Source organism: Cupriavidus sp. GW821-FHT07C08, assembly GCF_059419025.1.
In genome coordinates, this window is sequence record NZ_JBWKQZ010000002.1 from 344503 (window position 1) to 399249 (window position 54747).

Sequence of the window (54747 nt, forward strand, 5' to 3'; positions counted from 1 at the left end):
GCCCTTCACCGCGTCAACGACGGCGTCCCGCTCGTCGGTCGGGGCCATTAGACCACCTCCAGCGCGGCTTGGCGGTTCACGGATTCCCACGCGCGGCGTCGGATCTCGGCGTGGCCGGCGTCGGCCTCGGCCACCCGGCGTGCCCGGTCACCGCTCAGTTCGTCGACGATGTAGATGAAATTGGTTGCGGTAGTCGGGCCGGGCCAGGACAGCCACTTCGCGCGGATCTGCGCCTTGCCGGCTTCCGGCAACGAAAAGAATCGGGTACGGGCCTTGCGCCACACGCGGGCCTCGAACGCACGCTGGCTCGCTTCGAACCTGTCCGCTTGCCGTTGCCGGCGATCAATCTCTTCGTCGGCTTGGTGCTGCTCCGCGGCGACGTGCTCGGGGAAGAGCGGGTATCGGTCGCGCTCGCGCTGCTGCTTGCGCGCGAAAGCGGCCTGCCGGCGGGCGTTGAACTCGATGGGGGTGTAGCGCCCGAAGCGGGTGAAGCGCATGGTAACGAGGTATCGAATGGTCTATGACCAAGATACCGGCGCCATCGCGAAGTCAAGGCCGCCGGCCGGCGAGATTCGCCAAACACATTCTCAAGGCGCCCGTGGCGGGAGTTGCGCCCGAAAGCTATAGAATTTGGGGTATCTTTTCGGGAAATCCCATGTCATCACCCCAGACCCCCGCCGTTCGCGAGGTTTCCCTCGGCGCGCGGCCCAAGAGCGAACGCGAGTTCATCCCGCCCGGCGACCCGCAATACGCGGAAATCGCGATGCTTGATGCCTTCACGTTCAAGCGCTATCTCGACCGGACGTTCTGGTACCCGAGGCGGGAAGTGCTGCGCTTCGAGGTTCGGGCGATGCCGTCGCCGACCGGCAGCATCTACGACGTCGTGGCGCTGGTCGCGTCGGGGGAGGGCGAGGCGTGGTTTTCTGAGGCCGCAGTGCCCGCACGATGGGACTATGTCGCCATCAGCGAAACCAGTCACGGCCTGTCGAAGATGCAGACCGCCAAGCTGAAGGCAGAGGGCAAGCTGCCCGCTGACTATGAGCCGTTCGGGGACGATGGGCCGGTGCTGGATCACTCCAACCTGGAGAACCCGGAAGAGGTTGACCTGCGCCGGTGGGATGTGGTGAACCGCGTGCGCGAGGCAAGCCGGCAGCGACGCGCGACAGGTTGAGCCGCAGCTGGGGGGACTTGTCCCCGAGCGACGATTCGCAGTAATATCCGCCCGATTCTTCGCGCTTTCAGCGCATCGACCCTGCCGGTGTACCGGCCATCTTTTTTTTCCACCCATTGGGGCTTTGCCCAATGGGGAAGGCTCCATTCTTTTTTGGAGCCTTGCATGGTTGTCTCCTCCCGTATCAGCGCTCTGGCTGTCTTTGCGACGGTCATCAACCTGTTCGCGGTCCTGTATTTTCTTATCTTCACCGCCGACGATCGCCTTGCGATGATGCAAGTGCACTTCGTTGCCGAAATCGAGTTTCTGGTCCTGATCAGTTGGCTTCTTGCGAAGCTGTCGATTGCGGAGCAGAAGCCTTCCATTGCAGGCTGACCCATCGCGGGCGCCTGCCAATCCATCCACTACCCACCGGGGAAACGTCCCCGGTGGGGCGTTTCTCCAACTCGCTTGAGGAAACGCTATGTTCATCCACTCTCTTTCCATCGAAGTCGGGCCGGTGCCTGCCGATGAATCCTGCGCGCAGGTCGGGCACCCCGACTATGAGGCGAAATCTCGCCTGGAATGCGCGGTCTACATCCGTCAGCTGAAGCGGGTCTTTGGCAATCCGGATCCGCTCACGCTCACGTTTGAGCGCCGCGGATTTGCGCACGACCTCGGCCGTTACCATGAAGTGGTTGCCATCATGACGGCTGCGGGCGCGGATCTATTCGACGAAGCCAAGGTCCCGACGGGCTGGGATGCGATAGCGCGCGCGGAGCTCACATGGCTGCGCCTACAAGCACGGTGGCGCGAGCAGGTCGTTGCCGGAGCTGTCGACATGACGGAAGTGCCGGCCGTGTTCTGCAGCACCACGATTCCGGATTTCCCTGATCACCCGGTTTCGGCCTGGTGGGCGATGGGCTTCTCGCCCTTGCCCGCTGGTCCGGCGATCTCCCTGCACTAATTTGGAGGCCGCATGTACAACGAAATCATTGAGCGCTTCGTCAGGGCCCAGGAGGCGGCATGTGCAGCCTATCGTTCGGCTGCGAGCTTCGAGCGCGAGTGCCTGGCAGGCATCCCCGGGAACAGCCACACTGTGGAGATTCGCTCCGAGTATGGAACGGCCAGGGAGCTTGAAAGCTTCTGCTCTTCGCTTGCCGGCAATGTGGTCAACCGCGCTCGCCGCGAGTTTGCTCCTGCGGGAACACGTCTGGACATCGACGATACCAAAGAGCATGAGCACGCGGGCCTGGACATCGGCAAGGCGCTCAAGGCTGGGAAGATCCCCGACATTGACGGGCTGTGGGCGTCGCTTCATGACCGCTATGGCGGGAGTGGCGGCAAGGAACTGGCCTACCAGCAAGCTGCGCAGCGGATCATCAAAGGCTTCTGGCTCAACCGGCGCAATGAGGTTCAGCGCACCGCGTCAGCGGTGATTCTGCGCATGCGAGTGACTTCGGAAGGCTGCTACGGGCGATCGTGCAGGAAGGTGGGCTACTACAGCTGCCAGACTGCCGCGGATTGCCTGCAGGGCCTCACCGCTTTTGCTGCCAAAGCGGGTCACTCGTCGCTGGCCAGTGGCCTCTCGCGTATCAATGTCCACAACATTGAGTACAACTACCGCGAGAAGCAAAGCCATCCTGGGCTTGACATCGTCTTCTTCAAAGACGGGTGGGAGTTCAAGTTTTCCCACCAGGTGGCCGAGGCGTTGATGCTGTTCATCGGCGAATTTGGCGCTGCGTTCATGGAAGAGACGGCCTGACACGCGATGTAAGCTACCGATGGTGAGACGCGGATTCCCGTCACCGGCCATGCCAAATCTGAGAAGCCATTCGAGCCGGCGATGCACCCGATCTCGATGACTTCCGGGAAACGTCTGCGCCGCATCTATGGGGCCAACGGACACGCCATGGCCGTTCAGTAAACGGCCCAGACACTCCCACGGGCCCTTGGGCTAGCCAGCAGTATGGCAGCCCGGCGCACAGCCACGGCGATGCGGATGCGTTTGGTGGCGATATCGGAACAGGTCGACGGCGCCGAACATCCGATGCGGCAACTGCATTTCGGCTCGCTGGAGCGGTGATAGCCGCCTTCTTCGCGCTGGCAGTGTTTGCGCGCTGCATGAGCCACGCGCCGCTGGCAAGTTGCCTGGCAAGGTGCCACGCAAGCGATCCATTCCAGCCGCAGCAGCGTCAGACCCTCCCTGGCCTCAACAACATCCAGTTAAACGAGTACTGGGAGTTGCGCTTCGCACTTCCGATCGCGGGCACGTTGCTGGCCTTCGTCCAGCAGCAGGCTGGCACCTACCGAGTTTGAATGGCGGATTTCGCATTCGATCCACTACATGCCTCGTCTTTGATGGGGCGTTTTTCTTATGGGACCTATCATGACCAATTGGTACGAGCCCTTACGGGCTATTGTGAGCCTCGGCTCGCAAGCCGAAAAAGTCGCGCACATGGGCGAGTTGCACGCGGCGCGTAAGCGCCATCTTTCGCAGTTCTTCACCCCGGATGTGATCGCCCGCCTGATGTGGGGTGTGGTGGCCGACTGGTTGCCGGATCGGAAGGTGTCCATCCTGGACAATTCTGTCGGGTCCGGCCGTCTGCTGCAGTTTGCAGATCCGGTCAGGTACAGCCTCTTTGGTGTGGACGTGCACAAACCAACGATCGAGATAATTCAACAAGCAATCGAGGCAGCCGGCTTCGACGGCAGCTTTCGGCACGCTGGGATGGAGGATATTCATCCGCGCAGATTCGATATCGCGCTAATAAATCCCCCGTTCTCGATTCATCTGGAGTCGCCACACCTGCAGCCCTACGACTGCACGACATGGGGCCGGTTTGGCCCGCGTACCAGCGCGCTGAGCCATGAGTACGCACTTGCCCAGGCACTCGACGCCTCACAAGTCGTGGTCGCCTTGCTTCCGACCACGTTTGTCGACAAGTTTGCTGATGGGTCGATTCCGCATGGCGAGCCATATAGCGATGCCTCGCGTCGCGTGGTGGGTGCATTCGACCTACCCGCGAACGCGTTTCGTGAGGAAGGCGCCGAAGTGCGCACCTCCATCGCCGTGTTTGCTCGCTACCGCGTGCGGGGAGGCATTCTGCGCCAGCCGGTGCGGGATCTGTCGACACCGTTGCCGAAGCTCCAGCTGGAGTGGGACGAGCGGCGATATGGAGAGCCGAAGCTGGCACACCAGCTGCTGGACGATCACGGTCCCGCTATCACGCGGCCTGTAACCTCGCAGAAACGGGTACGCATCTCGCATGACGGCCGCCGGATCATCCTCGGCTTCGAGTGCGGATTCACCGAGGCGATGGTGCTCAACCATGTGTTGGAACGCCGAATCGTATCGCAGGAAGGTCAGCGGCTACCGAGCGGCTTTTGCTATGCGGGCACGGGTCGGCTGGATCTGGAAACCTACCTCGTGCAGGCAGATCCGATCGCTGCGCTTCGCGAGCTCGTGAGGCTGGTGAAGCGCGCAGGCGGCGAGCCGGAGTTCGCGCCGGGCTTTCTGGAGCATTTGCACCAGCGGCTGCGCCGCAGTGCGCGGCAGGCGCTGCCTCTGCGCCATGCCGTTTGGACAACGGGCGTCGGCGCCGTGAACATGCTCGTTGCGGTCGCGACCAAGACGCATGTGGTCGACACCACCGTCTGGGGAAGCCCGATTATCAAAGCTGGCCAGGCAGTGCAGTTTGCCCGGCAGGCAGATGGTCGATATGAGTACGAGGTGCGCGGGAAGCGCTACGTCGTCTCGTTGGACGAAATCACCACCCGATACAGTGTCGAGAAATCGGCGCAGGCCTGGGAAATCGTCCATGAAGGGCTGCAACGCCGTTATCCGCAACAGGCCAACCAGCTGCGCAAGCGGCTGCTGGCGTTGGGAATCGACAAGTGGTTGGACTGGCAATTCCAGCAGGAAGACCTGGTCGAGCTGCTGATGAAGCCCAACGGCGCAGTAGCGGCATGGGAGCAGGGCTGTGGCAAGTCGCGGCTCGCTGCGGCACTGATCCTGCTGTCCGGGGTTCGGCATGGCCTGATCGTGGTGGAAGCCAGACTGGTCCCGGAGATGCGCGCGGAACTGGGGCAAATTCTGCCGGCGTCGGATGTTCACGTGATCGAGTCGCCGGAAGACCTGAGTACGCTGGGACGAATCAACCTGATCGCCTACGAACGGCTTCGCATGCCGGTATGCCGGAAGGCGTCGCGGCGTGTCACCTATGCCCATCGGCTGCGCCGGCGTATCAGTCTGCTGGTGGCAGACGAGGGCGAGCGGTTGTCGAACCCGACCAGTGACCAGAGCCGCGCGCTATGGCAGCTGTCGGCCAGACGCCGCTATATCCTGACAGGCAGCCCGATCGCCAACTATCCGCGTGACATCTTCGGACTGATCGCGTTCACGGGTGGCGACGGCACTGCGGCCCAGCCGTACGGCTACCGGCGCGGCTACCTCGAGGCGAACTGGCTGGCCACGGCGCAGCATGCCGAACGAGGTATCGACCGCTTCCGCAGTGATTTTGTGGTGCTGGAGTGGGTGACCTGGGAATTTGCGGAGAGCCTGCAGGACGGGGCGAAGCGCGAAGTGCCGAAGATTGGCAATCTCCCGCGGTATCGCCAGATGCTGGCGCCGCACGTGAAGCGTCGCTTGGTCTGCGAGCCCGACGTGTCGCGGTACATCCAGATCGAGCCACCAGCTGTGGAGGTGGTCGAGACGGACTGGGATCCTGCTCACCTGTCGCTCTACCTGCGTACGGCGGACGAGTTTGCCGAATGGTACCGGGACGTCCGCAAGGATGGCCGGCCGAACAATCTGATTGCCATTCTTGCCAGGATCCGTGCGGTGCATTTCGCCGCCAACTACCCGCAGCACGGGGTAGACGGTGTCGGCGGGCTGGCGCAGCTCACCAGCAAGCAACGCGCCGTGGTTAAACGGCTGGTGGCAATTGCCGCCGAAGGGAAGCAGGCCATCCTGTTTGCCGAGAACCCGGGGGTTATCGACCTCATCGCCAGTCAGCTGAAGGCGAAGGGGGTGGAGACCGTGCCGTTCCATGGTGGCATTCCGATTGCGAAGCGCGTGGCCGACAAGGACAAGCGGTTCGTCGGCGGCAACGCCACAGGGCTTCTTTGTACCAAGGCGTCCGGCCGGGCTGGCTACAACCTGCCCAATGCTGACTACGTCCTCTTCTATGATCGTTCGTGGACGTGGCGCATCGAGTATCAGGCGATGCGGCGCGCGCTGCGGTGGAACCGGAAAGGGCAGTTAAAGGTGGTGTATTTCCATCTGCCGGGAAGCGTCGATTGCTATCAGGACCAGATGGTGGCGCACAAACGGGACGCCATGGAGGCTGGTCTGGACTGGGCGACGCCGGAACTCGAAGACGAGGCGTTCCTGCACATGGACACGCTGTTAGACCATTTTGTTGAAGATCTCGCCAAGCTGCACGGCCGCAAGGTCCGGGATCAACGCGAGCTGCTTAAGGAGGCGGCATGAAGACTGACGACTGCAGGATCGCCATTGGCGATGGCTTGGCGACGATCAAGTGCCGCGGCACCCGCGGTACCACCGTGGCAAGGATCCTGGGTACCGTCGAGGCAGACGGGATGGAGGTGATCTGCCTGGATCGGCTGGTGCATGGCATTTTTGAATCGGAGCTGGACGGCTGGCAAGTTGCCGGCGCGGTCACCACGCTGCTGTCGCGGCCCATCGGCCCGCGGCATGGCGTGCACCACTAATCGAATCGCCTGGTCGCGCGCGGCCGGGCTTTCGCTCGTACCTGACTCGACCGAGTCAATATCAGGCGAAAGACGAAAGAAATTGGCGAGCGTTTGGGCGACAGCGAAAGCTGTTCGCCCCATGCTGGTTTCGGCAGCCCCCGCTACGGAAACCCTCTCGCACTTGCTCCCAGCCCTCCCTTCCAGAGGGCATTTTTTTTTGAACAACCGCAGGAGCCAATCCGTTGCTACGATCATCAGGTCGGGTGGGCTAGCGTGGGCCTATTGATCCGGAGGGCTGACTTCGGATACTCTCTTACCACTTTCCGCGTCCCAGACGCATCGATCCGGCACCGCAAGGTGCCAGCTTCTGCAGTACGGTGGCCGCCGGGCCAGTCCATCCATTCCATCCCGCCGGGAACCACGTTCCCGGTGCGGCAACGGGTTCCCCATTCCTCTTCGGAGAACCCCAATGCTATACCCAACTGCTGTCGCCCTTCGCAAGATCCGTACGGCTCGCAGTCCGCGCACGTACTTTGTCCGGTTGAAATGGCTGAAATCACCGAGTCCATCCGGGCTTCCGGTGTCTACCAACCCATCCTACTTCGCCCTATCAACGGACGATGCGTTCGATTTCAAGCTCGTCGCTGGAGAGCAGCGCTACCGTGACGTCGCTCTCCGCTGAATTACGATTGGGAATCACAATGAAAAAATTGCCGGTTAACGACTACTTGACGCTTTCCGCCTTCCACCTATCGGAAGAGACTTTTTGCTGCTTTGGACAAGAGCCCGTTTTGGCTAACAACTTTGCGAGCTATTTTGTGGAGGTCATCAACGTCTACGCACCTTCTGCTAGACACTATGCAATACCAGAGGACCTGGAGAAGGTAATGCAATACGCGATGTCACTTGGCATCACGTTGCTGCATTTCGATGTCACGGCCGACGAGATAGAGGTTTTGCCGCGGTATGAGTGGTCGTAGCCGTTTCACGCCATGGTAAGAATTGAGGTGCCAATGCATGTTCGTGCTGTAAGGCGCAGAAGCCATGTAGGCGCGGCAAGCGGCCGCCAGCTGTCACCAAAACTTTTACGTTTTCCTCAAGGCCGCCTTCCATACGAACCTGGTCTGTGCCTGGTTGTTATTCGCCGCCACGTGGCAGCAACCATTTTGCGGGATCTTGCTACGCAAGCCAATATTGGCTATCCTCACATCACTTTCCGCGTCCCAGACGCATCGACCCCGCACCGCAAGGTGCCAGCTTCTGCAGTACGGTGGCCGCCCGCTTAGCCGGGCCAGTCCATCCATTCCATCCCACCGGGAACCCGTTCCCGGTGCGGCAACGGGTTCCCCATTGCTCTCCGGAGAATCCACAATGCAATTTCCATCTGCTGTTGCCCTTCGCAAGATCCGTACTGGCCGTAATCCGCGCATGTACTTCGATCCGGTCGAAATGGCTGAACTCACCGAGTCCATCCGGACTTCCGGTGTCTACCAGCCCATCCTGCTTCGCCCCATCGAAGACGACGAGTTCGAGTTCGAGCTCATCGCAGGCGAGCGTCGCTACCGCGGTGCCGTGGAGGCCCACGGCATCGACTGGGTGATTCCCGCCCTCGTCAAAGTAATGACCGACGACGAGGCCGACCGAGCGGCGCTCATCGAGAACGCCCAGCGCGCGAACATGTCGCCGTCTGAAGAGGCCGTTGCCGCCTCGAAGATCGTCGGCCATTGCAAAGGGGATCGCGAGGAAGCCGCCAGGCTCCTGGGCTGGTCCCGCGCGACGCTGGATAAGCGCCTTGCTCTCATGAATTGCAGCCCGGATGTTCAGGCGGCACTGAATGAGCGCAAGATTCAACTCGGTCACGCCGAGTTGCTCGCCACACTCGCCAAGGACAAGCAGGACAAGCTCCTGCCGGTCATCCTCAGCGAGAAGAAGGCGGTGTCGGAGTTGAAGAAAACGATCGAGGCGGCTGCGTGCAGCCTGGAAGTGGCGATCTTCGACAAGACCGACTGCGCCACGTGCCCGCACAACTCCTCGTTGCAAACGGAGATGTTTGGCGAGGCGATCGCTACCGGCAACTGCACCAACAAAGCCTGCTACGCCGAGAAGACCGACCGTAAGCTCGAGGGCATCGTCTACGGGCTCAAGGAAGAGTATCCGATCGTGCGCATCATCCGGTCCGGCGACAACCATACCCGCATTCAGCTGAAGGTGGATGGACCAACCGGGGTCGGTGAGGAACAGGCCAAAGCTTGCCATGCCTGCCAGAACTTCGGTGCCGCGGTCAGCGGTCTGCCGGATTCCATGGGCAAGGTCTATAGCGGCCAGTGCTTCGACACGGCATGCAATCAGAAGAAGGTAGCGGCCCGAATCAAGGCGGAGCGTGATGCGGCCAAGGCGCCTGCTGTCAAGCAGACCGCCGGCAAGACGGCTGCGGCAACGAAGGGCGACAAGTCGTCCGCGGCTGCCGAGAAGCCGGCCACGGTGATCAGCGAGTCGGAGAGGGTGAAGCAGTACCGCACCGAGCTCTGGCGCAAGGCGCTGCGCAAGGAAGTTGCGCAGAACGCTGAACAGGCCAATGCCTACCTGCTGGCCGTCGCCCTGAACGGTCTGTCGCGCAACATTGGCGGCGACGTGATGGGCAAGTTCTTCGAGAAGCTCACCGAGCAGAAGTCGTCCTCGACCCTGCAAGGTTGTCTCACGGCCGTCCATGCCATGGACGCGGGCCGTCGCCAGCAGCTGACGATCGGCATGACGGTGGCGGCAATCGACGGCATGGAGGTGAACAACCTCCGGGAACTGTGCCGGTACCACAAGCTCGACCTGCGCGATCACTGGAACCTGCAGAAATCGCAGGACTTCCTGGAGATGCTGACCAAGTCCGAGATGAAGGTCCTGGCTGACGAACTTGGCATCCGCAAGGTGCTGGGAGATGGCTTTGCCAAGCTGTTCGGCAAATCAAAGGCTGAAGTTGTTGCTGGACTTCTGTCCGTCGACGGCTTCGACTACACCGGCAAGGTCCCCAAGGTCCTCGGCTACTAAGCTTCTTTCCAATCGGAGGCGCCAGGGCGTCCTCCGCCTCATTCATTTCCCAAGGATTCACTATGTTCACTGAATTGGCTGCGCTCGTTCGCGCGAGCGAAAAGGTCGTCGTCACGCTCACTACGCAAGGCGACACTATGTCTGTCGTTGTCGTGCCCGTTGTCAAGGACGCTGCGGATGCTGCGCTGAGCACCCCCTTGGCGCTGTCGGCGACACCGGCGGAGCTTGATGAAGGTTTCGCCGCCGCGATTGCAGGAGTCAGCGCTGCGCGTCAGTCGCTGGCTGAGCAGGTCGAGGCCACCAGGTCCATCCTGGAGGCGGCCAAGACCTCGCAGTCGACCAAAGCCACGAAGGCCCTGACCACGGCGGCGGCGCCGACGGCATCCGAAACGTCCGAGGAGGACGATGACAACGACAAGCCGGAAGGCAGTGTTGGCGCGCAGGCAACGGCGAACGACGGCGCGGCCAAGACGGCCGGCACCGACCTCGCATCGCTGCTGTAAAGGAGACTGGCATGGCACTCGAGGTTAAGAAGCTCACGCGCGAGTTCTCCTATAACGGCATGACGCTGATGGACCCCGGTCCGCAGTTCACGCCCCAGCAGGTGCGCGACGTCTATTCCGCCCAGTACCCCGAGCTGACCACTGCCGCAGTGGATGGCCCGGAGCACAAGGGGGAAGTCGCGCGCTACACGTTCGTCCGCGCTGCCGGCGCAAAGGGCGCTCATGCGCAAATCTGACCTCATGAAGGCACTGTCTACGGGTCAGTTTGCCTCCATCAACAAGGAGCCGCCCGAAAGGGCGGTTTTTATACATTCTGAGGAGACCCAACAATGTTGTTCGATCCTCGCTCGTTTGTTCCTGACATCCATCCGGGACAGCAACCCGCATGGACGCCACACCGACAGCATTCCACTGCCGGACGTCGACCTGCCCATGATTTTCTGACACTGCCGAAGCTTCCAGGCTCTGTTCCAGCCACTGCGCGCCTCACCTATGGCGATGAGTTAGAGGTTACAGATCTGGTGCTGGCGCAATTTGCGGCCGGCATCCTTCGGGCCAGTGATGTGTTGAACCCGACCAGTGCGGGGGATGCTTTCGCGCAGGCCATGTTCGCATGGCTGGGAAAACGAATCCCAGCGTGTCAGCGATTGCAGTTCGGCGCGAAATTATTCGATCGCGGCGCCGCCATGGACCAGGTCATGCAGTTCGGCTGGGAAGACGGGCTGGAAGCGCCGCTCTACCTGGCCATCGAACTGCCCGGCGAGGAGGTGTATGCGATCGGGGAAGCGCGGGCGCACGCCATGCGTGCGGCACACCCGTCGTTGCTCTTCACGGCAATGAACCTGATCAATGCCGCGTGCGGCAAGTCGCTGTTCGTTCGTACGCCTGACATGCTGCTGGACCAGTTCGCCCGCTGGCACTGGGATTACGACGCGACCCTGGCCGACGACGAGAACGCCCGGGAGTTCCTCAAGGAGAACTTCGGTGGCGAGGATGCCGACATCGAGCGCTATCTGCCGTCGGTGGTGCGCGCCGAGCTTGCACCGGACGACACCCTGCCAAGGTATGCGCAAGTCGACGCAGCTTCCGCGCATCTGCGTGAGCTGGGTCCGCGCAACTTGCGCGCTCTGGCGCGCATGCATAGTGGGTGGCTGGGCGAGTTTTGTACGGCGCTCGCCGACCTTCGGCTGCTGCTGGCGAGGGCGGGGGAGCAGTCGGCCATCGCCGGCGCCCAATGGGCAGAGCCGGCCTATTCGGCCGCGACCATCGCCTATCGTCCCAGTGACTATGTGTCGGAGATCCTGGACGACCACTATGAATGCCTGAACAACGCTGGCGACGCCACGATGTTCCAGTGTTTCATTCCTCTTGCAGACGATGCCGCCGCGATTCGCCAGCAGTTCCGCGATCTGGCAGACATGCTGCAAATCATCGGCGCGCTTGACCGCGTGCTCACACTCATTTCTTCATAGGAGGGCCCCATGGCCGAGATCCTGACCGCTTCGCGGTCGCATGATGTGGCCCTGCAAGGGGCCATTTTGCTTTATGGCCGCGCTGTCGGAGACTTTTCGTATGCCACCGCGCATCGAATCGAGCCGGACGGAAACAGCGGCCGCCCCGTGATCGGGGCCGGCACGCCGCTCAATCGGCTGGCGCTGATTCAAGCGGTGCGCCAGGTCGCCGAGGCCTCGTTGCCAAAGGGCGAATTCCTGACGCCCAATGTGCTGTCGATCAGCCCCGCCGCGGTGACGTGGTGGTGTCCGGCAGACCGTCGGCGCGTCTTTTTCAACTGCATGGAGCTTGGCGAGTGCAGCGCCGTGGTGCCGCATCCGGCCCTCGTCTTCCAGGCGTCGCACACGGGGTTCCGTGTCTTCGCACTGCCCGGGCAGGAGCGGCCGGTGCCGGCAACGGTGCTTTACGAGCCGCCTTACTTCAACACGTGGGACAACGGGAAGATCTGCATTGGGAGCGCACATGTGCCAAGGCAGATCGACGTCACCTCCATTGCAGGCTGGGAATCCGGGTTCTTCAACTCGGCATTTACCCATCCCAACCACGGCGGCCAGCGCGTGAAGTACAAGCGCGGCGCCTACGCCTTCTGGAAGGACATGCTTGATGGGAAGTTCCCGGACTACCCGAGGCAGGTTTTCATCCCCATGAAACATACGCTGGCCGATCTGATCGCCGGCAAATTGGACAATTGATCATGCATCCTGCCGATGTGACCCTGCAACAATCCTTCCCGTCCATCATGGTTCCGCGCCTTTCCAGGCTCGAACCCATGACCCGGGCGGGGGAACGGCTGCTCATCGCAGCCAACGGCGTGTTCCTCGAGATCACGCGCCCTTGGCTAAGGGTCGTTCGCCGGCTTGGCGGTTTTCAGCATCGCACGGCTATCCCGTATGGCAACGCGAGCGAAGAGACGGATCTACTGTGCGGCCGCATTCCCGCACGATTGATCGGCGAGTTTGCCGAATTGGCGCGCGCCGCGTATCCCAAGGAAACGGGTGCGTGGGTGGTGTGGAATACCAAGGACCCTGCCTTCAGGCTGGTTCCGGTGCAGATCCTCGAGCACAGTGCGGGTCACCTGAAGTATGACCGGCCAGTGTTGGCAGACGGTGACGTGCTGGTGGTGGACTGCCATTCCCATGGCCGATCACCTGCATTCTTCTCGCCCACGGACGATGAAGACGACCGGCACGACGTGAAGTTTGCGTTTGTGTTGGGCAACTGCGCCGCGGCTGTGCCTTCTTTGGCCCTCCGGCTTTGTGCCAAGGGAATCTTCGAGGTCATCGAGACGGTGCCGGCAGAGTGGTATGCGGCGGCGTCCTTGGAGGTATTGGCATGATCGAGCATCGTATTCCGGAGATCATGACCCGGCGCGCCTGGAATGTCGTCGTCGTCGGTGCTGGCGGTACCGGCAGCGCCTTGCTACCCAATCTGGCGCGGCTGCATCACGCCATGCTCGAACTGGGCCACCCCGGTGGCATCGAGTGCACGGTCTACGATGATGATACGGTCAGCGAGACCAATGTCGGCCGTCAGGGCTTCTATCCCGTGGACGTCGGTCAGCCCAAGGCGACTTTGCTGGTCAACCGGCTCAACAATCTGATGGGAACGCGCTGGGAAGCGCGCGTCTGTCGCGTTGGTAGCCGGGATCGCTTTACCTGCGACATGGTGGTCGGCTGCGTCGACACACGGAAGGCTCGCAAGGCCATCCTGGGCGCGATGAGCCGGGGGATCGGTGGCTACTATCTTGACTGCGGCAACGAGTCGGACAGTGGCCAGGTCATCCTCGGCCAGGTTCGCGGCAAGGCCGCTGAGCGCCTGCCTCACGTGGGCGATCTCTTTCCGGAGCTGTTGGACCCGAAGGGGGACAAGAAGGACACGGCTCCGTCGTGCTCCATGGCCGAAGCACTTAGCAAGCAGTCGCTGGTCATCAATCAGGCGATGGCGGTGCAAGCGTACAACCTGCTGTGGACGCTGTTTCGCACGGGTACCTTGCAGTACTGCGGCGCGTTTGTGAATCTGGCGGTGGGTCGCACGAATCCGCTGCCAGTGGATCCCCAGGCTTGGGAACGATTCGGGTATCACCTCCCCGAGCCGAAGCGGCGTGCGAAACCCGCCCCGCGCCAAGCCGTTTGAGCCCGCCATCCCCGCTTTCCTTGGGAATGGCTTCTTTCATCGGCGAGTTCCGGTTGCATTAACCTGGGGCCCGTTTGAACGTAACACTCGCGCCGCTGGCGCGAACCACCTTCATCAACCCGTTGGGGCACTAGCCCTGCGGGCGTGCTCCATCTCTTACCTTGGAGCACTTCATGAGCAATTCTTCAAACACGCTGCGCGCTTATCGTCGCATCTTCGTGACCGGGAGCTGGCTGCCAGACAACACCGCGGTCGGCGCCTGCTGGAATGGCACGATGTGGAACGGCTTTCCGGTCCCTATGTTCACACGCGAAGACGGCGACGGACTGTGTGCGGTCATGCCGAACCTTGTCTACGTGGAGCGCCGGCAGGCGTTCCTCTTCGACGAAAATCAGCAAGTTGAATGGTTTCGTCCCTCGATCGCCGTGGTGGACGGCAAGGAACAGCACCTCTACGCAATCGGCGATAGCTGGTGTTGGCAGTTCGCGGACTACGCGGACGATCCGAACGTGCAGAACTGGCTTGCGGGTAGCTACCTGCAACTTCACCTGCGACCAAGTGTGCGGGCGTGGATCCAGGAACTCGCATGGGCGAATGGCCAGTCGGTGGAGCACCACGCCGAATTTCTTCTGGCGTGTTTCTGTGAAGAGCGCAGAGACGGGCGGTCCAAGTTCGATCTATCAGGTTTCGAGGCGACAGCGTCGCGCGCGCAGCATGCAACACCCGTTTCGGATGGCGATGCTGTGCGCGTGCGCAGTGGACCGTGGCTCAACGTCGTAGACGCTTTGTTGTCGCTTGTCGCAGCAGAAGACGGCGGCGAGCCATCGAGGCTTTCGCGCGAGATGTTTGCAGAAACCGTTCTGCATGGTCTCGCTCGCGAGCTCGGCGGTGTGGCGTAGCCGGACCTCTCCACATTCGGCGCCGACCCTGCTACCATTGCGGCACCTACCGCGTCTCAGACGCATCGACCCCTTCCGGTTGTATAGCCGGACATCTCTTCTCTCCCCTACGGGCCTTCCTGCCCGTGGGCATGTTGGCCGATTTTTCTTGAGGCCATCATGTTCAAGCGATTCTTCCTGCTTTTCCTTTGCTGCGCCATTTTCACCGGCTGCGCTGCACAGCCGACTTCGCCGAACACCTATCGGGGTTCCGAAGCGCTGCGCCGTGGTAGTGCCGAAACCGTCACCGTCCTCCGGGTCCGTCCCGTCACGATTGTCGACAGCGACGGATTGATGTCCGCAAACACCGGCGTGCCTGGCGTTCTTGGTGCCGTTGTCGGCGCGGTCCTTGGCGCTCGCGTCATTGGCAACGGCAACGGTCGTTATCTGGCTGGCGCCTTGTCGGGCAGCGTCTCCGCGGTGATCGTGCAGACGGCAGCCAACCATCTGAGCCGCCGCAATGGCGTTGAGGTCATTGTCCGCACGGACAACGGCCGGCAGATCGTTGTCACCCAGGATGCCGATCAGCAGTTCGTCACCGGCGAGCAGCTGTACCTTGTCTCGGGTGCCGGCGGTCTTCGCCTGACTCGCTAACGGGCTCCAGTCGTAGCCTTATCTGTTTCACCCTTGCCTCGCGGGCCTCCCGCACGGGGGGCTTTGTCGCGAACTGGAGTTCACCATGTTCGACGTTGCACAAGCCTCTCCTATCACCATCATCCCCACCGAAACGAAAGGGAAATACATCTTTGAAGTCGCGGATGCCATCCGTCGTCAACTGTGCAGTGCTGGGCTCGAGCCGGAATGGCTCAATGCTGCCAACTTCATGGATGACGACAACGAAGCCTTGTACGGTCCGAAGTCGTCCCGTCAGTGGCCCCAGTTCGGTGCGCGTGAACGGCTTGCCGTCTCCGTGCATCGCGGCTGGTCGGAAGGGTGGGCGGTCTTCGTTGACCGCGTCGGTTATACCGGCGATGCGTCCAACCTGGTCACCACTGCCCAGAAACTGTTGGTCGGCAAGACGCTGTCCGAGCGCCAAGCTTGGGCCACCGTCAGGGCGATCACCAAGATGTTCGATATTGCCTGATATCCGGGCCTATCCATTCGCAAGCCCGAGAGGGCTTGCCCAACCCCTCGGGGTTCGGCAAGTCGCTTTCACCCGCGTTATCGACGCATCGACCCACTGTCCGGCAACTCCGGACCAACCCATTGCGGGACACTCGTCCCGACAAGGGAGGGGATGTCCCCATCTGATTCGAGGATATCCATGAAGCTTCCCAAGTCTTTTCTTCGTCCCCACGCTCCCGGCAATCCGGCAGCATGCCAGGCGCTGCGTCGCGACGCATGCCGCATGCTGCGCCGCTTTGCCGGTGACATGTCCTTGCGCCCACGCGATTACACGATCCGCGAGCATCGGCAACGCCGGCGCGCGGTGGCCGTGTTCGCGCTTCAGACGGAATCGTTGCTGCTCGAGATCCAGCATCCGCCAGGCGCCGAAGGCATTCGTATGTCCTACCGGACGTGCCGCGGTCGCAATGACCTCAGCGGTGGCCGCAACAACGCCATCCACTTGCCTTCGCTCTCCACCGATGATGGCTATACCAATCTGCTGACCACGCTTCGCGTGGTTGCCGGTCGGCGCAGCTGAGGGATCATCATGACGACTCCTATTAAGGTCACATTCACATCGACGGCAGGCGAGGAGATAAACGGTCAGGCGCAGTTCGAGCCGATGTCTGAGCTCGTGACGCTACCCTCACAATTGCTTGAGCATGTACAGCGAGCCAGGGCTGCATGTGATGGGCATGCCCTCGTCGCACATGAGGACGGGTATCGCTATCCGCTGCAGCCGGTTGAAGATGGTGTCTACCAGCTTGACCGCTCGCGTCGGCATCGGCAAAGGCTACTGGAGCAAGCTTGGAAGGCTGTTACGGCGCCAACCAAGGATCAGCGGCAGCAGTCTGGCCGCTTTGCACACACGCTGTCAGCCGCTGCGCTCATCGGCGCCAGCGTTTACGTAGGGTATAGCAATGTATGGATGCTGGTCGCCCTAACCGACGTTCTTAGCCTCGTCGGCGTTGGCGCTGTACTATTTCTCGTAGGCGCAGTTCTTTCCAAAGGAGATTGAGTTATGACTCTCGGCCTTTTTGTATTGATTCTCGGCGGTGCCATCTCGGTCTTCCTGCTCTGGGCAGACCGAAACGGTCGTCGTGTACACAAGGACTAAGCGCCGTTTCGTCCACGCCCAGCCATCTGCGCGTCGCAAGGCCGAAAACGCCGATCCAATCGGCTCACCGCATGAACGCACTCCATACAAGGGGTGCGATTTCATTTCCAGACCCACACGGGCGTCGTCCCGATGGGGCGGCTCCCTCCCAAAGGAGTATCCCCCAATGGACGACATCGTCTATGGCGCTGGCTCGGCCAGCTATCCTGCCGGCGTGCTGTTGCGCGTCGGCCTTTATGACTCGAACCTGCGCCCGGCACTGCGACTGGTCTGCGCTGACGATGGCATGCCCTATGCCTCGCTCAGCGTGAACTTGCCGGAGGCGCCATTGCTCGCCGGCGAATTCTGCGTGGCGGCCGACTGGAACCTCCCCGCGGACTTGAAAGCGGCGTTGCTTGCCACCGGCAGGTTCGCGGACACAGGCCGCGGTATCGAAGGCTGTGGCCAGGGCGGCGCCATCTGGCGCATTACGTGTCCCGCGCTGCTGTCGCAGCTGGGGGCTGCCCGCATCGTCGGCAGCCGGTCCCGTCCGACCCCGAGCATGGCCGCCTTCGCTTAGCGCTACATCCCATTCCAACCCTTTCGGGGCACGTCCCCGAAGGGGCGTGCTCCGTCTTGGAGCACATCATGTACGTCATTACCCTCGGCCAGCGAGCCGAAACTCGCACGACGCTCGCCGGCGTGCTGCATCTGCTTAACGACGACCGAAGCGAGACGGCCCAGCCGCGCTTCGAAGAGATCGCAGTGCGCCACGTGGAGGGCAGTAACATCCCCGTTGTGCGCCTGTCGCATGGCAAGCTCGGCGTTCGTCCTGCCGGAAGCGCCCGTTCGATTATCGCGCGGGTCATCGATGAGGTGGATCGCTTCATCGTGCGTGTGTGCGGAAAGATCCTGCGTCCGCAGGAAATGAGCCGCGCGTCCTGGGGTGCCGTGCTGGCGGCGGGCCGCTTGGCCTACTTTCCGGAGGAAGCCATCGACCTGTCACCAGGCGCGGCCGGACCGCTGTTCCAGACAGCGGATCTCTTCGAGGAGTCGGGGCCCTTCGACATTGCGCAATACGTGCAGTCCGAATTTGTCCGGCGTTTTGGCTATGGCACCAACGGGCCGTTGTACGACCCAGCTCAGATCCCGAACGCCCGTCATGAAGTGCACGTCGCGTACGCGCTCTTGCGAGGCGAAAAGATTCGTGATTGTGTGCTGAACACGTACCGCGACAATCCGCGCTTCGGGCAGTCCGACCTGGACTGGCTGCAGCCGCTGATCGCTGTGCCTGCACTGCGTGGCGCGCTGCCGGCCCATCACCTGCGGGCGCTCTGCCGTCTCCTGCGACTCGAGAAGATCGCTATCTCGCCGCAAAACGCGCCGAAGCTCCTGGCGATCGCTCGACGCGTCCCTGCCGACGGCACCGATGTGCACGTGGACGACGCCTTGTACGAGGCTGGCGTACTAGCACCGCGGCCCACCCCTGTGGCGCGCCCGGAAGAGGGGCAGGCCGCAGCGCCCGTCTCTGCGCTCGCCTCGCGAATTCATCACCTCATCTCGCAGCGGCAGTTCCATGCGAAGATGGATAAGGCGAAAGCGCAGCGCGAAGTGTTGGAGATCAGCCAGCGGCATTTCGATGATATTGCTACGCGGGCAGTGCATGCTCGCGTGTCGACCAGCTTCGACTGGCCCAACAAGGTTGCACTGGCGGTCCTCCAGCGGGACGTGGCCACGCTTCTGCACATCTTCGACAATCCGAAGGACTGGAACGTCGACTCCAAGCGTGCCTTGCGCGAAGAGCTCGAAGTGGACCTACTGCAATGCACCGCGTCGGTTCGTCGCCAGCGCATCTTTGAGATGTGCGGCTTCTCACCGACGGAGCAACAACGCTGGGAGCAGCAGGCGGCAGCCGCGAAAGCCAACCGGCTCGCGGTGCAGGACTTCGAGGATGCGCGCAGGCGTGCTGAGGCGTCCAGCTGGCGGCTTGAGACCGGGAAGGTGCTCAATGGCCGCGAGTACGTGGACTTTTGCATCGCCGAGGGCTTCTCGGAGATCGTCGACGTGCCGCGCGGCAGGGCGCGCGAGTATCGCATCCGCGATCCGCGCCGCAGCATGTCGCGACGCCTGCGCGCCAAGGACGGCACGCTGGCATATGCCAAGGCAGTGATCGCGCAGACCAACGCGCCAGTCGCCCTTGCAGCTTGACTATTACCCCTGGCCTACGGGCCGGGGGATTTTCCTGGAAACACATAGCATAAGTGTGAGCTTTCGCCGGCGCCGAGCATCGCGTCGCAGGTTAGTCTTTCTCAACCGCAAGCTGTGTTCGCACTGAACCGAATCAGTCCAAACACAGTTTTACCCGCGTCTCTGACGCATCGACCCACCGCCGGCATGCCGGCCCATCTCTTGAACCTTCCCACAGGGACCGCTCCCTGTGCGGACGGGCCTGTGGGATCTCCGTAAGGAATCCCATGGAACTGAATCCCCCCCAACTGCAAAAGCTGCTCGCCGCCTGCATTCCGGCCACGTTGCCGGTCCTCGTCACGGGCGCTCCCGGCATCGGCAAGAGCGATATTGTCGCCGGGGCCGCTATGGATGCTGGACACGACCTGCTTATCTCCCACCCCGTAGTCGAAGATCCGACCGATTCGAAGGGCTTGCCCTTCCCGTCATCGGACGGCGCCCACGCACGCTTCCTGCCCTTCGGGGATCTGGAGCGCGCGCTGGGTGCCAGGCGTCCGCTGGTCTGGTTTATCGACGACCTGGGCCAGGCCACGCCTGCCGTTCAGGCCGCCAAGATGCAACTGCTGCTGGCCCGCCGGATCGGCGAGCATGCTTTGCCGCCGTATGTCACCTTCGTTGCAGCGACCAATCGCCGCGTCGACAATGCCGGCGTTTCAAACATCCTGGATCCGCTGAAGTCACGCTTCGCGACCATCGTGGAACTGACGACTTCGGTCGAGGACTGGACGCGCTGGGCGGTGGCAACGAACCAACCGCCGGAGCTGATCGCGTTCTTACGCTTCAAGCCCGATTTGCTGCTGTCTGAGAACAGGACTCGCGAAATCGAGAACCTTCCCAGCCCCCGAAGCTGGGGAATGGTCGGCAAGCTGTCGAAGGTGGTCCCTGCCGAGCTCGAGCACGTGGCCTTCGCCGGCGCGGTCGGGGAGGGTGCTGCAACGGAGTTTGTCTCGTTCAAGCGCCTCTTCCGCGAGATGCCGTCTCCGGATGGCGTGCTCGCGGCGCCCGCTACCGCACCGATCCCGACCGATATCGCGGTGCAGTACGGCATTGCCACGGCGCTCGCGCGCCTGGCCAACGCCAACAACTTCGATCGCGTGATGGTCTATGCGAATCGGCTCCACGAAGCGGGGCTCGGCGAGTTTGCCGTGCTCCTTGTGCGGGACGCCGTGGAGCGCGATGCGTCGATCGCCAGTACCCCTGCATTCATCGTGGCGCAGGGCGGCCCGATCGGGGCTCACATCCGCGGCCAGTAAAGCCGCATTTCTGCAACAGCACCACATCTGCCGGCCGGCTCGGGTCTTCCCGAGTCGGCCTTTTCTTTTCGCTGCCGCTTTGCGGCACATCCCAGTGAGGATTCATCATGAACATTACCAATCTGACGTCTCGCGTCATGCTCTCGACCCTCAACATCTCGCTCTGGCGCGCGCGTCGTTTCGACACCCGTGCCACGCAGGAGGTGGAGGCTAAGCACGAGGCCAAGGACATTGGTCGCTTCAACAAGCGGCTACTGACCGACGGTGCAACGTCCTACAAGGAGGTCTGCGCCATCGGCAATCGTGCACGCTCGCTGTTCGATAGCCACTCACTGGACTACGATCAGCTGGGCGTGCGTCTGCTGCCGACAACTGTCTATATGGAGGTCGCGGAGAAGCTGCGTGCCCTGCGGGACGAGTTTGACGGCGCCAAGGCACAGTTTCTGGCCGACTATCCTCGTCTGAAGGACGAAGCGCGCGTCGCGCTCAACGGTCTCTTCGACGAGGCGGATTATCCGACCGAGGCAGAGCTGCGCAAGAAGTTCGGTATCCGCTTCTCCGTGCTGCCTTTCCCCGATGCTAGCCAGTTCGGCATCGATCTGCCTCCCGACGTGCTGCAAGGCATCCGCGATGAGATGGATGCGCGGGTCATGGGAGCTGTGAAAACGGCCAACAATGACCTGGTCGGCCGTCTGTATGAGGCCGTGCAACACTTCGCCAACCGCCTGTACGGGGAGGGCAACGTGCGGCTTGACGTGGCCGACAAGGTGCGCGAGCTGAGCACGCTACTGCCGAAGCTGAACTTCTCCGAAGACCCCGTGCTCGCGGACCTCCTCGCCACGACCCAGGACCAGCTTGCCTGCTACACCGGAGCGCAGCTGAAGGATGACCCGCTGCTGCGGCTGAATGTGGCTGAGCGCGCGATGGAAATCGAAGCGCAGATGGCCGCATTCATGGGTGGCCCGCCGCCGGCGATGACGCGCGAGCAGAGCGACATGCCCATGCTGCAATTGCTTGCTGCGTGAGGTTGCCATGCATGCGCGAATCGTGAAGCAACGCGCGGCGCTGGTGCTATCGCAACCGTTCTTCGGTGCGCTGGCCCTGCGTCTGGCCCTCGTTGAGGATCCTGCCTGCCAGAGCCTGTGGGTCGATGGCGTGCGCCTGGGCTACAACCCAGCGTATGTCGCGTCCCTGGATGACCTCGAGCTGCGGGGCGTCCTCGCGCACGAAGTGCTCCACGTGGCCAATGGCCATTGTTGGCGCATGGGGGCGCGGGATCAGGAGCGGTGGAACCGCGCGTGTGACTACGCGGTGAACCCGCTGGTGCTCAACGCCCAGTTCAAGCTGCCTCAGGGCGTCTTGCTGGATGGGCGATACCTGGGCAAGTCGGCGGAGGAAATCTACGCGATGCTGCGACAGGAAGAATCGTCGCAGCAGCCGGATGCCGAGGCTGGCAGCGGCTCGGGAACTGAACCGTCACCGCAAGCCAGTGGCCAGCAGCCAGCACCACCGTCGACAGGATGTGGCGAGGTGCGGCAATACACGGGCGCCGACCGGCCGGCGGTAGAGGGCGAATGGCGCGTAGCTGTGAATCAGGCTGCGAAAGCGGCCAAGATGCGCGGCGCGTTGCCTGGCGACCTTGAGCACCTGGTGGAAGCCGCGCTACGTCCGTCCGTCGATTGGCGAGCGGTGCTGCACCGCTTCGCCGCCCAGGCGGCCAGGTCAGACTACAGCTGGAAGGTGCCCAACCGTCGCTATGCGCATCTGGGTCTCTACCTGCCGTCGTTGTACTCGGAAGCGGTCGGAGACGCGGTGTTCGTCAGAGACTCCAGCGGCTCGGTGTTTGACGAGACGCAGCGGCAGTTTGCGGCGGAGATTATTGCGGTGCACCAACACCTGCAGCCGGCCCGGCTCATCGTTATCGATTGCGATACGCGGGTCACGCAGGTCCAGATCTTCGAGCGTGACGAGGTGGTTGATCTCCGGCCGTTGAAGGGCGGCGGGGGGACCAGCTTTAAGCCGCCATTCGTATGGCTGGAGCAGGAGGGCATCGAGCCCGCTTTCCTTGTCTACCTCACCGACCTGTACGGTCCATTCCCTGCCGCGGCGCCTGCCTATCCAGCCCTCTGGGCTTCAGTCACGCCGTTGGATCGCATCGCCGCACCACCTTTCGGTGAATGCGTAGAGGTCATCGTTTGACCCAAGCCCTGGCTACGGCCGGGGCACTATCTGCGGAACGAAGTCACTACTGAGCTGTCAACTCATGTAACCCCTCAAGCGAGCCACAGACGTGCCGATGGTGGATACCGAAGTGGTCGTAGCAGGCTCCAGCCCCGGCGCTTTTCTTTTTTGGATTCCTATGTCAGCAAGCATTGCCCAATCCGAAGCATGTGGTCGGACTATTCGCGTAGCCGAAACAACGGCAGGTGCCAGTCGCAGTGAGCGGCTGGACCGTTGCCAAAGGCGGCGCGCGTGTTGCCGGCATGGGACGCCAGAAGAGCGAGCTTTGGAGCCCCAGCTTCTTGTGATGGACGTCGACCGCCTGCCGAAGCATGGCATGGCGCTGCGTGTCGACGAGTGGTTTTCAGTTGTCCGCAACGGAAATTTCTTGCCGTTTGACGACTGGCTCCCGATTGTTGCAATGCCGGTGCAATCTGCGGTGGCGGGCATGCGATTGCCGCAAGGCAATGTCGCGTTCGAATTGCGCCACGGCAAGCAATACGCGATCGAAGACTCGGCGCATGGCGCCAGGACGTTTCAATGCATCATTGACGGCCGCGTGCCGCTTGTGGCCTTCATTGACGAGCCAGGCTACCGGGGACCGTGGATCACGGTCCGAAATCTCTTTACTATCGAAGAGATGGTGAGCATGCGAGAACTGCGCGAATGAGAAAGGAAAGGGCCCAACGCGTCTGCGTGTCGGGCCCTTGTTCTTTACCGGTTTTGGCAGAAAGACGCCGTTTATGTGCGAGCTTTCCGGAAAATTGCTTTGAGCATGCTCATACTTTTACCGCCGGCTCGGCCTCCGCCGTCGGCGCGGCGGCTGTGATTGTCGCCTCCGGACCGTCGCCATAGGTGAGAGCGGGAATCCGCGAGATAGTCCCCTCCAGGGCTGCAGAGCTACCAAGCCGGATGGTACCGGCATAGGCAATCCGGCCTTTCACGCGGCCATTGATATGCAAGGAAATCCGGGCCGCCACATCTCCCTCGACGGTGCCATCGATCAGCACGTGATCGCCTTCAACGGTGCCGCGAATCAGCCCTTCCGCACCGATATGGACCAAGCCTCGGGATGAACGCAAATCGCCATCGACCAGGCCAAAGCAGCTAACGCCGTGATCGCAGGCCACGTGCCCGTGGATACTGAGTCCTGCCTGAATCAAACTGAAGGTTCTTTGCTGGGTCATGTCGGGAATCAGAACAGTTTGATCTCGTTTCCGCGGCTGGATGCCGGGGTTACCTGCGCGGTCTGTGGGGGGGAGGCCGGTTGCAGCCTGGTGGGCGCCGGCGCAGCCATGTTCTGCTTCGGGACTTGCGCCTTGGGCGCTTGGGGCTTCGCCCGGTTCTCGGCAGCGGCTGCTGAGCTCGCCGCAGGCGCGGGCGCGGACACGGCCGGCGCAGCTGACGGCGAGGGGACAGGCGTGGGCTCAGCAGCGGCTGGCTGCGCGACGCTTGGCTGCGACGCGGGCCATTCGTGGCCGCCATCTTCGGCTGGTCCAATGGCCGCTGGCAAAGCGGCAGCCGTCGACGACTCGGGGCGCTTGTGCGTGTCGCCCGACGCGAGCCATCGACCTCCGCCGAAGGCGAGAACGGCAATCAGCACAATGCCAAGGCCCCGCCAATGGATCGGCTTGATACGCGCCCAGGCAGGCACTGCCTCGTTCCCGGACGGCGTGTGAGTTGGGGGCAGCGCCGACGAGGCGCTAAGGCTGGCGGCACCGGACGGGGCCAGTTCGATCGTGACGGGCGGCTCCGCATAGTGCGCGTGCAGGCGTTCGATTTCGTTGATGTCCATACTGTCTTTCAGGTTTCAGGCTTGATCGATCAGCTTTCCGTCGGGGGAGAAGCAGTCGTTGTCGGGGATGCAAAGCCGGTGGATCGCACGGATTTGTCTGGCAGCGCCAAAAATCGCCTCGTCCTTCTCAGCGTCGGTAATAGACTGGGCCATGTATGCCCCGAGCGCACGGTGGAAGAGTCTGTCGTGCTGGTTAAGCAGTCGGATCAGCCGTCCGGCTAGCGAGTGTGTCACCACGAGCTGCCGTTGGTCGAATCTAAGGCTGAGATGGCGCCTTGGCTGCCGCTCAATCCATTGCAGCCTCGCGTCCATCCATTCCTGCGCCGCTCGGAAGGCCTCGTCCAGGGCGAGGATCTTGCCTTTGCTGGCCACCGAGAACTTCGACGTGATGAAGTTGTAGTCGCTGCGCAGGAAGTTCCGTACGAAGTCGGTGCAGTAGGACACTTCTGTGCCGCTGTCCGTTTGAGGAACGATCTTTGCGACGCGTCCCTCGCTGAGCATCCGCCGGATGGGCTTGGGTCCGGCGTCGGATGCGGTGGTGTCAGAAGGCGCGTCCCGCGACGATATCAGCGGTATAGGATGCGGCTCGCCATCGGGCAGATGATGGGAAGGTTCGGCCATGTTCCATGTGGTGGGATCTCTCTCAGCAGGCATTCTGAGACACAACGCTGCACAGATGCCTGGAGAAAGCGACACATAATTGGCGAGCTTTCTGACTTTTTTCCGGGTGCTGATGTGCCACAATTCACTCACACCTCGCGTCACTGACGCATCGACCCTGACTCCTGGCGAGTCCATCTTCTGCTCCAAGTCGTGCCATTTGCGCACGCGCCGACCGGCTGGCTACCGGTGTGGATATTCCTTGTGATAAGTGTTTTCGCCGAACACTTCCCTCATCAGCTCGTAATACGCGTCTTTCGCTGTGCCTCTTCATAAGTGCACGCTGGACACCGTTCGAGCCTGGGACCATGTGGCGTCTCTCTCCAGGCCCCTCCTAGGCAGAACGGCTGACGTCGAGCCGATCCGTGAACCTGCGGCCGAACCTGTGGGTTCGCGAAATGGGTTGTTGTGCAGCGTGACCATGCTGCACGAGGACGACTTTACGTCCTCAGCATGAGCGGCGGGCGATTAGCACGCTGCTCCCTGAGTGCCACGCCCCCGGAAGGGGCGTGGCATGCAGGTCTCTCGAACAAAGCTCGCTCTCCGGCGCATCCGGGACGCGGGCTTTCTTTGTTTGTGAGAAGCCTGTTTCGGGGAGATGTCATGCACCACGATTCCGAGATTTCCGCCGCCATCGCGGCAATGCTGGTTCGTCGGCGTCCGATGTACAAGGACATGCCGGCAGCCTGGCGCAACCTTTGTGAGGCGGCACACGTCGCAAGTCTTCCGGAAGCCGCTCGTGCGGCCTTCCTTTCCACCGTAACGACCCAGCGCGGGGCAGACACAGCCTTGCGCCTACGGGAGCATGGTGCGTCCATCCGGGCGAACGTCGTTCGATTTCTCTCAGAAAGGAGAATGAACGCATGCATGCACCCATTACCTACAGCGGCTTCGACGGACCGAGAAGCCTTCTAGAAGAGCGGCCCATGCGGCCGCCTATCATCGGCAAGATCCGGCCGGGAATCAAAGTCCTGACTCGCAAGGCCCGGGAGAATCCCGAAGCCGTGCGAATCCATGACGCGATGCTTGCCCAAGGGCATTCATTTGAGTCGATCGGCATCCAGATCGAGCGCAAGACCCAATTGCGCAACGCCCTCGTGCCGAAGAACGTGCCATGGTTTACCTGTCGAGGATCGGACTTCGCGAATCCTGCCGTAGCCGACGACATCCTACAGCGCTACGGCGAAGACCGCGGCGATGGCAATGGCCTGAAGCTATGGCGCTTCCCCGTGGTGTTCGCCTTCGATGACTGGCTGCGCAACATGCCAAATGAGCTGGTGACGTACACGGCCAGCGGCAGGCAGTTCTTTTCGGAGTACGGACCGGACGGCTTGCGCTACTGCAAGACCTACGCGCTGGTGCAACGCGATGCGCGAGCCAATCGTGCGAAGCGCGTGTGGGGTGGTCGACCTGTCATCCTCCGTCAGGACGATGCTATCCCGGACGGCCGGTGCGATCCACACAGCTGCCCGCAGTACCAACAAGGCTTCTGCAATCTGTCTGCCTCGTTCTTGTTCGCAGTTCCGAGCACTCGGGGCCTGGGCTTGATCGAATTGCCGACAACGTCAATTTATGTCCTGCAGAAGGCGCACGCGGCCATGCAGACTGTCGCGCTGGCACGTGGGCGTCTGGTCGGGGTCCAGTTCTTTCTGAGCAAGCAGGAGGTCGAGATCAGCCGGATCGAGCCTGAATCCGGCAAGCCGGTTCGGCAGATGCAGTGGCTCATCACCCTCGATGCGGATCTCGATCTGGCCGGGCTGCTTGACGGCTCCGATCGGCCGGAGCTCGCGCATGTCGAAGCCGCGCAACACGCGATCGCAGCGCTCGAGGGCACACCGGAAGTGTCGCAGCAGCGTGAGTCTTCAGGCGATTCTCCGCCAGAGGATGAGCGTGCGTTGCCCGACGCGCAGGCCCAGCACGCGGCCGATGAAGACCTGGCCGCGGAGTTCAACGAGCTCGCCGGGCGCCTCGGCTTCGGCAACGAGCAGGATCGCATGGATCTGCGTGTATTTCTGCAGAACAGCTTTGGCGCCGGATGGACGAAGCGGCCCGAAGCGGTTCGGCAGGTGGTGAACGACATGCGCATTGCGTTGGCGAATAACCCGGTCGCATACCGCGAGCAGGTGAAGGCTATCGCCGCCGAGATCTCTCCCTGAGCCTGGCCTGCGTGCCGGCTCGACTTATGGACGCCCGATGGTGTCCATGCTTCCTTTCGCTTCGCTGGCCAATCCGGCGGCACATTCCCTATCCATAGGAGGTTCCATGCTCAACGAAGGCGAAAGCCTGCGTCTGGGTCATTTCTCAGACCTGCACTACTCGCCCAGCCATCTGGCCGAGGCGGACCATTGCTTTGGCTTTGCGGTCGACGATGCGATTGCGTCGGGCTGCCACGTCGGGGTCGTGTCGGGAGATTCCACCGATCATCGTCTTGACGCGCACACGCCAGCGTTGTCCGCGCTCGCACGGCAGATTCACCGGCTGTCGGCCCACATGCCCGTCCTGCTCCTGCAGGGCACTTACAGTCATGAGCCACCGGGCACGCTGGACCTGTTCCGACTCATCGGTGCGCACCATCCCGTATACGTAGCCGATCGCATCCATCAGGTCGCGCTGTGCGCGGGGCAGTTTGTACCGTCGGACGGCCCGGTTTTCTCGCCCGCGGAAATCGACGTGCTGATGGCCCAGCACGGCATGCCCGAAGTGGTCTTCACCTGCGTGCCGACCGTCAACAAGGCGGTACTGGCTGCTGCCGCCGGCGTGGCCAACGCAGCGACGGCGGTGGGCGACCAGCTTGCCCACTACCTGGCCGCGGCTGGCGCTATCAATCGCCAATGGCGGTCATGGGGCGTGCGCACGGTCGGCGTGTCGCACGGCACGGTGAACGGCTGCCAGACCGAGCACGGCGTACCCATGGCCGGCTTCGACCATGAGTTCACCATTGGCGCGCTGTTCGAGGCCGAGTGTGACGCCTTCATGCTTGGCCATATCCACCGCGCTCAGCAATGGGAGCGGGAGGGCAGGGTAGTGGCATATCCCGGCTCCATCGGGCGATTCCACTACGGCGAGATCGGGGAGAAGGGATACCTGCAGTGGCAGGTGACCCCCGGACATGCCACGGCCTCGTTGGTGGCCACGCCTGCACGCGCGACGGTGTGTGTGGACTTCGATGGCCCGCCGGACATGGCAAGGCTCGCCGACATTGCCATGGAAGCCGCTGAGAAGTTCGTGCGCATTCGTTGGACGGTCAACGAGGAGCATCGTCAACTGGTCGACCGTGACGCGGTTCTAGCGCTGTTCGGAGAAAGCGCCGAGGTCAAGATCGAGACGCGCGTCTTGCCGGCCGTGCGTAGCCGCGCTGAAGGCATCAGCCGGGCGGCCAGTCTGCCGGAAAAGCTCTCCCGCTGGGGTGAGCTGACCGGCGTTGACACTGCCCCGTTGGTAGACCGTTTGACCATGCTGGAAACGCTCGATGCACAGTCGATCGCGGACGGCGTGCTCGCCCAACTGCGCGAGGCTGGTGCGCATGAGCATCCCCGAGCGGAAGTGACACCAAGCGGTGTTGAACGCTCCGACCCGAGCCCGGACCCCGTGGCGGTTCTCGCGTCGGCGCCGCTGGCCGACCAGTCAAGTATGGACTGGCTCACCGATGACCTGTTCGCGGGGCAACCCGCCTAACCCTCTGAACATGCGAGCCCTGTTCCGACAGCCGTGAGTGGCTGTCGAAACCCGGTTTCACCCGCGTCGTTGACGCATCGACCAGCAGTATCCATTTCTTTTCTATCTACCCAGACGTGGTGCTTCCCGTCCGGGGCGCGCTCCGTCCTACCCTGGAGTGCAACATGATTCTCTATCACGCCGGTCCGAAGTGGCTCCATGTTGAGGAAAGTGCCATGACCCGCACGGATCTGGCCAAGCGGTTGTGCGAGAACCACCAGTTCACGCAATGCATGATGTATGAGCCGTTCGGCCGCGGCCGCGGCGCAGTGATTGCCAAGCGCGATCACATACTGGTCATGGCGATTGCCACCGACGGTGGCAACACCTGGTACTCCGTGGCACCGTCCAAGGAGCTGCAAGACGTTATCTGGTCTTTTTCGAACGGCTTTGCCGGACAGTGGAGCGCATTGGAGCTCAGGGCCATGACAGGCCTGGACGACTGGAAGGCGCTTCTGCAAATGGCCGGAGTTCAGTTTGCGGCGGCGGTGCGTTCGGTCGAACGCGCAATCGCGGGCCAGCCGGAGCAGGATGTGCCGGCCGCGGCCGAGATGCCGGTGTTTGATGGCGGCGCCATGGAGCTCCCGTCTGACTATCTCCACTCCTTTGGCGCGGAGGTCCTCGAATGCGCCCATTGAAACTGACCCTCGCCGGCTTCCACGGTATCCGCGATGGCATGCACCGGGACAGCGTTACGGTGGATCTGACCGATCTGCCGGCTGGCCTGATTGCAATTGTCGGCCCCAACGGCGCCGGCAAGACCACGATCATGGACAACCTGCATCCGTATCCGCTCATGCCGAGCCACGCAACGAAGATGTCGGCCGACGCTTTCTCGTACTGGGACCACCTCTGTGCCCCGCGCGCGGAGAAGGACCTGGAATGGGAGCACGGCGGCAAGGTTTACCGGTCGGCATTCGCGTTTCGCAACCCGGGCAAGAGCCGCAAGGCGGAGTACTACCTGTTCGAGAAGAGCGCGACGGGCGACTGGAGCCCGGTGCAACTGTCTGACGGCACCGTTTCCGATGGCAAGGCCGACACGTACGGCCGCTGCCTTGACTCGGTTCTGGGATCGGCCGAAGCCTTCTTCACCAGTGTGTTTTCCGCGCAGAACCGGCGGCCGCTGGCAAGCTACCAGCCCGCCGAGATCAAGAAGCTGCTCGCCGAGCTGCTCGGGATCGATCACCTGCGCGAGCTGTCCGCGAAAGCGGGCGACGTGGCCAAGGCGCTGAGCCGTGCTCTGGATGGGCTGCAGCGGGATGTACTTGTGCTGTCTGGCAAGCGCGACACCGTGGCAGCGATGACCAGGGAGATTCAGGAGATCGACCAGGCCCTTGCTGCTGAGCGGACGCATCGTACGGAGCGGCTCAACCGTGGCAGCAAGCTGGAGCAGGAACGCGCCACGCTGGCTGCCAAGCAGGCGGCATCGGCCGGCACTGAAGCCCGGTTGCGCGAGTTGCATCAGCGCAAGCGGGAGTTGATGGCACGTGGCCAGCAGCTTGCCATGGACGATCGCACGGCGATTGCGAAGGCGACTGCGCGGCAGCGGGACCTTGAGCATACCCTGGCGACGAGCCAGGCAACCCTTGCGCAATCCGAGGCGATCACCGCCGCGGGCGCGCAACAAGATGGCGTGCAGATGGCCCTTGGCCGTCGGCAAGCGGAACTTGCCGAACGGCAGCGGGAGCTGGCCGAAGTCGAAGCGCTTGCGACGCGGCATGCGGGGCTGGTAAGTGAGCTGCGCGGGATGGAGCAGCGCGGCTCGGTGGCGGCACAGCTGGCGCGGACCCTCAAGGCCCAGACCGATGTCATGGATACCGTGCCTTGCAGCGGCCACCCAATGCACAGCCAGTGTCCGTTGCTTGCGCAAGCCCGCGAGGCCAAAGGCCAGTACGAAGCCCAGGCTATCGTGGTGACCAATCTGCGTACCAGCTACAGGGATAAGCAGGAAGCCCTGAGGCCAATGGACGCGGCATTGCAGCGCCTGCCGGCGGCTCGTGAAGCGGTGGCATCCCTGCAGCGAGACATCGCGCGAGACAATCAGCAGCTTCAACGCCTGACTGCCCTGGCGGCTCAGAGACCGTTGCTTGACACCGCCGCCGCTGCGCTTGGGAAGGCACGGGGCGACCTGGCAGCCCTGGCGCAGGAGGAGACTGAACGGAAGGACCGGCTCGTCCGGGATCTCCAGGATGTTGAATCCCAGCTGGCTGTGATGCAACGAGAGGTTGACACGCTGGCCGTAACCGATGTGACGGGCCTGATTGCGGACCTCGACCGCGACATTGCGGGCGTCCGGGAAGGGGTCAGCGCGGCCGACGGCAAGATCGAAACATTGATCCGCCGTCAAAGTGCGCTGGCCACTGAACGTGACCGGATCGAGCGGGAGCTTGGTGGTTTGCCGGGGCTTGAGTCGCAGGTGCAACGCCTGTCCGACGAAATCGCGCAGTGGAAGCTGCTCGGCAAGGGGCTCGGCAACGACGGCGTGATCGCGTTGTCGATCGATGATGCGGGGCCAGCCATTACCGGCATCGTCAATGACTTGCTGCTCGCCTGCTATGGGCCGCGATTCACAATCGCGATCCGGACGCAAACGACGCTGGCTAGCGGGGAAGCCCGGGAGGGGTTCTCGATTGCGGTACTGGATGCCGATAACGATAGCTCGAAGGAGTTTTCCGTGATCAGCGGCGGCCAGAAGGTGTGGATCAACGAATGCCTGACGCGCGGTATCGCCCTGTATCGGGCGCAACACGCGCGGCAGTCCTTTCAGACGCTGTTCACTGATGAAGCGGACGGTCCGCTGGATCCGGAGCGCAAGCGCGCCTTCATGAAGATGAAGCGTGAAGTGTTGCGGGTTGGCGGATATGAACGGGAATTCTTCATCTCCCAGACGCCGGAGCTGGTTGATGAGGCCGATGGCATGATCGACGTCACGGCGCTTGCTGCCGGGGCGTAATCGCCTTCTCTATTTCAATCCATGGCCGGTTCCGAAAGGGACCGGCTTTTCCATTTCTTCTGACAGAAAACTGGAGCAACCATGGGTGAGGGGCCCAGCTTTCATAGCTCGGACGGCTCCAAGGCGGCATGGGAGAGCCGTGTGCTATTCTTGGTGCACAAGTGCACCTAAGCGCGAAGTTATGAACGAAGTCAAAGAGGATAACGGCGCGGAGCTGCGTGCGCTGATCGTGCAAGCCGGCATCACCCAGGTGGAAGCGCTGGCGTTGGTCAACAAGGGGCAAGCCTTTCCGATTTCCCTGTCCACTTGGAAATCATATCTGGCAGCACCGGACAGTACGCGGCGGCGTAATTGCCCGGATGCGGTCATCAATCACGCCAGGAAGACGATCGGGAAGCCAAGCGAGCGCGCTTGACGTGGTGCACGTGTGCACCTGGCATTAAGCCACATTTGATGGAGCCGTCATGGGTACGGCCTATGAGAAGGATGTGGTGGCCTGGGCAGGCGAGCAGGCCGCACTGCTGCGTGGGGGCAAGCTGTCGGCCATCGACGTTCGGCACATTGCAGACGAGATCGAGGACGTGGGCAAGAGCGAACAACGCGAATTGGCAAGCCGCATGTCCGTGCTGCTGGCGCACCTGCTGAAGTGGCAGTTTCAGCCTTCCCGCCGCAGCAAGAGTTGGCAGTTCAACATTCGCACACAGCGCAAGGAAGTTGCCTACGTGCTGAATGAAGCCCCAAGCTTGCGGGGTAAGTTCAGCGATGCTGCGTGGCTCGACATCGTATGGTCAAAGGCCCGCAGCATCGCGAGCAATGAGACCGGCCTGGATCTCGATGTCTTCCCGGAAGCGTTGCCTTGGGCTGTTGATGACGTGCTCTCGCAAGATTTCCACCCTGAATAACGGAAAAGCAAAGCATGGCACAGACCCTCGATGCTTTCATCGCCGAGCTGCGCAGCGATGTGGAGCGATTCGAGCAGGCTTACCGCGCGCGCGTGGTTGAGAAGCCGGATCAGTATCCGCTGAGCCTGCCGGATGGCCAGGAAGGGTTGTGGTTCGAGTTCTTCTTGGACTTCGTGACCAACGATAACGTTTGAGACGGAAAAGAAATTGAACAACGTCATCCTGACACCGGCGATAGTGGCAGCTCTTGTGAGCGACTGTCTTGGAACAGTGAAGGTTCTTGGAATCGTTGGTCGGTGCCGAACGGGAAAGACCTTGTCGTTGAAGCAGTGGACGGAAGAAACACGTGCACAAGATGGCTTGCGAGTTGCGTATGCCGACAGCCAGACGCTACTGATGAGTGAGAAGGTTGAGGTCGATTTCGAAGGCAAGGTGCGGGGTGCTACGGTAGGTCACTACCCGATGTTCGATTTTAACGGTGCTGATATTGTGGTCGTGGATGAGCCGCTGCAGAACCGGGAACTTGTGGAGAGGCTGTTTGCACACGTCGATCCCAGCGGGGGCGCTTTCATGCACCGGCTGATGGTACTGCCACTCCAGACTGAGGATTCCATTGAGCGCTTTGGCATCCCACGTTCGGCGGTTCGGCTGTACTCGGTCGCCGGTCTGCCGCTCTAACATAGGAAAAGAGCGATGCTCCTGCACTACGAGACCGAAGCCGATGCGCACGCGGCGGCGATGCGATTGCGCGCCATGGGGCCACATGCGCGGCGGCTACTCGAAGAGTGCGTGGAAACGCAGGAACTGAAGCGCAAGAAGGTATCAGCTGCGGCGCAGATGCTGTCCGACTCCGGTTTCATTTTCATCCGGGACAGCGGCGATATGTGGCAAGCAGAAGTCACGCTCAGTCCATCGCTGGCAGGGGAGGAAGCACTAGAGGCTCTAGAGTGGAACGAAGAGCGCTTGCGATGACGATGCTGCGATCGAAGCCGATGTACCGCGAAACGGATAAGAGCAATGGGTGCGAGCGATGGATTGGATGTGGGGGATGAGTTAGAAGCGAAAGCGACATCTAGGACTGGAGTCGAAGACGGTAAGCCCGTATTGCTCCACAAGGGGGGCAAACACTACAAAGTCGTTTTCTGTGGGCCACCACGGTTGTAGTCGTCGATGAGACGGGGACCAAGCAATGAGATTGATCGCGTGGATGCCTTCCTTACGACCTTCCATTGGCATCTGTTGGAGGTTGGGTCGCGCATGCACAGCAGTTGAGGCTCATGATGTTCGAGGAGCCAGAGCTGCCGCCGCCTGAGCGTGTGCCGCGTCAAGACGCAATTGGAAGCGGCGCAGGCCGCATTTGATCGGGCGGTACGGGAACACGGTGCCGATTCCTGCGTCGAGCTTCAATTCATGGCGGAGGTCCTCGCGCCGGTGCCGGATCTGCTACTGCGCTCCCGGTATCGCGCGGCTGTCCTGAAGCAGCGCGGTTGACAGGAAAAGGGGCAAGCGCGACGAGCGGCTCACGGCAAACACCAGTTCAGGTTGACGGCGAGACTATCGTAAGCGCTCGTTTGAGCACACCAACACCAGTTAGCGCTGGGTATTGAGACGGCTACTGACTCTCCAAAGATTTTGTAGAAGCCACAACTTTCCGACTTTGGATCGTCATTCGTGTAGGCGTGCCGTCAATCGCGCGTGCTGCTTGCCCCGTTGAAGAGTGAGGCGATCCCACGGGGCGGCAATGCTGAATAACGCTGGCGTTGGATCCCCCGATCTTGACTGCCGACTCATCTCCTTTGGCCTCGTCTTCAAAATTCGACGTCGCACGCAGCTTGTCCAGCACTTCCCGATAGTTGTCATGCAGTTCCGGCCAGTCCTCGCCAGGCTCTAGTGCTGCTGGATCAAGCCGACCGGAGACCACTGCCAGGCGCACCGCGGGATGGCGGTGTCCGACTTTCGCCAGCCATCCAGCGCACGCGAACTCCTCTCCTTGCCGGGATTGATGACACGCAAAGATACTGGCTCCAAAGTCCGGCCCCATGCCCCGGTGGTCAGGGCATGTATCAGCCAGCTTTTCGGCCAGCTCGAGATCGAAGTTTGGAATGTCTCCCGCACCCGCAGCGCGACGCCAGGGACACGATGCACAAGGTTTGCCTGGTGTTTTCATAGTTCAACTCTTGCCCTTACTCTCCAGCTGGGACGTACTCCGGAAATCCAACTTCTTGCGTCCAGAAATGCAGGCGCGGCCAGGCAGCGACACCGTTACGCTCGCGAATCGCGCAAAAGCCGGCGTGAGCGAGTCCGTGTACTCCAATGTAGGCGCGCATCTGCAGCGCCAGCCGGATTGCCTCACCATCACCACCGTACTCGTCGTCTCGAACAATCTCTTCGCCGGGCAGCCCCAATTCGGTACCCGCTGCCCAAGCCCATGCAGTGGCTTCTGGATCCGAGCATTGAATGACTGCACGATAGAGGGGATCGTCCGGATACACACCTGCCTCATCGACGACCTTCAGCATTTCGCGATGACCTGCATAGAGGTTTCCGTTCATAAGTGATCGGAAGCGCCGTGGTGTAATGGCCAGATGCCCCGCTTCGTGCAGAATTGTCGAAATCCGGCACGCAGGATCTACATGTAGCGCACCCTGCGCGATGCAGCATCCTTCGGAGAAGCCGGTTGCGCCGTCTTCGTATCGGGCAGGAACCCCGATTCCATTGAGGAAATGCATCACCCTGTCACGCGTTTCCGGGGCGTCAATTTGATAGTCCGGTGACAAGCTTGTCCGCATAAGTGATTCTCTTCCCCCCGCCGAATTTGCTTACCTGGACCGTATTGTAGCCGGTAGAATCCCCTGTCAAGCGAACCGCTTTTAGCCGTTCGAGTGGCCGCATTTCCGACAGTTCAAACACCGTGTAGCGGGTCAATATAGGTCCGCTGCCAGGCAACGCACGACGTTGCGAGCGACTGTGGTCGACCGACGACGCTTACGCGAACGCGCCGGGATATGCGACCGATTGGCGTTGGCACACGTTAAATCAGGCGCTATCGTGCAATGGCCGTCACGAACGGTGTCGCGCCGGATGATCCTTCCCTTGCCGCGTGCCGGGACTGACTGCATAGAAAAGGCCATGGAACACATCGCGGGATCGCTACCGTGATGGGCGACCCGACGTTTGAGCTTTGGCTTCCCCGTGACGACCGCACAGGCATGAGCGAGATGCAAGCTAAGCTAACGGAGCGCGAAGTCATCGACCATCTCTTTCGGATGGCGACGACGAGACTTCGATGGCACCTCCGAAATTTTGCCCTACCCGTGTGGAAGGAATGGCGAAATCTGACTGAGTGCTTTGCGTTGTCTGATCACGTCTACACGCAGTATGGATGCCTGAAGGGGATGGGGCGCGATGAAATCGCCCGGCGCACTTCATACAAGGATCGCCTCGGGCTAACCCTTGAGTACGACATCGATGCGTTGCGCTTGCGGAGGTGCTTTTCGAGGACCTGCCGGCAACCGGGGCTGGCATGGCGGCAAGTTGCTACGCCGCAGCCCTCGCCCTTCTAAGTAGGGATCCAATGCAAAAAAGCCCCGAAATCGCGAGTCGGGGCTTTTTTGTTCGCGGGAATCGTCGCGATTACGCTGCGGCGTCCTTCAGCTTCTTCAGCGGACGCACCTTGACCTTGACGCTGGCCGGCTTGGCCGCAAACCATTGTTCCTGGCCGGTGAACGGGTTCTTGCCGAACCGCTTCTTTGTGGCCGGCACCTGGATGGCCGCCACTTTGAACAGACCCGGCAGGGTGAATTCGCCGGCGCCCTTCTTATGGATCGCGCTCACCATGGTGTTTTCGAGGTGGGACAGCACAGTCTGAACGGTCTTCTTGTCCAGCTCGGTCTGGGTGACCAGGTGGGCGAGTAGGCTCGACTTGTTGAACGTGTCCTTCAGAGGCTTGGCGACCGGGGCGGCTGCGGCAGCCTTCTTGGCCGGAGCGGCCTTCTTTGCCGGAGCAGCTTTCTTTGCTGCGGTCTTCGTTGCAGTCTTTGCTACGGGTTTCGCTTTCGTGGCCATAGTCGTGTCTGGTTAGAAAAAAATGCGCGCCTGTAAGCGATTTAGGGTGGCGCACCGGCGAAGAATAGCAAAAGCAGGCGCGTATGCAAGAGGGAGGGCCCGATATCGTGTGCGCGCCAAGGGTTGCTCGATCAGCCGATCCTGAGCGCGCGGGAAGCGCGCCGGATGCGTGCAGCTGCCGCTCTCGCGGAGTCGCCCACTGCATGCCAGTCGTGGTGCCACCATGCGATAACGCTGGCAGCGGCCACGGTGTCCTCGGCACGGACGACGGCAATGACTTCCTCCGCGACGGCGGCCCACCAGGCCGCACCCTCACCGTCGCTCGCCCTTGGGTCGATCGCACGGCGGTAAATGACCTTCACAGTGTCCAGTGGAATATCCATGATCTTCCTTATTTGGCCTTTGCTGGCGCGTCAGGCGAGCTATCTTGGTGCATTGGCTCGTCCGCTGCCGGCAGTGTCGCAGCAATTCGGTCACAAGTGCGATGGCTGGCCAGCCCCAACATGCGGCTGACCTCATCACGTGAGCTGCCTGCCAGGAGATGGCGCCGGCAGAAGGTATTGCGCAACGTGCGGGGGCTTGGCTCTGCACCGGAGAACCCCATTGCGGCAAGTGCTGTGGCCACGATCCGACCGAAGCTCATGTCGGTGATCGGTCGACCATCGGGGGTGAGCGTGAATAGTAGGTCGCCCTCGACGGGGAGGATCGAGCGGCGCGCGCACCAAGTCCGCAATACAGGTATCGCGAAGTCGGCGAGGTGAACCGTGTGCGCGTCCCGTGCGCCGTGCGCCGACACAAAAAGATAGGGCGGGCTCGCATCCGGAATCAGATCCCTCAAACGCGCTGCTCGCGCTTCCCCCGCTGTAATACCCGTTGCGAGGAATGTCGCGACGATCGCGCGGCTGCGCAAGCCGGCCAGATCCTCGGCAGGCGATAGCAGATAGGCCTGTAGCCGCGCATCCTCAGCCTCATCAAGGAACAGGGGTGTGGGTTCTTCGTCTGGCCAGCGCTCAGCAAAGAGAAGTGCGGCCGCTGGGTTGTCCTGCCGCACGCCGGCGAAGACCAGATGCCGGCACAGGCGGTCCAGCAGCTTCACATACCGCATGCGGGTAGCCTGGGAGTACGACCGGCCGTCGGTCGTCTGCCAGAACGCGTCGACATCGGCGGTGCCAAATGAGGCGATGGTCGAGCCCCTGGTCATCACGTGTCGGCGGAAATGCTCGAACATTGCCTGATGTTGGACGATCGAGCGTGCTGAGAAGGGGCGGCGATCTGCGCCGGCCGCCTCACGCGCCTGCCAGTCGCGATAAGCCTGGGTCGGGTTGCTGAGCCAGAGGGAGTCCATTTGCGCCATACCCGCTGTTATATACTGAAATTATCTCATCTCCCACTCGTGCCGCCGCTTCGCGGCGTGTATTGCTTCCAAGAGAGGGTTCGGAACCGCGGCCTGCCATAGCAGTTGCGGCGCGCGGCAAGTTTTGCGCGGGTGCAGGCATAGCGTGGATAGGTGGCATCCAGCATGTCCGCGATCCGCTCCAAGCGGAGCTCCTGCGTGAAGCAGCACGCGAGCAGGCATTCCCAGGCGCAGTAGCGCATGATTTCCTGTAACAGCGCATACCGCTATTCGGGCGGAAACTGGAGATTGCCGACCTTCGCCCACACCTTCAGACCTGCATGGGCTAACGCCACGAGTTTGTCGGGCGGGGCTGGCCAGTTTCCTTCGGCATAGAGGGCCGCCACAGCGTTGTGGAGTATAATTTCACGTTCATGAAACAATCGTGACGAGCAGCTTCCACGCTGACCTCTCTTCTTCACGGGACGGGCCTCCATGCCGCGACCACTACCTGATCCGACGCCGCCTTCGCGCGCGACAATTCGCGCCATTCACCAACTGGGCGAGCGCATTCGAGCCACGCGGGCAGGGGAGGGGATGCCGATTGACCAGGCGGCAAGGCATTGCGCTGTCTCGATCGGCATGCTGTCCAAGCTGGAGAACGGCAAGGGCGTCAATCTCGAGCACGCCCTGCGTGTGCTGGACGGCCTGGGTTTGACGATGCTGGTCGTACCCAAGGCGCATGCGCCTTGGCTCGAACAGGCAGCGGCTCATGCGGCCAAGATCGGCGATGCGGCCAGGGATCAGCATGCCTGGCTGGAAGGCTAGAGACGCCGATCAGGACGGGCGTCATGCCCGGGTGCGGTCTTCGACCGGTACGGAAATGCCATTCGCTTGGCATGCTGACGCGCCTTATGCCTTGCTGGGCCATCCGATTCAGTGCCGATCCTGTGGGCGGCTTTTCCCCGGCTGCGGCGTGGGCGGCCGCCCATGCGTGCGGGGAAAATCGGCGAAGAAGCGCTCGTTGGGGCGGTCGCATTCGAGGGCACGGACGGCGGTCACACTTCCCTAGCGAGGAAGAGGCCATTGCCGCCGGGACAGAAAAGGCCAACCAAGACAAGGTCGAACTGCTGATCCATGGTCGGGACGGTCAGCTCCGCGAGCGCAACTCTTTCGGCAACGATCCACGCTCGATCAAGGGGTGATACGCTTCCCCCACGGGGTGGCATCTGGCGTCGCGGCATGGCCTGCGGCGATCTTTGGAGCTTCTGATGCCTGCAAACAGTATTAGCGTCGTGCCGGCCGAACATCAGTGGGCGCTACAAATAGACGGCACACCGGAGCCGCGTCAGTTGTTCCCCACGCTAGAAGCCGCGATTTGTGCCGGCTGGGCCAGAGCTCGTCGAGAGAATATCGAGCTTCACATCCAGCCGCTAGCTGGCAGCGTACGACTGCGCGCGGAGAGCGTCAATCCGGCGGACGTGGTTGGATAGGGCAGTCCGACATGGCGGCTATCGCCCGCCTCGGACGAGGCGGATATCGCTGGCAGCTGTGGCAGGGCACGCACCGTTGGCACGTTAGACGCACGGTCTGCCATAGCGGTTGCGGCGCGCACGCAGACGCGCTCGCGTGCACGCATAACGTGGGTACCGCCCATCCAGCATCTCGGCAATCTCCCGCAGGCTATCCCATTGCGTCGGATTGCACTCGAGCAAACTCCCGTAGGCGCAGTAGCGCAGGATCTCGTGGAGCAGGGCGTAGCGCTTTGGCTCCGGGAAATGCAGATTGCCTTCCTTGGCCCACGCCTTGTAGCCGGCGTGCGTGAGGGCCAATAGCTGGCCAGCTGTGCCATCGAGATTCTCGCTGAGCGCCTTCGCCTCCTGGTGCAGCGCTTTTTCGAATTCGCTCACGCGGCCTCCTGCAGCGGGTGAAGATCCGCCACGCCGACCCAGCGAGGGCCAATGCTGGTGCGACCGCGGATGATTTCCTCGACCTCCGCGTCGGCGGTCGGTCCGGATGGGCCTTGGAACAAGGCAAGCACACGGGCCTTGACGGCGGGCAGGTAAGGGGCCGCCCGGTAGATCAGGCCAGTCACGGCACCGGCTTCGATCCAGCCGTAGCGCCGGTAGAGCGGCGTGCCATTGGGGTGATGGCCCATCGGCTCGTTGAACCTCGGCGCAAGACCGTCGAGAAACGCGCCGAGTTGTGAGCGTTGCATGCCGATGCCGCCGGTCGTTTCCTGAAAGGCCGGCAGCGTGGTGTTGTATTGGCGAGCGAGCGCGGCGCGCATGACACGGCGGTACTCCTTGCCGCCGGCCAGCAACACCTTGCCGACCTGGGCTGGCCAGTTCGCCGATCCCGCGAATGCCGGCAGATCGGCCAACATCGCGTCGGCACGCTGCGCGGTCATGCGCTGGTCGTAGGGATCGATCACCGCGTGCGGATCCAGGAAGCCGTGACGTGCGGAGAGGATCAGGACATTCGGTCTAGCCTCCCGTCGCAGGTGCGCCCGATAGGAGTCGTACATCACGCCTTGGTAGAGGTCAATGGCACGCGCCTGCCGGTCGAGCTTCGTGCCGGAACAGGCAAGTAGCAGTAGCGCCGACGCGCTGGCGGGATGGACGCGGCCCGACGAGGTCGGGAACAGGGGGAGCTGCGTTTGGTGGGAGAGCATTGGCATCGTTGTCGAAGGGATGCTTTCACTCTATCGGCACCAACGCGAAGTCAAGGAGCGACGCCCGAACGGTTGGCGCTAGATTTCGCGCTTTCGATTCCGCATCCATTCCGCCGGAAATCGAGTACCTCGGGTCGTTGCGGCCCCTTGCGACGGGGCGCCTACCAGTCTCGAGGTAGACCCTTGGCCGCTCGCGGCCTTTCCACCCAGCCTGTTCGGCGGCCGAGCGGCTCGGCGGCGTCTGCCGGGGCCATGCACCCGTTTCCCCCTTCACCGTCGTTTCGTACTTGTTTTTCGTATCGTATCGTATTATTTTCAATACGATATCAACGGAGCACGAGCAATACGAAATGGCACGTCCGGGCATCACCTACGAGCAAGTGGCCGCGGTTGCCGAGGCGCTGGTCGCCCAACAGCTAAAGCCAACGCTGACCGCGGTGCGCGAGCGGTTGGGCAGCGGCAGCATGAACACGATTCATCGGTACTGGTCGACCTGGCAGGAACAGCAGCAGAAGCGGCCACCACGCAAGCTCAGCGAACCGAATTCACGCCTCCTTGCCGCGCTGGGCGCCGAGTTGTCCAAAGTCGCCGAGGAAGCGGCCGCCGAAGCGGAGGCCGCCCTGGCGCAGGCGATGAATGAGCTCGCCGCGATGGCAGCGAACGGCGAAGCGCTTGAAAAGGAGCGAGACGACCTGGCGCAGCAGCTCTTGGAAGTGACGACCGATCGCGATACCGTCGCGGGCAGGGCGAACGAGCAGGCCGACGAAATTGAGCGTCTGCAGCAAGGGGCGGCACGCCAACAGGAGGAGTTGGCACGCGTACGGCGCGCGCTGGCACAAGCGGAACTGCGCCTGGAAGCAGTGTCTCGCCTGGAGGACGAAGTGGTCGCGGTACGGGGTCAATGGGGGAGCGAGCAGGCTTTGCGCGCCGCGGCCGAGAAGGCCGCGGCCGTTGCCGAAGCCCAGCGCGCGGCAGAAGAGGCGGCTCGCCAACGCGCTGAAGCGCGCTTGAGTAGCGCCGAGACGCGGGAAGGGCAAGCACGCCAGGAACTGACAGAGGTGCACGCCGCGCATCAGTCCACGCGGGACAAGCTAATCGAAGCGGTCAGCCTGGCCGCTGAGGCACAGGCCGAGCTGAGAGCGTTGCGTGCTCACTTGGAGGCCAAGGGCGCGGAGACGTCCGCCGTTGGGAGTCAGCAACCGGACGAAGCGAGCGCGAACGCAACGGGGGCCGACGAAAGCAAACCGCCGGCGCGACCCCGTCGGCGGCGCTAACGGCGATCGGCATCTCCAGCTCGGGTCCTTGGGTGGTCGTATAGCAGAGCCGGGCGCTGCGTGAGCCTCTGCACTTGAGGCAAGCGGTTCTCGCTTCGGTGTTAAACACCCGCCTTTCAACCGCCCCGCGCGGCCGGCGCGCACGGCTCGACTGGGTTTTGCCGGGTAAGGCGTTCTGAGCCGTTCGCGCACTTTGATTTTCAAATGGTTGCACTATTGATACCACGCTGTCATGACAGACACCCGTAAGATCTTGGCGCAGATGCGCCAGGAGCCTGCCAGCCAATGTGCGGTTTTCGAACCTCATGAAGGTGTGCGAAGAATATTTCGGTACCGCCAGGCAATCGGGCACTAGCCATGCAGTGTTTAAAACACCTTGGCCGGGCGACCCACGTGTGAACATTCAGAATGACAAGGGGAAAGCCAACCAAGTGCTGAAGGCGATTGAGAAGCTGCACGAGGGAAAAAATGCCAACTGACCACTATACGTACCGAGTAACCTGGTCGACCGAGGACCAGGAGCACGTCGGGCTATGCGCAGAGTTCCCGTCATTGTCTTGGCTCGCCTCCACGCCTGAAGACGCCTTGGCCGGTATCCGGCAGGTCGTGGCGGAAGCCGTTGCCGACATGAAGTCCGGCGGCGAAGAAGTCCCCGTTCCGCTGGCGGACAAGCAATATAGCGGCGTCCTATCGCTTCGCATCCCGCCGGAGTTGCATCGTTCCTTGGCGACGCAGGCGGCGGAGCAAGGCGTCAGCCTTAACCGGCTCGTCAGCGCTCGCCTGGCTGTTCTGGCATAGGTAATGCCAGTCAAATTATCCCGGCGAAAGCGGCCTGGGCGCCATGCTACATCCTGCCATAAGTGATTTATACGGCATATGACGCATTCTTGGTGGGTCGGGATGGTGTTGCGTGACCCTTGGCAAGAGCCGATGCAGCGGTTTTCAAGGTCAAAAGACGGCTTGCAGAGGAAAAAGCCAATGGCCCGCTGTTGCGCGATGGTAGTCGCCGCATCTGTTGCGCAGAATCGCCTGGAAAGCCTTGAACTACTGTGGCCGACCGCCGCCACAGCGCAACACTTCAAAACATACCAGTTGTCAAAGCTAAGTTGAAATGTCCGGGTCCCGGCAAAGTTAAAATGTCCGGTTGTCCGGTGTCTGTCCAGCTTGTTTGTTCTGTCTTTTTTGGGGTTCCCGTAGGGCGGTGGTGCTGGCCTGAAGCGGCAGAGTTGTGATCAGGGTGAGGCCGTCATGCCAGCAGGGCGGATTTGAATTTCCAGGTGTCAAGCTGAAATCAATTCTCCGTTCCGTTCAGCGGCCACGGCTGCTGCTGCAACCGTTGCAGCGCTTCCAACATATCGTTCTGGCCCAGCGAGCGCTGCGACTTCTTGCCGGGCGGTCGTCCACGCTTGCGGGGAGCCCCCTCCGTGCCAGGCACAGAGAGTGACCGCGTGTTGTCGCGCTTCTCCTGAACGTATTGCGCTAATTGCAATACGTGCCCCAGGCGCTTGTTATCAACGATCGCGCCTTGATCCACTTCCGAGAGCCGATCGTAAATCGTGTAGGGCAGGGCGGCGCCATTTGCGCGTGGCTCGATTCTGCCGTCCGGATAGTGATAGACATCGATATAGCGACCGGCCAGTTTCCGATGCTCTGGCGTATCCGCCAGCAGGTAGAGCATCTTGTCGTACTGAATCGTCAGGCTCTTGGACACACAGCGCGGCTCGCGCCACGCGAAGATGAGATCCAGGTTCTCGTCGGGTCGCAGCGGCCGATGGGCGTTGTGGTCATTGCGCGGCGCCTTGGCAAAGCGCGCGTTATAGTCGGCGATGAATTCCGCCATGAAGGCATTGGCTGCCTCCATCGTGTTGATCCCACGCAGGCGCAACTCCTTGACCAACCGGTCCTGCAAGGTCAGGTGAGTCCGCTCGACACGGCCTTTTGCCTGGCTGCTGTTGGCGCAGATACCTTCGATGTTCAGCTCGAACAAGGCCCGCGCAAACTGGGTGTGGCCGTCGCCACTGGTTGCCCCTTTCTTGTTGACCCGAAAAACGCTGGCCTTGTCGCTGTAGAACGCCACCGGCTTGCCGTGGCGCTCCAGATAGGCCCGCGTCGCCGCAAAGTATGTGAACGTGGATTCCGAATGAGTAAAGCGTAGTTCCATGATCTGGCTGGTGGCGTCGTCGACGTAAACCAGCAGGGTGCAGGCTGGGGCGCGCTCCTCAAACCAGCGGTGATCGCTGCCGTCGATCTGGATCAGTTCGCCATAGCAGGCGCGCCGGTTACGAGGCTGGTAGACCTTCGGCGGCCGCTGTTTGCGCGGCACCCACAGGCCGGCCACCGTCATCAGTCGGCGGATCGTTTCTTTGGACAACGTTAGCCCATGACGCTCTCGCAGCTTCTCGGCCGCCAGGGTCGGGCCGAAGTCGGCGTAGTGTTCCCGAATCAGGCCGAGGGCCACGGATTCGCGGTCCGCTGGCATGCGATTGTTGCTGGGTCGACCGCGCCGGCGAGAAACCAGCCCGGATGCGCCTTCTTGCCTATAGCGCTCCAGCAGCCGCCGGAATTGCCGGTCCGTGATCTCCAACCGTTCGGCAGCCACCCCGGGCCGCAACTGACCATCCACGACCGCCTGGACGATCTTGAGCCTGTCTAACTCACGCATGCTTACTGTAATGACCTCGGTTCCCGCCATCCCCGGACATCCTCCATTGCATTCAACCGGGCAGGCTGAATACCATGGACAGGCGCCTCAGGCGGACATTTCAACTTTGCTAGAAGGGGGTGCGGATGAATTCTTGGACTGAGTTAAGTTGCGATTCCAAGGTGGCGCCGGTATTCGACCGGACTCATGCCGCGCAGCGACAATTTGATGCGCCGCTCGTTGTACCACTGGATGTAAGAGTTTAGCTCGTGCATGAATCCTTCTACCGTCGTGCCAGCCCAGTTGCGACAGTAGTACATCTCATTTTTCAGGCGACCGAAGAAGCCTTCGCAGGCTGCGTTGTCAGGTGAGCAGCCCTTTCGCGACATGGAACGGATGAGACCAGCCGCCTTGATGCGCTGCAGCCATCCCGGCCAACGATAGTGCGAGCCCCTATCACTGTGTACTACGGGGCTGTCGCCATCGGTGAGCGTGGTGATGGCGCCGTCGAGCATGCTATTGACCAATTGTGCGTCAGGCCTCGTGCCGATAGACCAACTTACAACCTTGCCGTCAAAGCAATCGATCATGGGCGATAGATACACCTTGCCAGCTGGAAGCTGGAATTCGGTGATGTCTGTCAGCCATTTTTGATTTGGCGCCTGCGAATGGAAATCCCTAGCAATCAGGTTCTCGGGGGCAGCGCCAATCTCCCCGCTGTAGGAACTGTACCGACGACGAGGCCGACGGACAGTAAGCTGCTCCTCCGCCATCAATTTGCGCACGACCTTTTCGGAGATCCGAATATCTCGCTGACGCAGCATCGCGTGGATACGACGGTACCCATAGCAGCGATGGTTGCTGTCAAAGATCTCGACCATGGCCTTACGTACATCGCCGTACTTATCGCGCAGCCTCAAGCCTGTCTTGTGATAGAAGTAGCTACTGCGCGCAAGCCCGACGACGCGAAGAAGCTCAGGCAACGGATACGTAGCTTTCAAGGCATCAACCACCTGTGTCTTCTCCCTGTTTGTCAGGGTCAGGGAGTTGATGCCTTGGTCTTTTTTTATTAGATCGCCCGCCTGCGCCAGGATGTCGCGCTCAAGTTGCAGCTGGCGTACCTGCTGTTCGAGCTGCGCGATTCTTTCCAGCAACGCTGCATGCTCGTCTTCAGGCGAGGCCAATTTACGTTTGCGCATAGATCGATATGCCTCGTCTCCGAGCAGTTGATCTTTCCACTTGTACAGCATCGGTCGGCTTACTCCAACCTTTTTCGCTACTTCCTCCGCTGAGCCCCGGCGGGCGCAAAGGTCAGTGACTGCCTGACGTCTCTGCTCGGACGCAAACGGCGCACTGGTGTTTGTGCTCGTGACCATGCGACGCGAGCCAGGGCGCAGCTCCTCAATCCAGCGGGCCAGCATTTCGGTGCTGGGATACCCGAGGGCTCTGCGGGTACCAACTAGAGAGCAGCCATGACCGAAGTAGTGATCCACCGCCACGCTTTTTTGCTCCAGCGTGTATCGATGCCTTGGACGGCGGTGCTCGGGCAGGTCCCCCAGTGCCTGGTAAAGGTTGACCCACCGCTTCAGGTTCTTACCCGACGGATAGCCCAGCTCACGAACGACCGTTGCCGTCTTTCCTCCATACTTTAAATACAGCTTGACCGCCCTGATGCGATCCTCGTACGAATACATGAACTACCTCCAAGTAGTCCAAGAATTCATCCGCACCCCCGAACCGGACATTACAACTTTGCCGCTACACCAGTAGTTCGCATAAAAAGATTTATGTTAAATCATTCAGTGCGACCGGGCACAGCACGCACATAACAGCGCAGCGTGGACCTCTTCCTGGCTTCTTTCCATAAATGGAGGCCTGCGGTACGCGCTATCAAATGACCAGCAAATAGAAGCGCTTCTTCTAACTTACTGAAATTATTAGCATTTATATCAGAGAGAGGCTCGTAGCTTCGAGGTCGTGAAGTAAGCTATCAAATTAGTTAGCGATTGTGACAGCGCCGGCCGCAAGTTCATCGTGAGGCCGCGACAAAAGGCCTCTAGCCGCTGGCTGTCACTCTAAACGCACGAGCCTGGCGCGCCGACTTCGACGCCGGTCGCCGCGACCTCCGACCAGGCACTCGCCTGGAGGAGTGGCTGCATCGAGGGCAAGGCCGTGCGAGGTTGTGCCATGAGCTGCTGCAGCGAAGACCATACCACCGTGGTGGAAGGGCTGCGGCTGGAGGAACTGCTCAATCGTTCAACTACCGTTGCAAAGACTTTCTGGTCCGAAGGGGAACGTTTCTGCCATAAGAAGTGGCAGCCCAGGAACAGAAGATTGGTCGCCCCTCGAGAAGTCCCAGAAGGGCAAGCCAGTAAAACTCCTGCCACGCATTCTTCCAGATTTATGAGCCCACACAAGGCCGATGGCCGACCCCTTGTTCAGCGTGGACACCAAGGACTTCGACATCGACAAGTGTCGGTTCGCCCTGATCGCCAGCAGCGCGTTGCAGATCGTGATCGGCGTGACGGGGCGCCCACTACAGACGCCTGCCGCCATTTCCGACAACGGATAGGGCACGTCCGTCCGGCCAAGTAGCGTCCATAGCGAGATCATTTTGAAGCCCGGCCCTTTGGTGTGCCTCATAATGGCACCCTCATATAACCAACGCATCACGCATGACCTCCAGCTTTCGCGTCTATATCGACGAGTCGGGCGACGAAGGATTTGTGTTCCTTCCCAACGAGCAAGGTAGTTCGAGGTGGTTCGTCCAGTCCGCCACGGTAGTTCGCACTGTGAACGACCTAGCAATGGTGCAACTCGTCAAGAACGCTAGGGAGCTACTGAGGAAGCCTGCTAAATCGCCCCTGCATTTTCGCAACCTGCGGCATGAGCACCGGGTGCCTCTGGCGCGCATGATTGGGGAGGCGCCACTGCGGCACGTGCATGTGCTGGTCCACAAGCCCTCAATCGCCGACCCGGAGGTTTTTCAGCAGGAGGCGTTTTCCTTATACCGCTACACGATCCGCCTTTTGCTGGAACGCGTGAGCTGGCTGTGCAGGGATACCGCGCGCCCTGGTGAGGGTGATGGTAAGGCCGAACTGATTTTCTCGAACCGATCGGCGATGTCCTATGCCGACCTCCATCATTACCTTGTGCGACTGCAGGGCCGGGAAGACTGCCGCATCCATTGGGACAGCCTCGACCTTGATGGCGTGCGCGCAGTGAATCACGACCAGTTGGCAGGCCTGCAGGTCGCCGACGCCGTGGCGACGAGCGCGTTCTACGCAGTCCACAGAAATCAGTATGGGGAGACGGAAGACCGATACCTGCGCATGCTCGCACGCAACCTGTATCGGCGCAATGGACAGGTGGACGGCTACGGCTTGAAGTTTTGGTGCGGCGACGCAGAAGATGGGGAGCGTCGGCGTGTGATCGCCGCGGTGCGCGACGACTGAGAAAAGACGGTTGCAGGCCCCGGATTCGAGGATCCCACCCAAAACGGGCTGCCGTCTTTCGACGACCTCTACAAGCTCCGCGCTTGCCTGCAACACCCAAATTATACGAGCCCTGATGCGATTTTCGCAACAGGGCTGGTTGGCCGCTGGTGGCAGCGATCGCGCGATGGAACCGCTCATGTGACGGATAATGCAGGTGAATACTGTATAAATATACAGTACACTGGGGGCAGGAGCTCGCCATGCTAACCGTCGCCCCAGAATCCATTCATCCGTCACTTTGGCTTGCCTCGCAGCTTGCTCGGGGCAACGCACGCACCGTTCCAACCGGGTATCCGTCGCTCGACAAGGAGCTTCCGGGCGGCGGCTGGCCGATCGGTTGCCTGACGGAGTTGCTGCAGCGCCAGCCGGGTATCGGCGAGTTGCGCTTGCTACGCCCTGCTCTCGTCGCGCGCTCGAACCGCCCTGTCGCGCTTCTGGCACCGCCGCACGCGCCTCAAGCGTTGGCGCTCGCCAACTGGGGCGTCCCGTCCGCGCAGACTCTCTGGATCGAAACCCGGCACACCGCTGACGCCCTGTGGGCCGCGGAGCAGATCTTGCGCGCCGGGACCTGCGGAGCGCTCGTCTTTTGGCAGTCGCACCTGCGTAACGATGCGCTTCGGCGTCTGCATCTTGCCGCCCAAGCCTCCGATGTCCTTTTCTTCGTGGTTCGTCCGACGGCCTGTGCACGCGATGCCTCGCCGGCGCCGCTGCGCCTGACATTGGAGCCCGCATCGGACGGAATTCGTGTGCAGTTCGTTAAGCGTCGAGGCCCGCAGCAGGAATCGCCGCTCCACATAGCGCTGCAGCCCTCCCCCATTCTGTTGTATCGCCATGCTGCGCCTGTGGATCTGCCTGCGCCTGTCGTCCCTGCCCCTCGAAGTATTCCGACCGAACTGGTCCACTGAGCTAGCGGTTGCTGTCCTGGACAGGGAGCGCGTGCATATGGCGTCGCCGCTGGCCATTGCGGCCGGCGTGAAGCCGGCAATGCGCCGCGGTGGCGTACAGACGATCGCACCGCAGACCATTCTCTTTGACCGCGATGGTTGCGCAGAACTGGCGGCGCTCGAGCGTGTCATGATGGCGATGCTGCAGTTCTCGCCCAATGTCGCTGCGTCCGAGGAGGCGGCGGTGCTTGTCGACATCAGCACCACGCTGCGACTATTCGGCGGCGTCCGCAAGCTGCGGCAACGGATGCTGGCGGCCGTCAGGGCAATGGGGTTCAGTCCTGTCGCGGGATGCGCACCAACCGCCGAAGGCGCTTGGCTACTTGCGCGCTCTGGTGGCGGAACGGCATTAAGTATGCCCACATTGGTGCGAGCGCTGGTCGGCATCCCCGTTGCGATCCTGCCGGCGGCGCGGCCGTTTGATGAGTGGCTGGACGGACTCGGCTGTCGGACGCTAGGAGACCTGCGCCGGCTGCCGCGCGCAGGCCTGCAGCGCCGATGCGGCGCCGCCATCCTTGAGGCGTTGGATCGCGCCCATGGGGAAGCACCTGAAGTCTTCGAATGGGTCGAAGCTCCCCCATCGTTTGACGCCGCGGTGGATCTTCCGGATAGGATGGACAACGCTGAGTCCGCCCTTGCCTACACTCGCGGCTTGCTGGTACAGATGGTCGGCTGGCTAACCGCCCGGCACCTGGCCATCAAGCGGTTTGCGGTCGAACTGCGCCACGAGCGCGGCCCCGCTGCCATCGCACCAACGAAGATTGAGATTGCGCTGGCCGAGCCCAACTGGCATGAAGAGCATTTGGTTCGCCTGCTCAAAGAGCGTCTGACGCGGCTGACTGTCGAGGCGCCGATGATTGCCGTCGCGGTGTCTGCCATCGAGACCGAGCCGGTGGCACCCCCCAGCGATTCATTGTTTCCAGAACCGGGCGGCACGCCGGCGGACCATGCACGCCTGCTTGAGTTGCTGGTGGCACGCCTCGGCGCTGACAATGTCCGCCAACCGTGCTTGCGTGCAGACTACCGCCCGGAAGTCGCCAACAGCTGGCAGTCTGCCACTGACAAGCCGCCCAGCGCAACGTTGCCCGCAGGCCTGCCACGTCCTGTTTGGCTGCTCGGCAAGCCGGTGCCGCTGATTGAACGCGACCACCGTCCCTTCTACGGATCGCCACTGCGTATCGTCTCACCGCCTGAGCGCATCGAGTCGGGCTGGTGGGGCGGCCAGCTGGTGACACGCGACTATTTCGTTGCGGAGGCGAAGGACCACACCTGCTACTGGATCTTTCAGGAACGCATGGGCAGCCGAGAAGGCGATGAGGCTCGGTGGTATCTGCATGGCCTCTTCGGCTGAAAACCATGGACATCAACGCCAAGGCAGGTCTGCCCGCCTACGCGGAACTGCACTGCCGCTCCAACTTCTCCTTCCTCGCCGGCGCCTCACGGCCGGAAGAGCTCGCTGAGCGCGCCGCTCAGTTGGGCTACCACGCGCTCGCCATCACGGACGAGTGCTCGCTAGCGGGCATCGTTCGTGCCCACACAGAGGCCAGGAATGCCGGCCTTCGCCTTGTAATTGGCGCCTGGTTCCGGCTGCAGAACGCCGACGGCTCTCCCGCGCTCTCATTCCTTGCGCTTGCCCGTAACCGCGAAGGTTATGGCAACTTGTGCGAACTGATCACGCTCGCGCGCATGCGCGCCGCCAAGGGTTCCTATGTGCTGACCCCACGCGACTTGGCCGCGCCCGAAGCGCCGTCCGAGCATCTGAAGGGGCTGCCAGATTGCTTGATCGTGTTCACGCCGGACTATGGCGTGGCGGCCGAGAAGCTGGAGGCGCAATCGGCATGGGTGAGCGCGACTTTTGCTGGCAGGGCGTGGATGGGATTGAGCCTGCTCTACAAGCCGATGGACGATATCCACCGCGGCACGGTCGAAGCGGCCGCGGCGCGACATCACCTGCGCATCGTCGCCACTGGCAACGTCACCATGCACGTACGCTCGCGCAAGCCGATGCATGACGTGCTGACTGCCATCCGTGTGCATCGCCCGGTTCCCGAATGTGGGTATGACCTCCTGCCTAACGCCGAGCAGCACCTGCGCTCCCGCTTGCGACTCGCCAACATTTACCCGCACCGCTACCTGACGGAGTCGGTCCACATTGCAAACCTGTGTCAATTTTCGCTGGACGAGCTCCGTTACGAGTATCCCGAAGAAGTGGTGCCGGATGGCGTCACGCCGTCCGACTATCTGCGGGGCGAAGCCTATGTCGGCGCGCACCGTCGCTATCCGGACGGCATCCCCCTTGCCGTCCAGCAGCAACTCGAACATGAATTCGCACTGATCCGCGACATGTCGTATGAACCCTATTTCCTGACGGTCTACGACATCGTGCGGTTCGCCCGCTCCAACGGCATTCTCTGCCAGGGTCGCGGGTCCGCAGCCAATTCCGCCGTCTGCTACTGTCTCGGCATTACCGAAGTTGACCCGGCACGCGGCAACCTGCTGTTCGAGCGGTTCATTTCAAAAGAGCGCGCCGAGCCGCCCGATATCGACGTCGACTTCGAGCATCAGCGCCGCGAGGAGGTGATCCAGTACCTGTATCGCAAGTACGGGAGGGACCGCGCGGCACTGGCTGCCGCGGTGACCACCTACCGGCCTCGCAGCGCGCTGCGCGACACAGGCAAGGCATTAGGTGTGGATCCCGCGATCGTCGACCTGGTCGCGAAATCTCACCATTGGTTCGACAGCAAAGCGGATCTCCTTAAGCGTTTTGGCGAAAGCGGCGTGGATACGGAAGCGGCATTGTCCCAACGCTGGGCACACATGGCCGTGTCGCTGCTTGGCTTCCCGCGGCATCTCTCCCAGCACACAGGAGGTTTTGTGCTCGCGCGTGGCAAGCTTTCCAGGCTGGTGCCAATCGAGAACGCGGCCATGGCCGATCGCAGCGTGATCCAGTGGGACAAGGACGACCTTGACGCCTTGGGGTTGCTCAAGGTTGATGTCCTCGCGCTCGGCATGCTGTCTGCGATCCGGCGAGCCCTGGATCTGGTGACGCAACAACGCGGAGAAGCCTTTGAGCTGCAGGACATTCCAGCGGAAGATCCGAAGACCTACGAGATGATTTCGCGGGCGGATACGGTGGGCGTGTTCCAGATTGAGTCGCGCGCCCAGATGTCGATGCTGCCCCGCTTGAAGCCGCGCACCTTCTATGACCTCGTCATCGAAGTGGCGATCGTTCGGCCGGGCCCGGTTCAGGGTGGCATGGTGCATCCCTACCTGCGTCGCCGGCAGGGCTTGGAGCCGGTCAGCTATCCGAGCCCGGAGATGGAGCAAGCCCTGTCCCGCACGCTGGGTGTACCGATCTTTCAGGAACAGGTGATGCAGGTAGCCATGCTGGCGGCAGGCTTCTCAGCTGGGGAAGCGGATCAACTGCGTCGCGCCATGGCCGCCTGGAAGCGAAAAGGTGGGTTGGAGCGATACCACGAACGCATCGTGACGGGCATGCTCGAGCGCGGCTACGATCTGGAGTTCGCGGAGAGCATCTTCCGGCAGATCCAGGGCTTCGGCGAGTACGGCTTTCCGGAAAGCCATGCAGCAAGCTTCGCACTTCTCGTCTACGCGAGTGCGTGGCTCAAGTGCCACGAGCCTGACGCCTTCCTCTGCGCCATGCTGAATAGCCAGCCGATGGGCTTCTACACGCCATCCCAGCTGGTGCAGGACGCCAAGCGCCATGGCGTCACGGTTCTTCCTGTTGATGTGACAGTGAGTGGCTGGGACGCCAGCCTGGAAAGTCATGAAGGCTCGGTGCTGGCTGTACGCCTGGGCCTCTCGCAGCTGAGGGGCATGCGCCGCGAAGCGGCCGAACGCATCGAAACGGCACGCGCACTCCGGCCCTTCGCCTCCGTCAAGGTTCTTGCTCGCAGAGCGTCGCTAGACCGGCACGATGTCAATGTACTGGCCGCTGGCAATGCGTTGATTGGCCTTACGGGTAGTCGACGCCAGGCGATGTGGCAGGCGGCTGCAGCGGTACCTGACAAGGATCTGCTGCGGCCCGCGGATCTGGACGAGCCAATGCCCGAACTCTCACAGCCAACGGAAGGCGAGGAGATCGTCAGCGACTATCGCTCGCTCGGCCTCACGCTGAACCGCCACCCGCTTGCCCTGCTCCGCCACAAGCTTGCTGCATTGCGCTTTGTGCCCGCCGACGTGCTTGCCACCTACGCGACGCGGCAGATTGCCCGTGGCTGCGGAATCGTGACCGTACGGCAGCGGCCGAGCACGGCGAATGGCGTGGTCTTCTTGTCATTGGAGGACGAGACCGGTACCGTCAGCGTCATCGTCTGGCCGTCCGTGATGGAGAAGTACCGACGCGAGGTATTGACGGCCTCCCTACTCGGTGTCTATGGCCAGTGGCAATGCGAAGGCGAGGTGCGGCACCTGATCGCGCAACGCTTTGTCGACTTGTCGCCCATGCTTGGATCCCTGGACACCGCGAGCAGGAATTTCTGCTAACAGTATCCTCGTTGCCCTCATCAGGAACCCGAAGGCTCTCGCCCACGTGAGGCCTGGAACTCGGCGATGCATTGGATGGCCTGTTCGCACTGCTCAAGCGAAAGGGCATGGATGCTGGGACTGTCGACTGGAATGCGGAGCGATGCAATCAGCCACTTCATTGCCTTGCCCCTCGCCTCAAAGGCATTGACACCGTCGCGCCGCATCTTCGCAGTGACCAACGGATCGAGGGCATCGTGCAGTCGGCTCTTCTTTTCGCGCAATGCCGCGTCGGCCAATCTTCCAAGCGGGGTGTGTTGCTTGCTTCGCGCACGCACGCCGATCCACGCCTGGCACGGGGAGCAGATCCACACAGGCCCGTGGTCCTCCAAATACGGGTATGCCTCTTCTCCCACGCGGGCAAGAACCGCCTTCCCGCCGCAGTAATCGCAGAGGGGCTGAGGAGGAGCAGGTATCGGTCGGCCAACACGCATCAATGACCCTGAGTTGCCAGGAGGTGAGCGATTCTACGACATGGAATCGGGATTCTTCGTTCCCTACGCTGCCAACCGGTGCTCGTAGTAGGGCTGGTTCCGGTCGTCCAGGATTGCATCGAGCGCGGCCAAGTTCTTCGCGTCGGGATTCAACCAGGCTTCCACATGCTCGGGCTTGACTGGCACGATACAACGATCATGCCCTGCGGCCGACACCTCAGCGGGCGGCTCGTCGGTAATGGCAGCGAAGGAATAGAGATCGGCCTCGCCCTCTCCTCCTTTGCTGATCGACCATAGACACGCCACCAACATGTCCTGCTGCGGCTCGGGCCTGAACTCCAAAACCACGCTCTCTTGCTGCTCGCCAGGTGCCAGCTCTCGCTGCTCCATCCGATGCCGT

General features: G+C 61.9%; 62 protein-coding genes and 1 pseudogene (2 of these 63 cut by a window edge). 47 read left to right on the forward strand and 16 right to left on the reverse strand.

What is annotated here, in order from left to right; genetic code table 11:
* Positions 1–48, reverse strand: the beginning of a protein-coding gene (locus tag AC07UK_RS04755) for a DUF1173 family protein (RefSeq protein WP_081050304.1). Its footprint begins 570 nt before the window's first position; the window shows 48 of its 618 coding nt (coding positions 1–48); the start codon lies at positions 46–48; its stop codon lies off the left edge, out of view.
* On the reverse strand, positions 48–497 hold the full coding sequence (locus AC07UK_RS04760) for a hypothetical protein (protein WP_058698167.1): 450 nt from the start codon (positions 495–497) through the stop codon (positions 48–50). Before AC07UK_RS04760 ends, AC07UK_RS04755 begins: the two co-directional genes overlap by 1 nt.
* 158 nt (positions 498–655) lie before the next feature.
* On the opposite strand from AC07UK_RS04760, the gene AC07UK_RS04765 reads away from it, so the two are divergent.
* From AC07UK_RS04765 to AC07UK_RS04890, 26 genes are all read left to right on the forward strand, one after another.
* Positions 656–1171: a hypothetical protein gene (locus AC07UK_RS04765; RefSeq protein WP_058698166.1), complete on the forward strand. Its 516-nt coding sequence runs from the start codon at positions 656–658 to the stop codon at positions 1169–1171.
* Between the two features lie 165 nt (positions 1172–1336).
* Positions 1337–1546, forward strand: coding sequence for a hypothetical protein (locus AC07UK_RS04770; protein ID WP_058698165.1), 210 nt, complete (start codon positions 1337–1339; stop codon positions 1544–1546).
* A gap of 88 nt (positions 1547–1634) precedes the next feature.
* Positions 1635–2117, forward strand: a complete 483-nt coding sequence (locus tag AC07UK_RS04775) for a hypothetical protein (protein WP_058698164.1) — start codon at positions 1635–1637, stop codon at positions 2115–2117.
* 12 nt (positions 2118–2129) lie between these two features.
* Positions 2130–2915, forward strand: coding sequence for a hypothetical protein (locus AC07UK_RS04780; RefSeq protein ID WP_058698163.1), 786 nt, complete (start codon positions 2130–2132; stop codon positions 2913–2915).
* A gap of 317 nt (positions 2916–3232) precedes the next feature.
* Positions 3233–3469 carry a hypothetical protein gene (locus AC07UK_RS04785; protein ID WP_058698162.1) on the forward strand — a complete coding sequence of 79 codons (237 nt, stop codon included), beginning with the start codon at positions 3233–3235 and terminating at the stop codon, positions 3467–3469.
* A gap of 70 nt (positions 3470–3539) precedes the next feature.
* Positions 3540–6644 (forward strand): DEAD/DEAH box helicase, encoded by a 3105-nt coding sequence (locus AC07UK_RS04790; RefSeq protein WP_058698253.1) that lies wholly within the window; start codon positions 3540–3542, stop codon positions 6642–6644.
* Positions 6641–6886: a hypothetical protein gene (locus AC07UK_RS04795; RefSeq protein ID WP_058698161.1), complete on the forward strand. Its 246-nt coding sequence runs from the start codon at positions 6641–6643 to the stop codon at positions 6884–6886. Before AC07UK_RS04790 ends, AC07UK_RS04795 begins: the two co-directional genes overlap by 4 nt.
* A 644-nt stretch (positions 6887–7530) precedes the next feature.
* Positions 7531–7848 carry a DUF5983 family protein gene (locus AC07UK_RS04800; protein WP_143010731.1) on the forward strand — a complete coding sequence of 106 codons (318 nt, stop codon included), beginning with the start codon at positions 7531–7533 and terminating at the stop codon, positions 7846–7848.
* A 391-nt stretch (positions 7849–8239) separates the two neighbouring features.
* Complete coding sequence (locus AC07UK_RS04805; RefSeq protein ID WP_058698159.1) at positions 8240–9907, forward strand: PRTRC system ParB family protein; 1668 nt, start codon at positions 8240–8242, stop codon at positions 9905–9907.
* Positions 9908–9969: 62 nt separating this feature from the next.
* Positions 9970–10410, forward strand: coding sequence for a PRTRC system protein E (locus AC07UK_RS04810; protein ID WP_058698158.1), 441 nt, complete (start codon positions 9970–9972; stop codon positions 10408–10410).
* A gap of 11 nt (positions 10411–10421) precedes the next feature.
* Positions 10422–10646, forward strand: coding sequence for a PRTRC system protein C (locus AC07UK_RS04815; protein ID WP_058698157.1), 225 nt, complete (start codon positions 10422–10424; stop codon positions 10644–10646).
* Positions 10647–10739: 93 nt separating this feature from the next.
* A complete protein-coding gene (locus AC07UK_RS04820) occupies positions 10740–11882 on the forward strand; it encodes a PRTRC system protein F (protein WP_081050303.1) in 1143 nt (380 codons plus the stop codon).
* 9 nt (positions 11883–11891) lie between these two features.
* Positions 11892–12614: a PRTRC system protein B gene (locus AC07UK_RS04825; protein ID WP_058698155.1), complete on the forward strand. Its 723-nt coding sequence runs from the start codon at positions 11892–11894 to the stop codon at positions 12612–12614.
* A 2-nt stretch (positions 12615–12616) separates the two neighbouring features.
* The gene (locus tag AC07UK_RS04830; protein WP_058698154.1) at positions 12617–13258 is read left to right on the forward strand and encodes a PRTRC system protein A; all 642 of its coding nucleotides are present in this window, start codon (positions 12617–12619) and stop codon (positions 13256–13258) included.
* Positions 13255–14055, forward strand: a complete 801-nt coding sequence (locus AC07UK_RS04835) for a PRTRC system ThiF family protein (RefSeq protein WP_058698153.1) — start codon at positions 13255–13257, stop codon at positions 14053–14055. The genes AC07UK_RS04830 and AC07UK_RS04835 overlap by 4 nt, the downstream gene beginning before the upstream one ends.
* A gap of 173 nt (positions 14056–14228) precedes the next feature.
* Positions 14229–14954, forward strand: coding sequence for a hypothetical protein (locus tag AC07UK_RS04840; protein ID WP_116318648.1), 726 nt, complete (start codon positions 14229–14231; stop codon positions 14952–14954).
* A 159-nt stretch (positions 14955–15113) separates the two neighbouring features.
* On the forward strand, positions 15114–15587 hold the full coding sequence (locus tag AC07UK_RS04845; RefSeq protein ID WP_070940837.1) for an outer membrane lipoprotein: 474 nt from the start codon (positions 15114–15116) through the stop codon (positions 15585–15587).
* A gap of 85 nt (positions 15588–15672) precedes the next feature.
* Complete coding sequence (locus AC07UK_RS04850; RefSeq protein WP_058698151.1) at positions 15673–16077, forward strand: hypothetical protein; 405 nt, start codon at positions 15673–15675, stop codon at positions 16075–16077.
* Positions 16078–16257: 180 nt separating this feature from the next.
* The gene (locus tag AC07UK_RS04855; RefSeq protein WP_058698150.1) at positions 16258–16638 is read left to right on the forward strand and encodes a hypothetical protein; all 381 of its coding nucleotides are present in this window, start codon (positions 16258–16260) and stop codon (positions 16636–16638) included.
* A 9-nt stretch (positions 16639–16647) separates the two neighbouring features.
* Positions 16648–17118: a hypothetical protein gene (locus AC07UK_RS04860; RefSeq protein ID WP_081050302.1), complete on the forward strand. Its 471-nt coding sequence runs from the start codon at positions 16648–16650 to the stop codon at positions 17116–17118.
* 265 nt (positions 17119–17383) lie between these two features.
* Positions 17384–17776: a hypothetical protein gene (locus AC07UK_RS04865; RefSeq protein ID WP_058698149.1), complete on the forward strand. Its 393-nt coding sequence runs from the start codon at positions 17384–17386 to the stop codon at positions 17774–17776.
* Positions 17777–17844: 68 nt separating this feature from the next.
* Positions 17845–19404, forward strand: a complete 1560-nt coding sequence (locus AC07UK_RS04870) for a hypothetical protein (RefSeq protein ID WP_058698148.1) — start codon at positions 17845–17847, stop codon at positions 19402–19404.
* A 266-nt stretch (positions 19405–19670) separates the two neighbouring features.
* Positions 19671–20696 (forward strand): ATP-binding protein, encoded by a 1026-nt coding sequence (locus tag AC07UK_RS04875; RefSeq protein ID WP_058698147.1) that lies wholly within the window; start codon positions 19671–19673, stop codon positions 20694–20696.
* A 107-nt stretch (positions 20697–20803) separates the two neighbouring features.
* The gene (locus AC07UK_RS04880; protein ID WP_058698146.1) at positions 20804–21721 is read left to right on the forward strand and encodes a DUF3150 domain-containing protein; all 918 of its coding nucleotides are present in this window, start codon (positions 20804–20806) and stop codon (positions 21719–21721) included.
* A 7-nt stretch (positions 21722–21728) separates the two neighbouring features.
* Entirely contained in the window at positions 21729–22895 is a 1167-nt protein-coding gene (locus AC07UK_RS04885; protein ID WP_058698250.1) for a vWA domain-containing protein, read from the forward strand.
* Positions 22896–23223: 328 nt separating this feature from the next.
* The gene (locus tag AC07UK_RS04890; RefSeq protein WP_058698145.1) at positions 23224–23586 is read left to right on the forward strand and encodes a hypothetical protein; all 363 of its coding nucleotides are present in this window, start codon (positions 23224–23226) and stop codon (positions 23584–23586) included.
* Between the two features lie 109 nt (positions 23587–23695).
* Here AC07UK_RS04890 and AC07UK_RS04895 read toward each other — a convergent pair whose 3' ends face one another.
* From AC07UK_RS04895 to AC07UK_RS04905, 3 genes are read right to left on the reverse strand one after another with little or no spacing between them, the layout of a single operon-like run.
* Positions 23696–24103 (reverse strand): bactofilin family protein, encoded by a 408-nt coding sequence (locus AC07UK_RS04895; protein WP_058698144.1) that lies wholly within the window; start codon positions 24101–24103, stop codon positions 23696–23698.
* Positions 24104–24111: 8 nt separating this feature from the next.
* Positions 24112–24711, reverse strand: a complete 600-nt coding sequence (locus AC07UK_RS04900; RefSeq protein WP_058698143.1) for a hypothetical protein — start codon at positions 24709–24711, stop codon at positions 24112–24114.
* 15 nt (positions 24712–24726) lie between these two features.
* Positions 24727–25332 carry a hypothetical protein gene (locus AC07UK_RS04905; protein ID WP_143010730.1) on the reverse strand — a complete coding sequence of 202 codons (606 nt, stop codon included), beginning with the start codon at positions 25330–25332 and terminating at the stop codon, positions 24727–24729.
* A gap of 714 nt (positions 25333–26046) precedes the next feature.
* Between AC07UK_RS04905 and AC07UK_RS04910 the strand changes: the two genes are divergently transcribed.
* From AC07UK_RS04910 to AC07UK_RS04955, 10 genes are all read left to right on the forward strand, one after another.
* Positions 26047–26286, forward strand: coding sequence for a DUF7696 family protein (locus AC07UK_RS04910; RefSeq protein ID WP_442875270.1), 240 nt, complete (start codon positions 26047–26049; stop codon positions 26284–26286).
* Positions 26235–27527, forward strand: a complete 1293-nt coding sequence (locus AC07UK_RS04915) for a recombination directionality factor (protein WP_058698141.1) — start codon at positions 26235–26237, stop codon at positions 27525–27527. Before AC07UK_RS04910 ends, AC07UK_RS04915 begins: the two co-directional genes overlap by 52 nt.
* Before the next feature lie 106 nt (positions 27528–27633).
* Positions 27634–29046, forward strand: a complete 1413-nt coding sequence (locus AC07UK_RS04920) for a metallophosphoesterase family protein (RefSeq protein WP_058698140.1) — start codon at positions 27634–27636, stop codon at positions 29044–29046.
* 164 nt (positions 29047–29210) lie between these two features.
* On the forward strand, positions 29211–29723 hold the full coding sequence (locus tag AC07UK_RS04925) for a hypothetical protein (protein WP_058698139.1): 513 nt from the start codon (positions 29211–29213) through the stop codon (positions 29721–29723).
* A complete protein-coding gene (locus AC07UK_RS04930; RefSeq protein ID WP_058698138.1) occupies positions 29711–32038 on the forward strand; it encodes an AAA family ATPase in 2328 nt (775 codons plus the stop codon). Before AC07UK_RS04925 ends, AC07UK_RS04930 begins: the two co-directional genes overlap by 13 nt.
* 181 nt (positions 32039–32219) lie before the next feature.
* On the forward strand, positions 32220–32453 hold the full coding sequence (locus AC07UK_RS04935) for a hypothetical protein (protein ID WP_058698137.1): 234 nt from the start codon (positions 32220–32222) through the stop codon (positions 32451–32453).
* Between the two features lie 49 nt (positions 32454–32502).
* Complete coding sequence (locus AC07UK_RS04940; RefSeq protein WP_058698136.1) at positions 32503–32940, forward strand: DUF29 domain-containing protein; 438 nt, start codon at positions 32503–32505, stop codon at positions 32938–32940.
* A gap of 14 nt (positions 32941–32954) precedes the next feature.
* Positions 32955–33134, forward strand: a complete 180-nt coding sequence (locus tag AC07UK_RS04945; RefSeq protein ID WP_058698135.1) for a hypothetical protein — start codon at positions 32955–32957, stop codon at positions 33132–33134.
* Between the two features lie 13 nt (positions 33135–33147).
* Complete coding sequence (locus tag AC07UK_RS04950; RefSeq protein ID WP_081050300.1) at positions 33148–33618, forward strand: hypothetical protein; 471 nt, start codon at positions 33148–33150, stop codon at positions 33616–33618.
* 15 nt (positions 33619–33633) lie between these two features.
* Positions 33634–33912, forward strand: coding sequence for a hypothetical protein (locus tag AC07UK_RS04955; protein ID WP_058698133.1), 279 nt, complete (start codon positions 33634–33636; stop codon positions 33910–33912).
* A 640-nt stretch (positions 33913–34552) separates the two neighbouring features.
* Here AC07UK_RS04955 and AC07UK_RS04960 read toward each other — a convergent pair.
* The 5 genes from AC07UK_RS04960 to AC07UK_RS04980 form a co-directional block, all read right to left on the reverse strand.
* Positions 34553–35107: a DUF6283 family protein gene (locus AC07UK_RS04960; RefSeq protein WP_143010729.1), complete on the reverse strand. Its 555-nt coding sequence runs from the start codon at positions 35105–35107 to the stop codon at positions 34553–34555.
* A 16-nt stretch (positions 35108–35123) separates the two neighbouring features.
* A complete protein-coding gene (locus tag AC07UK_RS04965) occupies positions 35124–35729 on the reverse strand; it encodes a hypothetical protein (protein ID WP_201025223.1) in 606 nt (201 codons plus the stop codon).
* 844 nt (positions 35730–36573) lie between these two features.
* Complete coding sequence (locus tag AC07UK_RS04970) at positions 36574–37005, reverse strand: HU family DNA-binding protein (protein ID WP_058698129.1); 432 nt, start codon at positions 37003–37005, stop codon at positions 36574–36576.
* A gap of 131 nt (positions 37006–37136) precedes the next feature.
* Positions 37137–37388: a hypothetical protein gene (locus tag AC07UK_RS04975; protein WP_058698128.1), complete on the reverse strand. Its 252-nt coding sequence runs from the start codon at positions 37386–37388 to the stop codon at positions 37137–37139.
* An 8-nt stretch (positions 37389–37396) separates the two neighbouring features.
* A complete protein-coding gene (locus tag AC07UK_RS04980; protein WP_070940836.1) occupies positions 37397–38359 on the reverse strand; it encodes a tyrosine-type recombinase/integrase in 963 nt (320 codons plus the stop codon).
* A 576-nt stretch (positions 38360–38935) separates the two neighbouring features.
* Here AC07UK_RS04980 and AC07UK_RS04985 point away from each other — a divergent pair.
* From AC07UK_RS04985 to AC07UK_RS04995, 3 genes are all read left to right on the forward strand, one after another.
* On the forward strand, positions 38936–39166 hold the full coding sequence (locus AC07UK_RS04985; RefSeq protein ID WP_233528059.1) for an XRE family transcriptional regulator: 231 nt from the start codon (positions 38936–38938) through the stop codon (positions 39164–39166).
* Between the two features lie 86 nt (positions 39167–39252).
* Positions 39253–39543: a DUF2188 domain-containing protein gene (locus AC07UK_RS04990; protein ID WP_081050317.1), complete on the forward strand. Its 291-nt coding sequence runs from the start codon at positions 39253–39255 to the stop codon at positions 39541–39543.
* Between the two features lie 66 nt (positions 39544–39609).
* Entirely contained in the window at positions 39610–39831 is a 222-nt protein-coding gene (locus AC07UK_RS04995; RefSeq protein ID WP_081050298.1) for a DUF2188 domain-containing protein, read from the forward strand.
* A gap of 84 nt (positions 39832–39915) precedes the next feature.
* Here AC07UK_RS04995 and AC07UK_RS05000 read toward each other — a convergent pair whose 3' ends face one another.
* Together AC07UK_RS05000 and AC07UK_RS05005 are read right to left on the reverse strand one after the other, a co-directional pair.
* Positions 39916–40248, reverse strand: a complete 333-nt coding sequence (locus tag AC07UK_RS05000) for a hypothetical protein (RefSeq protein WP_233528058.1) — start codon at positions 40246–40248, stop codon at positions 39916–39918.
* Positions 40245–41012 carry a DUF6884 domain-containing protein gene (locus tag AC07UK_RS05005; protein ID WP_233528057.1) on the reverse strand — a complete coding sequence of 256 codons (768 nt, stop codon included), beginning with the start codon at positions 41010–41012 and terminating at the stop codon, positions 40245–40247. The genes AC07UK_RS05000 and AC07UK_RS05005 overlap by 4 nt, the downstream gene beginning before the upstream one ends.
* Before the next feature lie 287 nt (positions 41013–41299).
* Between AC07UK_RS05005 and AC07UK_RS05010 the strand changes: the two genes are divergently transcribed.
* The 3 genes from AC07UK_RS05010 (at position 41300) to AC07UK_RS05020 (ending at position 43084) form a co-directional block, all read left to right on the forward strand.
* Positions 41300–42286 (forward strand): DNA-binding protein, encoded by a 987-nt coding sequence (locus AC07UK_RS05010; RefSeq protein ID WP_233528056.1) that lies wholly within the window; start codon positions 41300–41302, stop codon positions 42284–42286.
* 305 nt (positions 42287–42591) lie between these two features.
* On the forward strand, positions 42592–42765 hold the full coding sequence (locus tag AC07UK_RS05015; RefSeq protein WP_233528055.1) for a toxin HicA: 174 nt from the start codon (positions 42592–42594) through the stop codon (positions 42763–42765).
* The gene (locus AC07UK_RS05020; protein WP_058698124.1) at positions 42755–43084 is read left to right on the forward strand and encodes a type II toxin-antitoxin system HicB family antitoxin; all 330 of its coding nucleotides are present in this window, start codon (positions 42755–42757) and stop codon (positions 43082–43084) included. The genes AC07UK_RS05015 and AC07UK_RS05020 overlap by 11 nt, the downstream gene beginning before the upstream one ends.
* Before the next feature lie 493 nt (positions 43085–43577).
* Here the strand turns inward: AC07UK_RS05020 and AC07UK_RS05025 are convergent, their stop codons facing one another.
* Positions 43578–44978, reverse strand: coding sequence for an ISNCY family transposase (locus AC07UK_RS05025; RefSeq protein ID WP_058698950.1), 1401 nt, complete (start codon positions 44976–44978; stop codon positions 43578–43580).
* A 113-nt stretch (positions 44979–45091) separates the two neighbouring features.
* Positions 45092–46621 carry an IS3 family transposase gene (locus AC07UK_RS05030; protein ID WP_058698951.1) on the reverse strand — a complete coding sequence of 510 codons (1530 nt, stop codon included), beginning with the start codon at positions 46619–46621 and terminating at the stop codon, positions 45092–45094.
* Between the two features lie 728 nt (positions 46622–47349).
* Between AC07UK_RS05030 and AC07UK_RS05035 the strand changes: the two genes are divergently transcribed.
* From AC07UK_RS05035 to AC07UK_RS05055, 5 genes are all read left to right on the forward strand, one after another.
* The gene (locus tag AC07UK_RS05035) at positions 47350–47499 is read left to right on the forward strand and encodes a hypothetical protein (protein WP_158577658.1); all 150 of its coding nucleotides are present in this window, start codon (positions 47350–47352) and stop codon (positions 47497–47499) included.
* Between the two features lie 103 nt (positions 47500–47602).
* Positions 47603–48382: a DUF3800 domain-containing protein gene (locus AC07UK_RS05040; RefSeq protein WP_058697666.1), complete on the forward strand. Its 780-nt coding sequence runs from the start codon at positions 47603–47605 to the stop codon at positions 48380–48382.
* A 242-nt stretch (positions 48383–48624) separates the two neighbouring features.
* Positions 48625–49329 (forward strand): translesion DNA synthesis-associated protein ImuA, encoded by a 705-nt coding sequence (gene imuA, locus AC07UK_RS05045; protein WP_058697665.1) that lies wholly within the window; start codon positions 48625–48627, stop codon positions 49327–49329.
* On the forward strand, positions 49256–50719 hold the full coding sequence (locus AC07UK_RS05050) for a Y-family DNA polymerase (RefSeq protein WP_058697664.1): 1464 nt from the start codon (positions 49256–49258) through the stop codon (positions 50717–50719). Before imuA ends, AC07UK_RS05050 begins: the two co-directional genes overlap by 74 nt.
* A 5-nt stretch (positions 50720–50724) precedes the next feature.
* A complete protein-coding gene (locus tag AC07UK_RS05055; protein WP_058697663.1) occupies positions 50725–53874 on the forward strand; it encodes an error-prone DNA polymerase in 3150 nt (1049 codons plus the stop codon).
* A gap of 20 nt (positions 53875–53894) precedes the next feature.
* On the opposite strand, the gene AC07UK_RS05060 is transcribed toward AC07UK_RS05055, so the two are convergent.
* Both AC07UK_RS05060 and AC07UK_RS05065 read right to left on the reverse strand, forming a co-directional pair.
* Complete coding sequence (locus AC07UK_RS05060) at positions 53895–54347, reverse strand: zinc-finger-containing protein (protein ID WP_058697662.1); 453 nt, start codon at positions 54345–54347, stop codon at positions 53895–53897.
* 63 nt (positions 54348–54410) lie between these two features.
* Positions 54411–54747 (reverse strand): annotated as a pseudogene (locus tag AC07UK_RS05065) (SOS response-associated peptidase family protein); its annotated part runs 95 nt beyond the window's last position; the annotation flags it as partial.

Excerpts from the sequence above, each read along its gene's own strand:
- AC07UK_RS04850 (WP_058698151.1), top strand. The coding sequence starts at position 15,673 with ATGTTCGACGTTGCACAAGCCTCTCCTATCACCATCATCCCCACCGAA.
- AC07UK_RS04825 (WP_058698155.1), top strand. The coding sequence starts at position 11,892 with ATGGCCGAGATCCTGACCGCTTCGCGGTCGCATGATGTGGCCCTGCAA.
- AC07UK_RS04860 (WP_081050302.1), top strand. The coding sequence starts at position 16,648 with ATGACGACTCCTATTAAGGTCACATTCACATCGACGGCAGGCGAGGAG.
- AC07UK_RS04845 (WP_070940837.1), top strand. The coding sequence starts at position 15,114 with ATGTTCAAGCGATTCTTCCTGCTTTTCCTTTGCTGCGCCATTTTCACC.
- AC07UK_RS04815 (WP_058698157.1), top strand. The coding sequence starts at position 10,422 with ATGGCACTCGAGGTTAAGAAGCTCACGCGCGAGTTCTCCTATAACGGC.
- AC07UK_RS04865 (WP_058698149.1), top strand. The coding sequence starts at position 17,384 with ATGGACGACATCGTCTATGGCGCTGGCTCGGCCAGCTATCCTGCCGGC.
- AC07UK_RS04955 (WP_058698133.1), top strand. The coding sequence starts at position 33,634 with ATGCTCCTGCACTACGAGACCGAAGCCGATGCGCACGCGGCGGCGATG.
- AC07UK_RS04805 (WP_058698159.1), top strand. The coding sequence starts at position 8,240 with ATGCAATTTCCATCTGCTGTTGCCCTTCGCAAGATCCGTACTGGCCGT.
- AC07UK_RS05025 (WP_058698950.1), bottom strand. The coding sequence starts at position 44,978 with ATGGCGGGAACCGAGGTCATTACAGTAAGCATGCGTGAGTTAGACAGG.
- AC07UK_RS04885 (WP_058698250.1), top strand. The coding sequence starts at position 21,729 with ATGCATGCGCGAATCGTGAAGCAACGCGCGGCGCTGGTGCTATCGCAA.
- AC07UK_RS05020 (WP_058698124.1), top strand. The coding sequence starts at position 42,755 with ATGCCAACTGACCACTATACGTACCGAGTAACCTGGTCGACCGAGGAC.
- imuA (WP_058697665.1), top strand. The coding sequence starts at position 48,625 with ATGCTAACCGTCGCCCCAGAATCCATTCATCCGTCACTTTGGCTTGCC.
- AC07UK_RS04765 (WP_058698166.1), top strand. The coding sequence starts at position 656 with ATGTCATCACCCCAGACCCCCGCCGTTCGCGAGGTTTCCCTCGGCGCG.
- AC07UK_RS04820 (WP_081050303.1), top strand. The coding sequence starts at position 10,740 with ATGTTGTTCGATCCTCGCTCGTTTGTTCCTGACATCCATCCGGGACAG.
- AC07UK_RS04855 (WP_058698150.1), top strand. The coding sequence starts at position 16,258 with ATGAAGCTTCCCAAGTCTTTTCTTCGTCCCCACGCTCCCGGCAATCCG.
- AC07UK_RS04900 (WP_058698143.1), bottom strand. The coding sequence starts at position 24,711 with ATGGACATCAACGAAATCGAACGCCTGCACGCGCACTATGCGGAGCCG.
- AC07UK_RS04915 (WP_058698141.1), top strand. The coding sequence starts at position 26,235 with ATGCATGCACCCATTACCTACAGCGGCTTCGACGGACCGAGAAGCCTT.
- AC07UK_RS05005 (WP_233528057.1), bottom strand. The coding sequence starts at position 41,012 with ATGCTCTCCCACCAAACGCAGCTCCCCCTGTTCCCGACCTCGTCGGGC.
- AC07UK_RS04875 (WP_058698147.1), top strand. The coding sequence starts at position 19,671 with ATGGAACTGAATCCCCCCCAACTGCAAAAGCTGCTCGCCGCCTGCATT.
- AC07UK_RS04775 (WP_058698164.1), top strand. The coding sequence starts at position 1,635 with ATGTTCATCCACTCTCTTTCCATCGAAGTCGGGCCGGTGCCTGCCGAT.
- AC07UK_RS04965 (WP_201025223.1), bottom strand. The coding sequence starts at position 35,729 with ATGCGGACAAGCTTGTCACCGGACTATCAAATTGACGCCCCGGAAACG.
- AC07UK_RS04905 (WP_143010730.1), bottom strand. The coding sequence starts at position 25,332 with ATGGCCGAACCTTCCCATCATCTGCCCGATGGCGAGCCGCATCCTATA.
- AC07UK_RS04895 (WP_058698144.1), bottom strand. The coding sequence starts at position 24,103 with ATGACCCAGCAAAGAACCTTCAGTTTGATTCAGGCAGGACTCAGTATC.
- AC07UK_RS04960 (WP_143010729.1), bottom strand. The coding sequence starts at position 35,107 with ATGAAAACACCAGGCAAACCTTGTGCATCGTGTCCCTGGCGTCGCGCT.
- AC07UK_RS04780 (WP_058698163.1), top strand. The coding sequence starts at position 2,130 with ATGTACAACGAAATCATTGAGCGCTTCGTCAGGGCCCAGGAGGCGGCA.
- AC07UK_RS04935 (WP_058698137.1), top strand. The coding sequence starts at position 32,220 with ATGAACGAAGTCAAAGAGGATAACGGCGCGGAGCTGCGTGCGCTGATC.
- AC07UK_RS04790 (WP_058698253.1), top strand. The coding sequence starts at position 3,540 with ATGACCAATTGGTACGAGCCCTTACGGGCTATTGTGAGCCTCGGCTCG.
- AC07UK_RS04760 (WP_058698167.1), bottom strand. The coding sequence starts at position 497 with ATGCGCTTCACCCGCTTCGGGCGCTACACCCCCATCGAGTTCAACGCC.
- AC07UK_RS04890 (WP_058698145.1), top strand. The coding sequence starts at position 23,224 with ATGGACGTCGACCGCCTGCCGAAGCATGGCATGGCGCTGCGTGTCGAC.
- AC07UK_RS04975 (WP_058698128.1), bottom strand. The coding sequence starts at position 37,388 with ATGGATATTCCACTGGACACTGTGAAGGTCATTTACCGCCGTGCGATC.
- AC07UK_RS04870 (WP_058698148.1), top strand. The coding sequence starts at position 17,845 with ATGTACGTCATTACCCTCGGCCAGCGAGCCGAAACTCGCACGACGCTC.
- AC07UK_RS04925 (WP_058698139.1), top strand. The coding sequence starts at position 29,211 with ATGATTCTCTATCACGCCGGTCCGAAGTGGCTCCATGTTGAGGAAAGT.
- AC07UK_RS05060 (WP_058697662.1), bottom strand. The coding sequence starts at position 54,347 with ATGCGTGTTGGCCGACCGATACCTGCTCCTCCTCAGCCCCTCTGCGAT.
- AC07UK_RS04995 (WP_081050298.1), top strand. The coding sequence starts at position 39,610 with ATGCCTGCAAACAGTATTAGCGTCGTGCCGGCCGAACATCAGTGGGCG.
- AC07UK_RS04985 (WP_233528059.1), top strand. The coding sequence starts at position 38,936 with ATGCCGATTGACCAGGCGGCAAGGCATTGCGCTGTCTCGATCGGCATG.
- AC07UK_RS04830 (WP_058698154.1), top strand. The coding sequence starts at position 12,617 with ATGCATCCTGCCGATGTGACCCTGCAACAATCCTTCCCGTCCATCATG.
- AC07UK_RS04945 (WP_058698135.1), top strand. The coding sequence starts at position 32,955 with ATGGCACAGACCCTCGATGCTTTCATCGCCGAGCTGCGCAGCGATGTG.
- AC07UK_RS04940 (WP_058698136.1), top strand. The coding sequence starts at position 32,503 with ATGGGTACGGCCTATGAGAAGGATGTGGTGGCCTGGGCAGGCGAGCAG.
- AC07UK_RS05015 (WP_233528055.1), top strand. The coding sequence starts at position 42,592 with ATGAAGGTGTGCGAAGAATATTTCGGTACCGCCAGGCAATCGGGCACT.
- AC07UK_RS05055 (WP_058697663.1), top strand. The coding sequence starts at position 50,725 with ATGGACATCAACGCCAAGGCAGGTCTGCCCGCCTACGCGGAACTGCAC.
- AC07UK_RS05035 (WP_158577658.1), top strand. The coding sequence starts at position 47,350 with ATGGCCGACCCCTTGTTCAGCGTGGACACCAAGGACTTCGACATCGAC.
- AC07UK_RS04910 (WP_442875270.1), top strand. The coding sequence starts at position 26,047 with ATGCCGGCAGCCTGGCGCAACCTTTGTGAGGCGGCACACGTCGCAAGT.
- AC07UK_RS04840 (WP_116318648.1), top strand. The coding sequence starts at position 14,229 with ATGAGCAATTCTTCAAACACGCTGCGCGCTTATCGTCGCATCTTCGTG.
- AC07UK_RS04770 (WP_058698165.1), top strand. The coding sequence starts at position 1,337 with ATGGTTGTCTCCTCCCGTATCAGCGCTCTGGCTGTCTTTGCGACGGTC.
- AC07UK_RS05050 (WP_058697664.1), top strand. The coding sequence starts at position 49,256 with ATGCTGCGCCTGTGGATCTGCCTGCGCCTGTCGTCCCTGCCCCTCGAA.
- AC07UK_RS04980 (WP_070940836.1), bottom strand. The coding sequence starts at position 38,359 with ATGGCGCAAATGGACTCCCTCTGGCTCAGCAACCCGACCCAGGCTTAT.
- AC07UK_RS05040 (WP_058697666.1), top strand. The coding sequence starts at position 47,603 with ATGACCTCCAGCTTTCGCGTCTATATCGACGAGTCGGGCGACGAAGGA.
- AC07UK_RS05030 (WP_058698951.1), bottom strand. The coding sequence starts at position 46,621 with ATGTATTCGTACGAGGATCGCATCAGGGCGGTCAAGCTGTATTTAAAG.
- AC07UK_RS04920 (WP_058698140.1), top strand. The coding sequence starts at position 27,634 with ATGCTCAACGAAGGCGAAAGCCTGCGTCTGGGTCATTTCTCAGACCTG.
- AC07UK_RS04930 (WP_058698138.1), top strand. The coding sequence starts at position 29,711 with ATGCGCCCATTGAAACTGACCCTCGCCGGCTTCCACGGTATCCGCGAT.
- AC07UK_RS04795 (WP_058698161.1), top strand. The coding sequence starts at position 6,641 with ATGAAGACTGACGACTGCAGGATCGCCATTGGCGATGGCTTGGCGACG.
- AC07UK_RS04880 (WP_058698146.1), top strand. The coding sequence starts at position 20,804 with ATGAACATTACCAATCTGACGTCTCGCGTCATGCTCTCGACCCTCAAC.
- AC07UK_RS04990 (WP_081050317.1), top strand. The coding sequence starts at position 39,253 with ATGCCTTGCTGGGCCATCCGATTCAGTGCCGATCCTGTGGGCGGCTTT.
- AC07UK_RS04835 (WP_058698153.1), top strand. The coding sequence starts at position 13,255 with ATGATCGAGCATCGTATTCCGGAGATCATGACCCGGCGCGCCTGGAAT.
- AC07UK_RS04810 (WP_058698158.1), top strand. The coding sequence starts at position 9,970 with ATGTTCACTGAATTGGCTGCGCTCGTTCGCGCGAGCGAAAAGGTCGTC.
- AC07UK_RS04970 (WP_058698129.1), bottom strand. The coding sequence starts at position 37,005 with ATGGCCACGAAAGCGAAACCCGTAGCAAAGACTGCAACGAAGACCGCA.